This window comes from Achromobacter animicus, from assembly GCF_040775605.1.
Classification (GTDB): Bacteria; Pseudomonadota; Gammaproteobacteria; order Burkholderiales; family Burkholderiaceae_B; genus Achromobacter; species Achromobacter animicus.
Genome location: NZ_JAYGJK010000001.1, coordinates 2323618 through 2380087 on the forward strand (window position 1 = coordinate 2323618; position 56470 = coordinate 2380087).

General features: G+C 65.9%; 51 protein-coding genes, 1 tRNA gene and 1 riboswitch (2 of these 53 running past the window's edge). Of the genes, 26 read left to right on the forward strand and 26 right to left on the reverse strand.

The features are described 5' to 3' along the window. Positions 1 to 452, reverse strand: partial view of an SDR family oxidoreductase gene (locus AB3147_RS10470; RefSeq protein ID WP_367351887.1) — the 5' portion only. Its footprint begins 292 nt before the window's first position; the window shows 452 of its 744 coding nt (coding positions 1-452); the start codon lies at positions 450 to 452; its stop codon lies beyond the left edge, outside the window. A gap of 117 nt (positions 453 to 569) precedes the next feature. Between AB3147_RS10470 and AB3147_RS10475 the strand changes: the two genes are divergently transcribed. Then, positions 570 to 1481 carry a LysR family transcriptional regulator gene (locus AB3147_RS10475; protein WP_239214344.1) on the forward strand — a complete coding sequence of 304 codons (912 nt, stop codon included), beginning with the start codon at positions 570 to 572 and terminating at the stop codon, positions 1479 to 1481. On the opposite strand, the gene AB3147_RS10480 is transcribed toward AB3147_RS10475, so the two are convergent. Further along, a complete protein-coding gene (locus AB3147_RS10480) occupies positions 1460 to 2854 on the reverse strand; it encodes a GntP family permease (protein WP_175124139.1) in 1395 nt (464 codons plus the stop codon). The genes AB3147_RS10475 and AB3147_RS10480 overlap by 22 nt on opposite strands. A gap of 182 nt (positions 2855 to 3036) precedes the next feature. Between AB3147_RS10480 and AB3147_RS10485 the strand changes: the two genes are divergently transcribed. After that, positions 3037 to 3774, forward strand: coding sequence for a class I SAM-dependent methyltransferase (locus tag AB3147_RS10485; RefSeq protein ID WP_367351888.1), 738 nt, complete (start codon positions 3037 to 3039; stop codon positions 3772 to 3774). Positions 3775 to 3788: 14 nt separating this feature from the next. On the opposite strand, the gene AB3147_RS10490 is transcribed toward AB3147_RS10485, so the two are convergent. Then, positions 3789 to 4736 carry a 5'-nucleotidase gene (locus AB3147_RS10490; RefSeq protein ID WP_367351889.1) on the reverse strand — a complete coding sequence of 316 codons (948 nt, stop codon included), beginning with the start codon at positions 4734 to 4736 and terminating at the stop codon, positions 3789 to 3791. A gap of 147 nt (positions 4737 to 4883) precedes the next feature. Between AB3147_RS10490 and AB3147_RS10495 the strand changes: the two genes are divergently transcribed. Continuing rightward, positions 4884 to 6173, forward strand: a complete 1290-nt coding sequence (locus AB3147_RS10495) for a PDDEXK-like family protein (RefSeq protein ID WP_367351890.1) — start codon at positions 4884 to 4886, stop codon at positions 6171 to 6173. Between the two features lie 412 nt (positions 6174 to 6585). Further along, positions 6586 to 6780: a hypothetical protein gene (locus AB3147_RS10500; protein ID WP_367351891.1), complete on the forward strand. Its 195-nt coding sequence runs from the start codon at positions 6586 to 6588 to the stop codon at positions 6778 to 6780. A gap of 11 nt (positions 6781 to 6791) precedes the next feature. Here the strand turns inward: AB3147_RS10500 and AB3147_RS10505 are convergent, their stop codons facing one another. The 6 genes from AB3147_RS10505 to AB3147_RS10530 all read right to left on the reverse strand — a co-directional run bounded on the left by AB3147_RS10505 (position 6792) and on the right by AB3147_RS10530 (position 13487). Beyond that, entirely contained in the window at positions 6792 to 7241 is a 450-nt protein-coding gene (locus AB3147_RS10505; protein ID WP_367351892.1) for an NUDIX hydrolase, read from the reverse strand. Between the two features lie 50 nt (positions 7242 to 7291). Next, a complete protein-coding gene (locus AB3147_RS10510) occupies positions 7292 to 8503 on the reverse strand; it encodes a hypothetical protein (RefSeq protein WP_367351893.1) in 1212 nt (403 codons plus the stop codon). Between the two features lie 163 nt (positions 8504 to 8666). Next, complete coding sequence (locus AB3147_RS10515; RefSeq protein WP_175138572.1) at positions 8667 to 9908, reverse strand: ABC transporter substrate-binding protein; 1242 nt, start codon at positions 9906 to 9908, stop codon at positions 8667 to 8669. A 172-nt stretch (positions 9909 to 10080) separates the two neighbouring features. After that, on the reverse strand, positions 10081 to 10824 hold the full coding sequence (locus tag AB3147_RS10520) for a GntR family transcriptional regulator (RefSeq protein WP_105238367.1): 744 nt from the start codon (positions 10822 to 10824) through the stop codon (positions 10081 to 10083). Positions 10825 to 10838: 14 nt separating this feature from the next. After that, the gene (locus tag AB3147_RS10525) at positions 10839 to 12443 is read right to left on the reverse strand and encodes an AMP-binding protein (RefSeq protein ID WP_367351894.1); all 1605 of its coding nucleotides are present in this window, start codon (positions 12441 to 12443) and stop codon (positions 10839 to 10841) included. 3 nt (positions 12444 to 12446) lie between these two features. Next, on the reverse strand, positions 12447 to 13487 hold the full coding sequence (locus tag AB3147_RS10530; RefSeq protein WP_367351895.1) for a cyclase family protein: 1041 nt from the start codon (positions 13485 to 13487) through the stop codon (positions 12447 to 12449). 103 nt (positions 13488 to 13590) lie between these two features. Here AB3147_RS10530 and AB3147_RS10535 point away from each other — a divergent pair, with 103 nt between their 5' ends. The 3 genes from AB3147_RS10535 to AB3147_RS10545 all read left to right on the forward strand — a co-directional run bounded on the left by AB3147_RS10535 (position 13591) and on the right by AB3147_RS10545 (position 17018). Further along, complete coding sequence (locus tag AB3147_RS10535; RefSeq protein WP_175124144.1) at positions 13591 to 14583, forward strand: Bug family tripartite tricarboxylate transporter substrate binding protein; 993 nt, start codon at positions 13591 to 13593, stop codon at positions 14581 to 14583. Beyond that, the gene (locus tag AB3147_RS10540; RefSeq protein ID WP_367351896.1) at positions 14580 to 15302 is read left to right on the forward strand and encodes an SDR family NAD(P)-dependent oxidoreductase; all 723 of its coding nucleotides are present in this window, start codon (positions 14580 to 14582) and stop codon (positions 15300 to 15302) included. The genes AB3147_RS10535 and AB3147_RS10540 overlap by 4 nt, the downstream gene beginning before the upstream one ends. A gap of 465 nt (positions 15303 to 15767) precedes the next feature. After that, positions 15768 to 17018: an IS256 family transposase gene (locus AB3147_RS10545; RefSeq protein ID WP_142051401.1), complete on the forward strand. Its 1251-nt coding sequence runs from the start codon at positions 15768 to 15770 to the stop codon at positions 17016 to 17018. A gap of 540 nt (positions 17019 to 17558) precedes the next feature. Here the strand turns inward: AB3147_RS10545 and AB3147_RS10550 are convergent. Next, positions 17559 to 18446, reverse strand: a complete 888-nt coding sequence (locus tag AB3147_RS10550; protein WP_367353531.1) for a GlxA family transcriptional regulator — start codon at positions 18444 to 18446, stop codon at positions 17559 to 17561. A 90-nt stretch (positions 18447 to 18536) separates the two neighbouring features. Between AB3147_RS10550 and AB3147_RS10555 the strand changes: the two genes are divergently transcribed. Further along, a complete protein-coding gene (locus AB3147_RS10555) occupies positions 18537 to 19211 on the forward strand; it encodes a DJ-1/PfpI family protein (RefSeq protein WP_175124147.1) in 675 nt (224 codons plus the stop codon). Between the two features lie 166 nt (positions 19212 to 19377). Here the strand turns inward: AB3147_RS10555 and AB3147_RS10560 are convergent, their stop codons facing one another. Next, positions 19378 to 19860 carry an Lrp/AsnC family transcriptional regulator gene (locus AB3147_RS10560; protein WP_105238374.1) on the reverse strand — a complete coding sequence of 161 codons (483 nt, stop codon included), beginning with the start codon at positions 19858 to 19860 and terminating at the stop codon, positions 19378 to 19380. Positions 19861 to 19992: 132 nt separating this feature from the next. Between AB3147_RS10560 and AB3147_RS10565 the strand changes: the two genes are divergently transcribed. After that, positions 19993 to 20625: a LysE family translocator gene (locus tag AB3147_RS10565; RefSeq protein WP_239214358.1), complete on the forward strand. Its 633-nt coding sequence runs from the start codon at positions 19993 to 19995 to the stop codon at positions 20623 to 20625. A 149-nt stretch (positions 20626 to 20774) separates the two neighbouring features. On the opposite strand, the gene AB3147_RS10570 is transcribed toward AB3147_RS10565, so the two are convergent. Together AB3147_RS10570 and cydC are read right to left on the reverse strand one after the other, a co-directional pair. Then, a complete protein-coding gene (locus AB3147_RS10570) occupies positions 20775 to 22661 on the reverse strand; it encodes an ABC transporter ATP-binding protein (RefSeq protein ID WP_239214361.1) in 1887 nt (628 codons plus the stop codon). 456 nt (positions 22662 to 23117) lie between these two features. Further along, the gene (cydC, locus tag AB3147_RS10575) at positions 23118 to 26726 is read right to left on the reverse strand and encodes a thiol reductant ABC exporter subunit CydC (RefSeq protein ID WP_367351897.1); all 3609 of its coding nucleotides are present in this window, start codon (positions 26724 to 26726) and stop codon (positions 23118 to 23120) included. A gap of 93 nt (positions 26727 to 26819) precedes the next feature. Between cydC and AB3147_RS10580 the strand changes: the two genes are divergently transcribed. Next, positions 26820 to 27857, forward strand: a complete 1038-nt coding sequence (locus AB3147_RS10580; protein WP_313067469.1) for a LysR substrate-binding domain-containing protein — start codon at positions 26820 to 26822, stop codon at positions 27855 to 27857. Here the strand turns inward: AB3147_RS10580 and AB3147_RS10585 are convergent. The 4 genes from AB3147_RS10585 to AB3147_RS10600 all read right to left on the reverse strand — a co-directional run bounded on the left by AB3147_RS10585 (position 27854) and on the right by AB3147_RS10600 (position 31389). Continuing rightward, entirely contained in the window at positions 27854 to 28642 is a 789-nt protein-coding gene (locus tag AB3147_RS10585; RefSeq protein WP_343736738.1) for an ABC transporter ATP-binding protein, read from the reverse strand. The genes AB3147_RS10580 and AB3147_RS10585 overlap by 4 nt on opposite strands. Further along, complete coding sequence (locus AB3147_RS10590; protein ID WP_175124152.1) at positions 28630 to 29400, reverse strand: ABC transporter permease; 771 nt, start codon at positions 29398 to 29400, stop codon at positions 28630 to 28632. The genes AB3147_RS10585 and AB3147_RS10590 overlap by 13 nt, the downstream gene beginning before the upstream one ends. An 18-nt stretch (positions 29401 to 29418) precedes the next feature. Then, complete coding sequence (locus tag AB3147_RS10595) at positions 29419 to 30417, reverse strand: aliphatic sulfonate ABC transporter substrate-binding protein (protein ID WP_279975427.1); 999 nt, start codon at positions 30415 to 30417, stop codon at positions 29419 to 29421. 216 nt (positions 30418 to 30633) lie between these two features. Further along, the gene (locus AB3147_RS10600) at positions 30634 to 31389 is read right to left on the reverse strand and encodes an SDR family NAD(P)-dependent oxidoreductase (protein WP_367351898.1); all 756 of its coding nucleotides are present in this window, start codon (positions 31387 to 31389) and stop codon (positions 30634 to 30636) included. Between the two features lie 166 nt (positions 31390 to 31555). Between AB3147_RS10600 and AB3147_RS10605 the strand changes: the two genes are divergently transcribed. From AB3147_RS10605 to AB3147_RS10625, 5 genes are all read left to right on the forward strand, one after another. Next, the gene (locus tag AB3147_RS10605) at positions 31556 to 32464 is read left to right on the forward strand and encodes an AraC family transcriptional regulator (RefSeq protein ID WP_367351899.1); all 909 of its coding nucleotides are present in this window, start codon (positions 31556 to 31558) and stop codon (positions 32462 to 32464) included. Between the two features lie 111 nt (positions 32465 to 32575). Next, positions 32576 to 33763 carry an NAD(P)/FAD-dependent oxidoreductase gene (locus tag AB3147_RS10610; RefSeq protein WP_239214376.1) on the forward strand — a complete coding sequence of 396 codons (1188 nt, stop codon included), beginning with the start codon at positions 32576 to 32578 and terminating at the stop codon, positions 33761 to 33763. Beyond that, a complete protein-coding gene (locus AB3147_RS10615) occupies positions 33747 to 34358 on the forward strand; it encodes a HutD/Ves family protein (RefSeq protein ID WP_367351900.1) in 612 nt (203 codons plus the stop codon). The genes AB3147_RS10610 and AB3147_RS10615 overlap by 17 nt, the downstream gene beginning before the upstream one ends. Before the next feature lie 67 nt (positions 34359 to 34425). Next, on the forward strand, positions 34426 to 35175 hold the full coding sequence (locus AB3147_RS10620) for an electron transfer flavoprotein subunit beta/FixA family protein (RefSeq protein WP_367351901.1): 750 nt from the start codon (positions 34426 to 34428) through the stop codon (positions 35173 to 35175). Further along, positions 35175 to 36107, forward strand: a complete 933-nt coding sequence (locus AB3147_RS10625; protein WP_367351902.1) for an electron transfer flavoprotein subunit alpha/FixB family protein — start codon at positions 35175 to 35177, stop codon at positions 36105 to 36107. Before AB3147_RS10620 ends, AB3147_RS10625 begins: the two co-directional genes overlap by 1 nt. 90 nt (positions 36108 to 36197) lie before the next feature. Here the strand turns inward: AB3147_RS10625 and AB3147_RS10630 are convergent, their stop codons facing one another. Together AB3147_RS10630 and hutG are read right to left on the reverse strand one after the other, a co-directional pair. Next, positions 36198 to 37211 (reverse strand): LysR family transcriptional regulator, encoded by a 1014-nt coding sequence (locus tag AB3147_RS10630; protein ID WP_218343464.1) that lies wholly within the window; start codon positions 37209 to 37211, stop codon positions 36198 to 36200. Between the two features lie 32 nt (positions 37212 to 37243). Next, positions 37244 to 38047 (reverse strand): N-formylglutamate deformylase, encoded by an 804-nt coding sequence (gene hutG / locus AB3147_RS10635; protein WP_175138903.1) that lies wholly within the window; start codon positions 38045 to 38047, stop codon positions 37244 to 37246. Between the two features lie 264 nt (positions 38048 to 38311). On the opposite strand from hutG, the gene AB3147_RS10640 reads away from it, so the two are divergent. Together AB3147_RS10640 and AB3147_RS10645 are read left to right on the forward strand one after the other, a co-directional pair. Next, positions 38312 to 38995 carry a MarC family NAAT transporter gene (locus tag AB3147_RS10640; protein WP_367351903.1) on the forward strand — a complete coding sequence of 228 codons (684 nt, stop codon included), beginning with the start codon at positions 38312 to 38314 and terminating at the stop codon, positions 38993 to 38995. Between the two features lie 308 nt (positions 38996 to 39303). Continuing rightward, positions 39304 to 39486, forward strand: a complete 183-nt coding sequence (locus AB3147_RS10645; RefSeq protein ID WP_343736742.1) for a hypothetical protein — start codon at positions 39304 to 39306, stop codon at positions 39484 to 39486. Positions 39487 to 39518: 32 nt separating this feature from the next. On the opposite strand, the gene AB3147_RS10650 is transcribed toward AB3147_RS10645, so the two are convergent. Next, positions 39519 to 40805 (reverse strand): LLM class flavin-dependent oxidoreductase, encoded by a 1287-nt coding sequence (locus tag AB3147_RS10650; RefSeq protein WP_367351904.1) that lies wholly within the window; start codon positions 40803 to 40805, stop codon positions 39519 to 39521. Positions 40806 to 41045: 240 nt separating this feature from the next. Next, positions 41046 to 41152, forward strand: a riboswitch (TPP riboswitch). 101 nt (positions 41153 to 41253) lie between these two features. Here AB3147_RS10650 and AB3147_RS10655 point away from each other — a divergent pair. Both AB3147_RS10655 and AB3147_RS10660 read left to right on the forward strand, forming a co-directional pair. After that, positions 41254 to 42705 carry a sodium:solute symporter family protein gene (locus AB3147_RS10655; protein ID WP_367351905.1) on the forward strand — a complete coding sequence of 484 codons (1452 nt, stop codon included), beginning with the start codon at positions 41254 to 41256 and terminating at the stop codon, positions 42703 to 42705. 101 nt (positions 42706 to 42806) lie between these two features. Continuing rightward, positions 42807 to 43505, forward strand: a complete 699-nt coding sequence (locus AB3147_RS10660; RefSeq protein WP_367351906.1) for a metallophosphoesterase — start codon at positions 42807 to 42809, stop codon at positions 43503 to 43505. Between the two features lie 133 nt (positions 43506 to 43638). Here the strand turns inward: AB3147_RS10660 and AB3147_RS10665 are convergent. From AB3147_RS10665 to AB3147_RS10685, 5 genes are all read right to left on the reverse strand, one after another. Beyond that, positions 43639 to 43714: transfer RNA gene (locus AB3147_RS10665), tRNA-Ala, on the reverse strand. A 70-nt stretch (positions 43715 to 43784) separates the two neighbouring features. Then, complete coding sequence (gene xth, locus AB3147_RS10670) at positions 43785 to 44567, reverse strand: exodeoxyribonuclease III (RefSeq protein WP_367351907.1); 783 nt, start codon at positions 44565 to 44567, stop codon at positions 43785 to 43787. Positions 44568 to 44908: 341 nt separating this feature from the next. Then, positions 44909 to 45130, reverse strand: coding sequence for a hypothetical protein (locus AB3147_RS10675; protein ID WP_367351908.1), 222 nt, complete (start codon positions 45128 to 45130; stop codon positions 44909 to 44911). Positions 45131 to 45217: 87 nt separating this feature from the next. Continuing rightward, positions 45218 to 46000, reverse strand: a complete 783-nt coding sequence (locus tag AB3147_RS10680) for a 3-oxoacyl-ACP reductase (RefSeq protein ID WP_367351909.1) — start codon at positions 45998 to 46000, stop codon at positions 45218 to 45220. A gap of 17 nt (positions 46001 to 46017) precedes the next feature. Continuing rightward, a complete protein-coding gene (locus AB3147_RS10685; protein WP_367351910.1) occupies positions 46018 to 46821 on the reverse strand; it encodes a FadR/GntR family transcriptional regulator in 804 nt (267 codons plus the stop codon). A gap of 291 nt (positions 46822 to 47112) precedes the next feature. On the opposite strand from AB3147_RS10685, the gene AB3147_RS10690 reads away from it, so the two are divergent. Together AB3147_RS10690 and AB3147_RS10695 are read left to right on the forward strand one after the other, a co-directional pair. Then, positions 47113 to 48549 carry an aldehyde dehydrogenase family protein gene (locus tag AB3147_RS10690; protein WP_175138979.1) on the forward strand — a complete coding sequence of 479 codons (1437 nt, stop codon included), beginning with the start codon at positions 47113 to 47115 and terminating at the stop codon, positions 48547 to 48549. Positions 48550 to 48688: 139 nt separating this feature from the next. Continuing rightward, positions 48689 to 49393, forward strand: coding sequence for a riboflavin synthase (locus tag AB3147_RS10695; protein WP_056569982.1), 705 nt, complete (start codon positions 48689 to 48691; stop codon positions 49391 to 49393). 72 nt (positions 49394 to 49465) lie between these two features. Here the strand turns inward: AB3147_RS10695 and AB3147_RS10700 are convergent, their stop codons facing one another. Continuing rightward, positions 49466 to 50962, reverse strand: coding sequence for a M81 family metallopeptidase (locus AB3147_RS10700; RefSeq protein ID WP_367351911.1), 1497 nt, complete (start codon positions 50960 to 50962; stop codon positions 49466 to 49468). 306 nt (positions 50963 to 51268) lie between these two features. Here AB3147_RS10700 and AB3147_RS10705 point away from each other — a divergent pair, with 306 nt between their 5' ends. The 5 genes in view from AB3147_RS10705 to AB3147_RS10725 are tightly spaced (at most 59 nt apart) and all read left to right on the forward strand, a layout consistent with a single transcriptional unit that may run on beyond the window. Continuing rightward, positions 51269 to 52702 (forward strand): amidase, encoded by a 1434-nt coding sequence (locus AB3147_RS10705; protein WP_367351912.1) that lies wholly within the window; start codon positions 51269 to 51271, stop codon positions 52700 to 52702. A gap of 59 nt (positions 52703 to 52761) precedes the next feature. Continuing rightward, complete coding sequence (locus tag AB3147_RS10710) at positions 52762 to 54345, forward strand: ABC transporter substrate-binding protein (RefSeq protein ID WP_175138913.1); 1584 nt, start codon at positions 52762 to 52764, stop codon at positions 54343 to 54345. 18 nt (positions 54346 to 54363) lie between these two features. Beyond that, entirely contained in the window at positions 54364 to 55305 is a 942-nt protein-coding gene (locus AB3147_RS10715; RefSeq protein ID WP_175185139.1) for an ABC transporter permease, read from the forward strand. 8 nt (positions 55306 to 55313) lie between these two features. Further along, positions 55314 to 56177: an ABC transporter permease gene (locus tag AB3147_RS10720; RefSeq protein WP_175138915.1), complete on the forward strand. Its 864-nt coding sequence runs from the start codon at positions 55314 to 55316 to the stop codon at positions 56175 to 56177. A 5-nt stretch (positions 56178 to 56182) separates the two neighbouring features. Continuing rightward, positions 56183 to 56470: the start of an ABC transporter ATP-binding protein gene (locus AB3147_RS10725; protein WP_239214445.1), read on the forward strand. 1365 nt of this gene lie beyond the right edge of the window; only the first 288 of its 1653 coding nucleotides appear in the window; the start codon lies at positions 56183 to 56185; the stop codon falls past the right edge of the window.

Here is a 56470-nt window from a genome sequence, read left to right on the forward strand (position 1 = left end):
CCGGGCAGGTTGAGCGCGACGGTGGTGCTGGACACGTTGATGATGCTGCCGCCATCGGCCAGACGTGCGGCGGCCTCGCGCAGCGTGTTGAAGGTGCCGCGGGTGTTGATGTCGAACGTCCGGTCGTACAGGTCGTCGCTGGTTTCCGCCAGCGGCTGCACCTGCAGCACGCCCGCGCTGTTCACCAGCACGTCGATCCGACCGAACTCGGCCTGGATGGCATCGAACATCGCGCGCACGTCATCAGGCTTGGCAACATCGGCGCGCACGGCCAAGGCGCGTCCGCCGGCCTGGCGGACTTCGCCAGCCAGGGCGTCGGCTTCTGCCGCGCTCGAGGCGTAATTGATGGCGACGGCAAAGCCGTCGTCTGCCAGGCGGCGCACGATGGCCGCGCCGATGCCGCGCGATCCGCCGGTGACCAGGGCAACGCGCTGGGAAGCTTGGGCGTTCATGAGTTTTCTCCTTGGATGAGTGGGTGAGACGTATGATCGACTATTCCGATCCAAAGATAATTACGCCTGCTTTGCTAAGATAATTTCATTTGCTTTAACAATAGGCGGGGCAGGGGCATGGATCGTTTCCAGGAAATGCAGGTGTTCGTGCGCATCGCCGAACGAGGCAGTTTCACCAAGGCGTCGGACGACCTGCGCATCCCGCGCGCCACGGTCACCAACCTGATCAAGCGCATGGAGGCCCGCTTGGGCGCGCGGTTGCTTGACCGCACCACGCGGCAGGTCCGGCTGACGCACGACGGGGAGGCCCACTACCAGCGCTGCGTGCGGCTCCTGGCCGACCTGGAGGAGGCCGACGGCGCTTTCCTGGACACGGCGCCCAAGGGGCTGTTGCGGGTGAACGCGCAGGGCACGCTTGCGCGGTTCTTCGTGATGCCGGGCCTGCCGGATTTCCTGCAGCGCTATCCCGACATCGCCCTGCATCTGGGCGAAGACGACCGGCTGGTGGATCTGGTGCGCGAAGGCGTCGACTGCGTGCTGCGCGCGGGCGTGCCGCAGGACTCGACGCTGGCGGGGCGGACGATCGCCCAGATGCCGCAGGTGACGGTCGCCAGCCCCGCCTATCTGTCGCGCCACGGCGTGCCGGACAGCGTGCAGGCGCTGGAACATCACATAGCCGTGGATTACGTGTCCAGCGTGACGGGCCGCGCCGTGCCGCTGGATTTTCGGGTGGACGGGCGCATCGTCCAGGTGCGCCCGCGTGCGGTCGTCAGCGTGAGCGGGGCCGAACTCTACACCAGTGCGGCGCTCGCGGGCCTGGGATTGGTGCAGGTCCCGCGCTACCGCGTGGAGCGCGAACTGGCGGCGGGGCACCTGAAGATCGTGCTGCCCCACGCGCCGCCCGCGCCCATGCCGGTTTCCGTGCTGACGCCGCAGAACCGGCAGGTGCCGGCGCGGGTGCGCGTGTTCACGCAGTGGCTGGCGGGCGTGTTCGCCGCCGCCTTCGATCAGACGATGCCGGTCAGGTAGAAGACGCCGATCACCAGGAACACCGACAGCGTCGATATCAGCGTGATGGCGAAGATGTCGCCGTAGGATTGGCGGTGCGTAAGACCCGTGACGGCCAGCAGCGTGATGACCGCGCCGTTGTGCGGCAGCGTGTCCATGCCGCCGCTCGCCATCGCGGCGACCCGGTGCAGCACCTCCATCGGGATACCTGCCGCCAGCGCGCCGTCGATGAAGGTCTGCGACATCGCGGCCAGCGCGATGCTCATGCCGCCCGAGGCCGAGCCCGTGATGCCGGCCAGCGTCGTTACCGCGACCGCTTCGCCCACCAGCGGATCGGGAATGGCCTTCAAGGCCTGCGCGACCAGCAGAAAGCCCGGCAGCGCGGCAATCACACCGCCAAACCCGTATTCGGCCGCGGTGTTCATCGACGCCAGGAGCGCGCCCGACACGGCGCTCTTGCTGCCTTCGGCAAAGTGCGACTTGATGGCGCGGAACGAGAACAGCAGGATGGTGACGATGCCCGCGATCAGCGCGCCCATCACGGCCCATAGCGCCACCTGCTCCTCGGCGTTGACGGGCAGGGGCTTGGCCAGGCCGGGCAGGTCGACTTCGGAACCGGCCGGATACCAGCCCGGGATCCAGCGCGTCAGCAGGAAGTTCATGACGCCAACCACCACCAGCGGCAGCAGCGCGATCAACGGATGATGATTGCGTTCACCGGTAGGCGCCGCGGGTTCGTTGCGCAGGTCCGTGCCGTAGGTCTCGCCAGCCGCGGCCGCGCGCTTGCGGCGCCATTCCAGGTAGGCGATGCCGGCGGTCAGCGTGAACGCGGCGCCAATGAGACCGAGCCAGGGCGCGGCCCAGGTCGTGGTCTCGAAGAACGTGGTGGGGATGATGTTCTGGATCTGCGGCGTGCCGGGCAGTGCCGTCATGGTGAAGGTGAAGGCGCCCAGCGCGATCGCGCCCGGCATCAGGCGCTTGGGGATGCCGCCCTGGCGGAACATCTCGGCGGCAAACGGGTAGACCGCGAACACCACCACGAATAGCGATACGCCGCCGTACGTCAGCACCGCACACACCAGCACGATGGCCACGATGGCGCGCTCGGCGCCGATCAGCCGCAGCACCGCCTGCACGATGGCGCGTGAAAAGCCCGACAGTTCGATGAGCTTGCCGAACACGGCGCCCAAGAGGAACACGGGGAAATAGAGCTTGGCAAAACCGGCCATGCGCTCCATGAAGATGCCCGAGAACACGGGCGCCAGCGCTGAAGCGTCTGTCAGAAGCACCGCGCCCATGGCTGCGATGGGCGCGCACAGGATGACGCTATAACCTCGATACGCCGCCAGCATCAGAAACGCCAGCGCCGCCACCACGATGAACAATCCGGTCATTCGGTACTCCAGGAATGAAGAGACAAGGGGTGTGGGGCTACACCTTAACTTATTGGGCGGAAGGCTTCGTGACGGGCGGGAGTGCCAGCTGGTGCGACGGTGTCCGACACCGTCGCGGGCAGACGCCGAGGGTGGGTATAGTAGGCCGGCGTCGGCGCAGGGCCGGCCGCAAGGGAGGACACATGGCTGAGAAAACCCCCGACCACGCGCATTGGGAGGCGGTGGCGGACCAGTGGATTGCGTGGGCGGGCACGCCGGGGCACGATGCTTTCTGGGCGTACCGCGACGGCTTCGTGGACTATCTGGGCGCAGGCGACGGCCGTCGTGCGTTGGAGATCGGCTGCGGGGAAGGGCGCATCAGCCGCGAAGCGCGCGCCTTGGGGTATCACGTCACCGCCACCGATGCGGTGGCCGCGATGGTCGATGCGGCACGCGCGGCGCAATCCGCCGATGACTATGCGGTGGCGCCTGCCGCCCAGCTGCCATTCGCCGACGGCGCCTTCGATCTGGTAATCGCCTACAACGTGTTGATGGACGTGGACGACGTGCAAGCGGCACTGCGCGAAGCCCGGCGTGTGCTCGCGCCGGGCGGCACGCTGTTCATGTCGCTGGTGCACCCATTCCGCGATCGCGGCCGGTTCGCAGACGCATCGCCCGATGCACCGTTCGTGGTGGACGGCGCCTATTACGGCCGCGAACGCTTCGACGGCGTGGAATCGCGCAACGGCCTGAGCATGCACTTTGCGGGTTGGTCGATGCCGCTGCAGGACTACATGGCGGCGATGGAGACGGCGGGGTTGGCCATCGTGTCGCTGCGCGAACCGAAACCGGACACGGTCGACAACGCGCAGCTTGCGCAGTGGTCCCGGATTCCAATGTTTCTGTGGATGAAGGCGAAGTTATTTACGGCTCATCCGTAGCGACCAACCACCAGTTAGTCGGAGTGCTCAGAGGTCGTACGATTTCTGACGCCAAACGGAATGTGGACTGATGGAAGGGAGCCAGATGCCGGGAGTAGATGCGTTTTCTGATCATCGAAAAAGATGTGTGGCTTAAGCACTTCCAGCACAGACTTTTTCTCGATGCCGCCTAAGAAGAACGCCTCATTGACGTTGATTCCCCAACTCCGCATTGTATTTATGACTCGGTGATGGGAAGGGGCGTTTCTGGCAGTGACGATGGATATGCGCAGCCTCGGTGAGTACCGGGAATCCAGCTCGGCCTGCGCTTGTTCTCTTTTCTGTATCGCGGATAGCTTCGCTAGCAGCTCCTTTAATAAACCCGGGTTGTGTGGCACGAACGCTTTGTCCGACTCATGCTTGTGGAACTCCTCGATATTTTGAGTCGAATGAAACACGGACTCCGCCTCGTCGTCGGCTACAACTCCGTCGAAGTCAAAGGCCACTCGCAGTTCGTCTTCACCCGCCAGTTCGACATGCTGTGATTTGAGCACCTGCCCGGCCGGATATCCGGCCAAAACCGCTTGTTTGACATCGGCCTCGTTTGCAGACAGGAATAGACTGATGGAGAGGGCAGGAATGTAGGCATGTGGGTTTCGACCCTGCAAAAATATAGCTCGAGTCATTCCCAAACCGTAATGCTCGATTGAGTTCATAACCCGCATTCCTGTATCAGGATCGTTTCGCGAAAGCAGAATGACCTCCACCAATGGATCCTCCGGCGAAATCGCATTCAAGGAGAGCAAGCGGCGTACGAACGGGAACGCCACGCCGGTCTTCAGCGGCTCCTTTTCCCTCTGTCGCTGGTATTCACGGTAGGTTTGCTCGCCATCTCGCCTGAACACCTCGTCTGAATCGGTCAGATCAAATAAGGCGCTGGATGCAAGCCCAATCACAAGACGATTGCTAAGTTCATACGGCATTGGATTCTCCGGGGTGTCTGCAAGTGGAGGCTGGTTGGGGCTCTGGTACTTCCCGACTGCATTGTGTTCAAAGACGGCTAGCCGCATCAAGAAACTAAGCGTACACTACCAAATATTTCATAAAGAAACAAAAGGATGGTGATGAGCTTGGATTTTCAAGAATTTGTCGCGGATCCCCGATTGGGACGCGTTCTAGAGGCGTTAAAGCGATCAAACGACATTTTTGGAATCATTGACCCGACCGAAAACCAGCACTCCGAAATTCTGAAATGGTTGTTTGACCCTCGTGAAGGCCATGGGCAAGGGGACGCCCTGCTGAAGGACTTCCTAACGGCGGCATACGAAGGGTCGGGTGACAATGTTCTTAGCAATAAGGACTTCTTCAATCAGTGGACTCCTAGCCGAATCGCCAGAACGGGCTTCCATTCCATGATTGCAATGCGCGAGTACGTCTTGCCTAGTGGGTGTCGACTCGACCTGCTGATGGTCGATCCGGTCAATGAGATGATCTTGGTCGTCGAAAACAAATATGGCGCAAAGTTGGGACAAGGTCAGCTCAGCAAATACTACGGCGAGGTTGCAGTATTACGTGCTCGAGCCGCATTTAAAGGATATAAGACAGCACATATTGTTCTCGATCGAAATTACGGCGCACCGAAGGAGGAGGGAGGTAACTCTCAGCAAAATCGATGGGCGTTTTTAGACTATCAATGGCTTAAGGCGGGCGCGGATCGTGCGGAACTTCAAGTCAAGCGCGGTAATCAATCGGCCGGGCTCGTGGTCGCATACTGTCAGAAGCAAACGGACTACATTCCCCCTGAACAGAAGGAAATTGACGACTTCTTGGCGGACGTCGCGTTCGAGTACAAAGCTGTAGTCGAATCGTTGACCGCTATGCGTTCGCGCGATATAAGCAGCTTAACAAAAAGCGAGATGGAAGGGGATGTTGGGGAGCGTTGGATATTTTCTCAACATTATCCTGAGCTTGTAGATAGGCTGGCATCGCAAGCAAAATTCGTGTTTGTCGAAAAATCGCTACGTTCTAATTTTCCCCTGCATCAGTTTGATGTGGATCACGGGAAAAAGTCTTTGTGGTTTACCAACAAACGCTGGGATTCTCTGATCGATGATTCGACGCAATGTTGGCCGGTCTTTGTCACTGCATGGGAGATGCGCGATTCCACGGAGGGCAATGCTAAGTTTGCTGTCGGCGTGAGATATCGTCATGCATATCTTGCTATCGAACATAAGGAGATGGTGCAGCAGGCGCTTGAAGACGCATTTCCAGAGCTGAAAGGTGGTCGGCGGAATGCGAATTATCGAACTTTGGGAAAAGTCGCGAACTTGCCCGAAAACCTTTTGGCAGCGAGAACTCAAGCTATTTATGGAAAGCTCGAGAAAGCTCTTGCCCCAATCGTTGCGGGTTTGCCCACCTAAAATTGAGAAGGATCGTCATTAATCCGGAGGTGTCGGATGGGCGATCCTTTTTGGATTTATAAATGTACGAAATTGAAACACTTAGGCAGCAGCAGCGTCAGCTAGCGGAGGGCTTTCGCACGCACTTTATTAATTTTTTGAATGCCACGATTACGGTCTAGGTCATCCGCAAATAGTGGAAAAAGATCTTCGCTCACGCGTCGATATTGATCGCGTGCCATACGGCGCCGGATTGTATCTAATTCTGACGGATTATTTGTACGAAGAGAATCCGTGTACCTTCCACGTAGATGGACTGAAAGCAATATACCGTGGGCATTCTCGGACCGTGAAGACTCGCTTAAAGAGTCATTTGGACAACCGACATTACCGCTCAAATTTGCCGGATCGTGGGGTCAGGTATGACGTATGCATGAAGCTCGATGAAGATAACGGCATCAACGTCACTGATCCACCCTACAACGGCTATCGATGGCGCGTGCTGGTCCATACGATGCCAAAAAGTTCGATGTTTATGCGTATGCAGGCCGAATTGGCATTTGACCAAGTTTTCGGCAGACCGTTGGCTTCGAAAGAAGCGCACGGGGAGCCAGATTCGAGAAATTGATCGCTGCTGCGTTATCGACTTGCGGGGGCGTCGCTCATCAGCTCCGCGGCCTTGTGCGCCAGTTCCGCGACGCCAAAGCTCGTGGCCAGCGCATGCGCATCCAGATCGGCCAGGGACACCCAGCGCGCATCTCGGGCATCGTCCCCCGCTACCGGCTCACCGGACACCCAGCGGCACAGCACGGCGATCAGGATGAAGTGGCGGCGCAGGGCGCCGGTGTCGTCGCGGTCGAAGACGTCGACGGCGTCAAAGACGTGCAGCGGCTCGGCAGTGACGCCGGTCTCTTCCAGTAATTCGCGCGCGGCCGCGTCAGCCAGCCGTTCGCCCGCGTCGATCTTGCCGCCCGGGAACGCCCAGCGATCCTGATCGGGCGGGTTGGCGCGGCGCACCAGCAGCACGTGGCCGTCGCGCACGACGGCGGCGATGGTGGCAGCGATGGGGCGCGGGGCGGGGGTGGTCATGCGGATCTCCAGCGGCAGTCAGACGTCCGGCAAGGATACGCCCCGTCCGTTCATACCTCTTCGATGCGTCGCTTGGGCGCGAACGGCGTGCCCAGGTCGAGCAGCGCATAGATGCGTTCGGTGATGCGCTGGCGCCGCGTCGGCTTGCCCATGCGCCACCGCACGTCGAGCCAGAGGAGCGGCAGAGCGAAGCACAGCCACACCAGCAGGAACATGCCCAGGATGAACAACGCGAGTTCCGGAAAGTCGCCCTGCAACGCCTCGGGATCCATGAACCAAGTCAGGCCAATGAGGAACAGCCAGACCGCAAGCATCAACCCGCCGATGGCCTTGAGCAGCGGCGCGCGCTGGTTCATGCCGACGCCGACCGGCGTGTCCTTGCCGGGAAAGGCGCGGAATCGCAGATGACACATATAGGTGCGCCCGTCCTCAAGGTTGCGCAGGGCATACACCGCGTGCGGCTCGTCTGGCGCCGGTTGGGCATTGACGGCCATCTCGACGTAGTCGTTCTGCGCCAGGAACGGCTGCCAGCTTCCCAGTGATTCATCGACCGTCATCAGGAACTGCCGGCCCTGAACCGAAAAGCGATAGTGGCCGTAGGTCGGGCCCTTGTGCACGTGCCGCGTTTCATGGGTGATCCCGTCGAGCTGGCCCCGGATCAGGAGAAGGGGCGGATCGCCCTCCTGCGTCAGCGCAGCCGGTTCCTGCTGAAGCGGTGAGGGGGCTGGCGCAGCGTTCATGGCCGCTGGGCGCTTCGCGGGATCGAACAGAGCCTCGCTGGCAAGGATGCGCGGCCGCTCGCGGCGGTTGTGCCAGAGGGCGTGCAAGGCGCTCGCGGCAAGTATCAGCCCAATCATAGCGATCACCAGCGCGAACACCATCAGGAACACGCGCGGCAGCGTGGTGATGCCAGACAGCCACGCCGCGCCCAGGCCGGCCACGCCCACGGCGCCGGAGATGACGGCCTCGCGCCCGCTGCGCCGTTGGGCGGTCTGGTAGGTGAGCGGCGCAATGGGTTCACCTTGCGCGGGCACGGCCCAGCAAAAGCGGTTCAGACCATGCTCGGCTTCCAGCACGCCAATGCGCACGGCAGTGCCTTTATTGTGAAAGGCGCGCAGCAGGGCGATGTGCGAGGGGTCCAGCGCGGAACCCCAGATCGTCTCCGCACCGACCCGCAGGAAGACATCGTTTCGCCGCACCGGCGTTGCGACCCGGATCTGGTCGATGGTTCCCTCGATGATGCGGGCTGCGCGTTGCGGCATGTCGGAGCGGCGAAAGGCAAAGCGGCAAGGATAACGCGCCGGGCGTACTCGGCGGCGGGCGAAGTCGGCGGCGGGCGTCTCCCGCGGCGGGCGTCTCCCGCGGCGGGCGCTTCACGCCGCCGATGCCATCCGCCGCAGCGCCCGCCGAGGACGCCCCGCCGTACTACTTCTTGACCAGCGGGCAGGTCGACCGGGACAGCGGCATGAAGGCCTGGTCGCCCGGCAGTGTGGCCACCAGCTTGTAGTAGTCCCACGGCCGCTTGGATTCCGACGGCTTCTTGACCTCGAACAGGTACATGTCGTGCACCATGCGGCCGTCTTCGCGGATGCGGCCGTTGGTGGCGAAGAAGTCGTTGATGGGCGTGGCCTTCATCTGCTTCATCACCGCCGTGGGTTCGTCCGTGCCCGCCGCCTGCACCGCTTTCAGATAGTGCATGACCGACGAATACGTGCCCGCCTGGCTCATGTTGGGCATCTTCTTGAGCTTGTCGTAATAGCGCTGCGACCACGCGCGGGTCTGGTCGTTCATGTCCCAGTAGAAGGCTTCGGTCAGCGTCAGGCCGGCGGCCGCGTCCAGGCCGATGGCGTGGATGTCGTTGATGTAGAGCAGCAGGCCCGCCATCTTCTGCCCGCCCTTGGTCAGCCCGAACTCGCTGGCCGCCTTGATGGCGTTGACGGTGTCGCCGCCCGCGTTGGCCAGGCCCACGATCTGCGCCTTGCTGGCCTGCGCCTGCAGCAGATAAGAGGCGAAGTCGCTGGAGCCGAGCGGGTGGCGCGAGGCGCCCAGCACCGTGCCGCCATTGGCCTTCACGACGTCGGTGGCCGACGCCTGCAGCGTGTGGCCGAACGCGTAGTCCGCCGTCAGGAAGTACCAGCTCTTGCCGCCTTGCTCCACGGTGGCGCGTGCGGTGGTGTTGGCGAGCGACCACGTGTCGTAGGTGTAGTGGACGGAATAGGGAGAGCACAGGTCGTTGGTGATGCGCTCGGTGCCCGGCCCGCTGAAGACCACGATCTTTTTCTTTTCACGCGCCACTTCCAGCACGGCCAGCGCGGGCGCGGAGCCGGCGACGTCCATGATGGCGTCGACCTTCTGGACGTCGTACCACTCGCGCGCCTTGGCGGCGGCGATGTCGGCCTTGTTCTGGTGGTCCACCACCAGCAGGTCCACCTTCTTGCCCAGCACGGTGCCGCCGAAGTCGGCAATCGCCATCTCGGCGGCGGTGGCGCTGCCCTTGCCGGTCACGTCGGCATAGACGCCGCTCATGTCCAGGATCAGGCCCAGCCTCACCACGTCGTCGGAGACGGCGGGGGCGGGCGTCTGTGCCTGTGCGCTGGCGGCGGCAAGCGCGGCCGCGGCAAAGGCGGTCGTGGCGAACAAGCGAACAATCGTGCTGCGGCACTGCATTGAAATCCGGGTCCTGTCGGCATGTCTCATGGTTGTCTCCCTGTATGCCGGATTCTTTTCGGATATGGCGGGCGCGTATGTAGGTTTTGTTTGCTGCTGCACCCAGTGTGTTCGGACGGCGGCGGTCGTTGATGGGGGGCGGTTTTCTCCTGAGGCAGGTTGGGTGAAGCGCTTAGCGGCTGGTGAGCAGGTCGAACTCCATCCGCACCTTGCGGAATGGAAACTCCAGCCGCGCGAAATACACCACGCGGCCGTCGATGCAGGCATAGCGGCGCAGCTCGGCCACCGGGGAAGACACGGGTATCTGCAGCGACTCGGCAGATTCCTGGCCCGCTTCGATCACGTTCAGGACCTGGCGGGCTTCAGAGATGCGGGCGCCGTAAAACTGGTCCAGCACCGGGGCGACGGTGCTTTTCTGAATGCGGGCGCGGTGCTTACGGAAGAGGCCGCTGTCCAGAAAGACCTCGCTGTAGCAGAAGGGGCCGGCGTCCGTCGTATGAATGCGCCGCAGGTATTGGAAGCTGCCGCTGCGGTCGGCGCCGCACGGCATGCCCAGCGTGTCGGGCAGCGGCGAGTCGGCGCTGGACTCCACCAGCGACACCGTGCCGAGCTGGTTGCTCAGTTCGACCGTTTCGGCCCAGGTCTTGGGAATGAGCAGCGTGGGCGTTTCGGGCAGTTCGGCGTTGACGAAGGTGCCGGAGCCGCGCGAGCGCCGGATCAGGCCGTCTTCTTCCAGCAGGCCGAACGCCTGGCGGATGGTCGCGCGCGAGATGCCGTAGGTCTCCATCAGCGATTCCAGCGGCGGGATCTGCTGTCCGGGCCGCCACGTCCGGTTCTGGATGTGGCTGCGGAACAGCGCGGCGGCCTGCAGGTAAAGCGGCTGGGGACTGCGCGAAAAAAGCTTGCGGGCGGGCATGGCGGGATGGAGGGCTATGAAGCGGAAGCCGAGAGCATAGCGTCCGCCATCTCGCGCAGCCGGTGCTTCTGGATCTTGACCGAGTTGGCGCTCTCCACTGACGGGAATGCGTCCAGCACGGTAAAGCCCGCCGGCGCCTTGAAACCCGCCATGGCCGCCTTGCACGCCGCGGTCCAACCGGCCGGGTCGGCCTGCGCGCCTTCCTGCAGCAGCACGAAGGCGTACGGCACGATCTTGCCGTTGCGCGTTGCGCCCACCACCTGGCAGGCCCGCACGCCTGGCAGGGTCTCGACGACCTGTTCGATCTCCACCGGATTGACCAGGAAGCCGGACAGCCGCAGCGAGTCGCCCATCCGGGTCTGGAACACGAACTGGCGGTCGGTCAGCGTGTAGCCCAGGTCGCCGGTCTTGAAGTAGCCGTCATCCGTCACGGCCGCGCGGGTCGCGTCCGGGTTGTCCAGGTAGCCCTGCATCAGGCTGGGCGACAGGATTTCGATTTCGCCGGACTGGCCGTGCGGTAGCACCTGGCCGGACTCGGGATCGCGGGCGCGCACACGGGCGTTGGGGTAGATGAGCGTGCCGCCGGGCTGGGGGCGGGCCGACACGTCGCCGTCGGCGGGGTCGCGGGGCTGGCCGGCCACAAGCGCGATCAGTTCGCTGGAACCGTACAGGCCCGTGAGCGGCACGCCAGCCGCGCGGGCCAGGTCCAGCATGTTGTCCAGCGCGGGGGTGAAGCTGGCGAAGCCGAATAGCTGCACGGACGCAAACGCGCCGGGCGCGGCGGCCTGCATCATGCCGACCAGCGCCTCGTTGTTGGCGTAGGTGTGGGTGACGGCGTGCCGGGCGACGGCCTGCGCGGATTGGGCCGCGTCGAACACGGGGGCGCAGACGACGGGCACGCCGCGCGCCAGGCCGCCGGCCAATGTCGCAAAACCGAATGCGCCGCAGAACGGTGCGCTGGCCAGCACGCAGGCCCGGTCGTCGTAGCCGAACGCCCGCGCCACCATCGCGCCGTGGCGCAACAAGGTCTTTTGATCGTGCAGCACGAACTTGGGTTTGGACGTGGTGCCGGATGTGGTGAAGCACAACACGCCGGCGTTGGCTTGCGCGACCGGTGCGGGGTCGGCGCAGGCCAGCAGCGCGTCGTACCGGTGCACCGGTTTGCCGTGAAGCGATGCCGGAGGAAGTTCGTCGGGTCCGGCCAGCGCGACCGCGCCCTGCAACTGATCCACATCCACGGGCGCGACGCCATCCAGGATGCCCTGGAAGTCGATGCCTTTGAAGTCGGGCCAGTACACCAGCCAGTCGGCGCGGCCGCGGCCCAGGATGTCGGCCACTTCGACCGAGCGGAAGCGCGTGTTGACGGCCAGCACCAGCGCGCCTAGATGGGCGCACGCAAGAAAGGATTCGACCCAGGCCGCGCAGTTGGGGAGCCAGACGGCGACGCGGTGCCCGGGCTGCACGCCGATGCGGGCCAGGCCCGCCGCCAGCGCGAGGCCGCGCGTGCGCAGGTCCCCGAAACTGAGCGGTTGATCACGATCGATGAGCGCAACGGCATCGGGTTGCCGGGCGGCCAGCGCGTCCAGATGGTCGGAGAAGGTCGAGTACGGCAGGGGCATGGCTTACACCGTGGCGATAGGCGTCACAGGCGAGCCGACGGCGCCGGGCATGCGCAGGGGCGGGGCGGTCAGCAGGAACCGGCTGCGGCCGTTTGCATGGAGCCAGTCGGCCAGGTCCTTCAGATACCACAGCTCGGCCAGCGGCACGCCCAGCTTGAAGAGGCAATGGTGATGCAGCGGCAGGATCGAATGGCCGGGGCCGGATGTGCGCGCCGGATACGATTCGACGGCGTAGTTGTCGGCGCAGATGGCGGCGATGCCGGAATGCGTGATCCAGTCCAGCAGCGCGGGGTCAGCGCCGTCCAGCACCGCGCCCGTCTGCTCCAGTTTGTGCGGATCGGGGTGGCCATTCATGGCCACGACGGCTTCCGCGAAACCGGTGCGCAGCACCAGCATGTCGCCGGGCTCGGGCTGGGCGTTCTGCTCGCGCATGGCGGCTTGAAGCTGCGCATGGCCGACGATCGTGCGGCCCGGGCCAAAGGCACGCGCCAAGTCCACCAGCACGCCGCGGCCCTGCATGCCTTTTTCGGCATAGCGGCTGACGCTGAGCTTGCGCGCATACGAGCCGCCCGGCGGGCAGCAGGCGGCTTCCGAGTTGTCGGGATCGGCGCCGCCAAACACGTCCACGCCGGCGGCGTAACCGTTGTAATAGACGCGGCGCGCCTGGCCGTCGCCCTGGATGTCGAACATGGCGCCCACGTGGCACAGGCCGTCCCACTGCGTCGAATACTGCATCGACAGCGTGACCTGATCGTCCGACAGCACGTCAATGGCTTCGGGCTGTACCTGCGACATCGCAAAGTTCAGATAGGGCGTGCCTTCGCGGAAGGTGGGCTTGAGGGTGGGCGCGTGGCGGCGCGGATTGAGCACGTTGCCGCCGGGCAGATCCAGCGGCAGCGACAGGCAGAAGACCTTGCCGGCACGGACTTCGCGCACCGCCTGCAGCACCTTTTCTTCGGTCAGCAGGTTCAGGCGGCCCAGTTCGTCATCCGGGCCGAAGTCGCCCCAGGTGGAACCTTCGGGGCGTTGCGTCCAGCGTTTCATCTGCTTGTCTCCTGTCGGTTTTTCATGTTCTTATGAATATAGTACGTATTTACGTACTTTAAAAAGAAATCCGCAATCAGCGGGTTCGATAGGAGACGAGACCATGACGCAATTGCAGCATCCGCGCGCCGGATGGCGCATCGCCCTTGCCGCGCTGGCCGTTCTGGCGCTGCCTGCGGTCCACGCCGCGGGCTATCCCGAGCACCCTGTGACCGTCGTCGTACCGTATCCGCCGGGCGGCGGCGCGGACCTCTTTGGCCGCGCCATCGCCAACGCATTGCAGCCGGGCCTGAAGCAGACGGTGCTGGTCGAGAACAAGCCGGGCGCGGGCGGCAATATCGGCATGGCTTACGTCGCCCGGGCGAAGGCGGACGGCTACACGCTGGGGCTGGGCACGATCGGCACGCAGACGATCAACCAGTTTCTCTACAGCAACATGCCGTTCGATCCCGAGCGCGACCTGGTGCCGATCGCGCTGGTGTCCACGACGCCGAACGTGATCGCGGTCAGTGCGAAGTCGCCCTACAAGACGGTGGCGGACGTGATCAAGGCGGCCAAGCAGTCGACGGACAAGAAGCTGACCTATGCGTCACCGGGCATCGGTTCGTCGGTGCACCTGACGGGGGCGTACTTCGAGGCCATGGCCGGGGTGACGATGCTGCACGTGCCGTTCAAGGGCACGTCGGCGTCGCTGCCGGCGGTGGCGGGCGGGCAGGTGGATCTGCTGTTCGACAATCTGCCGGGCGCGCTGGCGCAGATCAAGGACGGGAATCTGGTGCGCGGGGTGGCGGTGACTTCAGCGGCGCGTGATCCGTCTGTGCCGGACTTGCCGACGGTTGCCGAGTCCGGATTGCCGGGGTTTGACGTGACGGCGTGGTTTGCGTTGTATGCGCCGCGCAATACCCCCGCGCCGGTAGTTGAACAACTGATTGCCGCCGCCCGCAGCGGCTTGGCGACGCCGGCCATCGCCGCCAACTTCGCCACGATGGGCGCGAAGCCGGGCACGCTGTTCGGCAAGGATCTGGCCGCGTTCGAATCCGCCGAACGCAAGAAGTGGGGCGGACTCATCAAGGATCAGGGAATCAAGGCGCAATGAATTTACCCATCGCTCTCGTGACCGGCGCAAGCCGGGGAATCGGCCGCGCCATCGTGGCGCGGCTGATTGAAGACGGCTTTCAGGTCGTCAATTTCAGCCGTACGTCGCCCGAGACACTGTTGCCGGGCGAGACCTTCCGGTCGGTGGACCTGTGCGACGCGGCGGCGACTATTGCTGCTGGCCGTGAGTTGGCGGCGCAGCAACCGGTGCTGCATCTGGTCAACAACGCGGGGATGATCCAGGTTGCGAACATCGAGGACATCACGCAGGAGGAACTGGCGCGGACGATGGCGTTGAATCTGACTGCGCCGATTCTGCTGATGCAGGCGCTGTTGCCGGGGATGCGGCAGGCGAAGTACGGGCGTGTCGTGAATATCGGCAGCCGGGCGGCGCTGGGCAAGGGCGGGCGGTCGGTGTATGGCGCGTCGAAGGCGGGGCTGGCGGGTATGACGCGGACCTGGGCTTTGGAGCTGGCGGGCGATGGCATTACGGTGAACACCGTGGCGCCTGGGCCGGTTGCTACCGAGCTATTCAATCAGTCCAATCCGCCAGGGGCACCGAAGACGCTGGCGCTGGAGGCGGCGATTCCCGTCGGGCGGGTTGGGCGGCCGGATGAGGTGGCACATACCGTGGCTATGTTTCTGGACCCGCGGGCGGGGTTTGTGACTGGGCAGGTGCTTTATGTTTGCGGGGGGATGTCGGTGGGGTTGTTAGCTTGAGTGTCGTTGCTGGCCATCGTCGGCGTTCTTGAGACGCCCGGCGCGGCGTGGGCCTGGGGCGGGCGGGGCTCCGATTGCGGTCCGGAGCCTTCGCTCCGGACTGCCCCGTTGTCAACCTCGTACGCCTTCGGCTCCCTACGGTTTCCCTCGGGCGCATCTAAACGCCCCGCCCGCCCCAGGCCCACGCCACACCGGGCTCTGGTTGCCTGATCTTCACGGGCGCTGGGGCGAGTCGGGTTCTTGAGGTTCTTGCACGCACTTGTGTGGAAGAGAAGCGTCTTGGGGTGCCCGCCCCCGGGCGGCCGCGCGGGCGGCCTTCGTGGGCTTACGCGCTGTCTTGCGTCAAACCGATGACGCTTCGCGTGTGGCTGCTTCCGCTTCTGCGTCAGACGCCGGCAGCGGCGGACAGTCGGGAGTGTCATAAATTTTGTGTTTGGGGCCTAACATGTTGCTCAAGGAGCATGTATGGCTACCAAGAAAAAGACACCGCTGAGGGAACTGCCGGCGATTCCCGCCGAGCTGGTTGATCAATTCGTCAAAGGCCCGATGACCGCCGAGGCGGTGCAGGACCTGTCGATGGCGTTCAAGAAGGCGCTGATCGAACGGGCCCTTGGAGCGGAATTGGGCCACCATCTGGGCTACCCGGCGGGCGGCGAGCGCCCCGAGCAGGCCACCAATCAACGCAACGGCAAGAGCTCCAAGACGGTCCTGACCGATGATGGGCCGCTTCGGGTAGAGATCCCACGCGACCGCGATGGCAGCTTCGCCCCGATCCTGATCCCCAAGCACGAGCGCCGCTTTACCGGGTTCGACGACAAGATCATCGCCATGTACGCCCGCGGCATGACGGTGCGCGAAATCCAAGGGTTTCTGCTCGAGCAGTACGGCACGGAAGTCTCGCCGGAGTTCGTCAGCTCGGTGACCGACGCGGTGATGGACGAGGTCACCGCCTGGCAAACGCGGCCCCTGGAGACGATGTATCCGGTGGTGTTCTTCGACGCGCTGAGGGTCAAGATCCGCGAGGACGGCGTGGTGCGCAACAAGGCCGTTTACTTGGCGCTGGCGGTGTTGCCGGACGGCACGCGCGACATCCTGGGCCTGTGGATCGAGCAGACCGAGGGCGCCAAGTTCTGGATGAAGGTGTTCAACGAGCTCAAGACCCGCGGCACGCAGGACATCCTGATCGCTGTCACTGACGGTCTGAAGGGCATGGAGCAGGCGCTGAACGCGGTGTTCCCGGCCACAACGCTGCAGACATGCATCGTGCACTTGATCCGCTCCAGCCTGGAATACGCCAGCTGGAAGGAGCGCCGGACGGTGGCTGCGGCGCTGAGGCCGATCTACACGGCGGCGACCGTGGAGGCAGCGCTGGCCGCGCTCGTGCAGTTCGAGCAAGGCCCTTGGGGCCAACGCTACGCGCCGATCGCAGACGCATGGCGCCGGGCATGGGACCGTGTGATCCCGTTTTTTACGTTCCCACCGGCGATCCGCAAGGTGATTTACACCACCAATGCGATCGAGAGCATTAATGCCCAACTGCGCCGCGCGGTGAAAACGCGAGGTCACTTCCCAAGCGATGAAGCCGCCACCAAGCTACTGTGGCTGGTCCTACGCAACATCACCGGGGCCTGGGGCAGCGCCACGCACGACTGGAAGGCCGCTATGAACCAGTTCGCCGTGATTTATGCAGAACGCTTCACTGACCCGTATCGCTGAGATAGCATCAATAAGCCTGATAGAACCAACTATCAGGCTTCTAACGCCTCAAACACAAAAATACTGACACTCCCGGACAGTCTCGCTACTTCAAGCGGCGCCGCCCATCACAGCCCCTCCCGCCGTGACGACGAGCCGCTAGCAAACCAACCCCCACCAGCGCGCAAGCGCACACCGCCACGACGTCCCACCGGCCCAATGCCGGGTTGCCGCCGTCCGGGCGGCAGCAACCCGGCGGCCCCGCAGATCTCCTGCCCTGACCACAGGTCTTGAAGCGCCCCAAACCAAAGACCCTCGCAGCACGGCGTCGCGGTCCCGGTGGGCACGAGCGCCGTCGATGCGCCCGAGGGAATCTGAAGGGAGCCGAAGGCGGACGAAGATGACGACGGGGCAGTCCGGAGCGAAGGCTCCGGACCGCAATCGTGGGCGCTCGTGCCCACCGGGACCGCGGCGTCGGGCGACCTACGAAGCTCTGACGCAGCCTTGCCGTTATCGCCGCCGACCCAGCCTGCTGTTATCGCCCCTGACACCGCCTCACGGCTACTGCCGCGAACGCTTGTACACCGGACCTACGTGTTGCTCAACGGCCTTCCTCGTCATCTTCCCCGAGCCCTCCAAGGCACCGGCGCGCTCTTCGCGCAGACGCCGCAGCACTTCGGCCGGCGTGACGCCGAAGTGTGCTGCGAACTTGCGCTGGAAGGTGCGCCGCGACATGCCGCAGGCGTCGGCCATGTCGTCCACCGACCAGCGGGCCGACAGGCGTGCTTCCATTTTTTCGACCAGTTCGCGGAATGGGGCGGCCACGCGGTCCTGGAGTCGCAGCGTCTGGCTGTACTGGCGTTGGTCGCCGTTGCGGCGCATGAAGACCACCAGCCGCCGCGCGACCTGCTGGGACAGCGCGGCGCCGAAGTCGCGTTCGATCAGCGCCAGCGCAAGGTCGATGCCGGCGGTGACGCCCGCGGAGGTCCAGTATTTGCCGCTTTCGATGAAGATGCGATCGTCATCGACGCGCAAGCCCGGGTAAAGCTTGTGCAGCCGGTCGGCGGAGCGCCAGTGCGTGGTGACGGCGCGGCCATCGAGCAGGCCGGCGGCTGCCAGGATGAATGCGCCCGTGCAGACGCTGCTGGTGCGGCGTGTGCCGGCGTCGCGGCGGCGTAGCCAGGCGCGGGTTTCACCGTGCGCCGCGGCGCGATCCACGCCGGGGCCGCCGGGCACCAGCAGCATGTCGATGGGCGCGTCGTCGTCCGCTTCGAAGGTGCTGTCCACTTGCATGCGCAGCCCTTGTTCCCAGGTGGTTACCACGGGCGATGCCGCGATCGTGTTCAAGGCATATAGCTGGCGGCCCGATTCTTCGTTGGCCGAGCTGAAGGCCTGCCACGGTCCTGCCAGGTCCAGCGGCTGGAAGCCGTCATACAGCACGAACAGCACGCGTTGTGGCGCGATTGGCGCGTTTTCTGGCGCACCGCGCGGCGCGCGTTCGCCTATGCTGGGTTCTGGCGTTTTCATGGGAGCAACGTCATGAAGGTGAATATCGTTTTGTTCGAAGGGCTGACTCAGCTGGATATGACCGGGCCGTACGAAGTGCTGGCGAACGCGCCGGGATTTACCGTGGATTTTGTCGCAAAAACGATGGAGCCGGTGCGCTGCGACCGGGGTTTGCGCTTCGTGCCTACGCAAACGATCGACTCGGCGCAGCCTTGCGACCTGCTGGTCGTGCCGGGCGGACCGGGCACGGACGACGCCATCGTCGATCCGGCGTGGGTGGATTTCACCCGCAGGCAGGGGCAGGGCGCCAAATACCTGTTCGGCATCTGCACGGGATCGCTGCTGCTGGGTGCGGCCGGGCTGCTGCGGGGTAAGCGGGCGTCGAGCCACTGGCGGGCGCGGGAACTGCTGGCGCGCTTTGGGGCCACGCCGAGCGACGAGCGCCTGTGTGTGGACGGCAATGTGTTCACGGCCGGCGGCGTGACGTCGGGGATCGACATGGGGCTGAAGGTGGTGGCGTCGCTGTGCGGCGAGGATGTGGCGAAGCTGATCCAGTTGCAGATCGAATACGATCCGAAGCCGCCGTTTCCGGGCGGCACGCCCAAGACGTCCGAGCCGGCGATTGTGGAGCGCTATCTGGCGATGTCGCAGGCGCGTTTCGAGCGACGCAGTGCGGCGGTGGATCGGGCGGCGGCGGCCATGCGGTGAGGCGGTGAGCATGGCAAGAGGGCGGCGATTCGGCCGTGACGGCGGCGGCCATGCCGCGGGGGTGAGGTGTCGCGACGATGGCAATGCCGTGGCGGCGAAGTTCATGCCGTCACAGCGGTGGCCCTGCCTTTGAAGAAGGGTGGCACAGCCTTTATCGCTGCGCCGCTCACCGCCCCAGATGGTCTAGCGGCAGCGGGCTCTGCGGCTTGACCGTCTGGATCGCGAAGTTGCTGCGGATGTCCTTGACGCCGGGCAGCTTCAGCAGGGTATGCAGCAGGAACTGCTCGTACCCGCGTAGGTCGGGCACCACGACCTGCAACAGGAAGTCGGACTCGCCGGACACCAGATGCGCGGCGATCACTTCCGGCAGCGCGCTGACCTCGTTGCGGAACATTTCGGCGTCGCGCTCGTGGTGGCGCTCGACCTTCACGCCCACGAATACCGTCAATCCCAATCCGACCTCGTGCGGATCCAGCCGCGCTTCGTAGCCCTGGATGACGCCGGCTTCTTCCATCATCCGCACGCGCCGCAAGCAGGGCGAGGGCGACAGGCCGATCTGGTCCGCCAGCTCCACGTTGGTGAGCCGGCCGTTCTTCTGCAGCGCCTCCAGAATCCGGCGGTCGTAGGCGTCAAGTTGGCGTTTTGGCATGGATGGGGGGAATTCAGGCTTGGGTTAGCGGGTTGTGCCAGGAATGGTATCCAAGTTGGCAAGAATGGCAAGCACATGCCAGCCCCTTTTTTCTAGAATCTCGCCATTGAAAACTTGCGGTGGAGCGCGGTCATGGCCGATATGGCGTTGTTTCTGGGAGCCTTGCTGATTGTGTACGTGGTGCCCGGGCCGGACATGATCCTGCTGCTGGAAACCGGTCTGCTGCGCGGTCGCGGACAGGCGCTGGCGGTGGCGGCGGGCTTGGCGATTGCTCGTGCGGCGCACGTGACGCTGGCCGCGCTGGGTCTGGCGGCCTTGTTCAAGACGCACCCCTGGGCGTTCGACGCGGCGCGCACGGTGGGCGGCTGCTATCTGGTGTGGCTGGGGATCCGTCTCTTGCGCGCGCCGCTTGCCGTTCCGCCCTTGGACGGGGAGGCCGCGCCGCGACATGCAGGCTGGGGACCCGCGCTGATGAGCGGCGTGCTCACCAATGTGCTCAACCCCAAGGCCTTGCTGTTCTGCTCGGTGCTCCTGCCGCAGTTCGTGTCGCCGGAGCGCGGCCCGATTGGCCAGCAGTTTGCCGTGCTGGGCGTCATCCTCGTCGGATTGGGCCTGACGTTCGACGTGCTGTGCGCGCTGGCGGGCGGCGCGGTAGGCCGCTGGATGTCCGCCAGCCCGCGCGCACAAAAGATCCAGAGCCTGGTCTTCGGCACCGCCCTGATCGGCTTCGGCCTGCGCCTGACCTTCGCCAATCGCCCGGCCTGAGGTGCGCGGCACCTGGTTGGGAGTTGGACAGCCATGGTTTTGTAAGACCAAATGAGGTGTCAGACACCGGCCCTATGCGTCGAAATCCGCAACAAATAAGGCCCGGCGCGCAATCGCGCCGGGCCTTATTGCTTAGCACCGCACCTGCGTTACTTGCCGAAGGCGAACGACGCTGCGTCGACCTCGTCAGCCTTGGCGGGCGGCGGGACGGCGCCGTCTTCCAGCAGTTCTGCGGGATCCAGTCCCTTGGTCAGCTCCAGCGCCTGGCGCTCGAACAGGCGCCGGTACAGGCCGCCCTTCAGGCGGATCAGCGCGTCGTGGCTGCCTTCTTCAATCACGCGGCCATGGTCCATCACCAGCAGGCGGTCCAGGGCCCGGACTGTCGACAGGCGGTGCGCTACGACCAGCGTCGTGCGGCCTTCCATCAGGCGGTCCATCGCGCGCTGGATCAGCACCTCGCTTTCGCTATCCAGGCTGGACGTGGCTTCGTCCAGGATGAGGATCGGCGCGTCCGCCAGGAACGCCCGCGCAATCGCCACGCGCTGGCGTTCGCCGCCGGACAGCTTCACGCCGCGTTCACCGACCAGCGTCTCGTAGCCCTTGGGCAGCGCCATGATGAAGTCATGCGCACTGGCCAGCCGGGCCGCCTGCTCGATGTCGGCCTGCGACGCGCCGGGGCGGGCATAGGCGATGTTTTCCGCCAGCGTCCGGTGAAACAGCACGGGCTCCTGCTGCACGATCGCGATCTGCCCGCGCAGCGACGCCTGCTTCACCTGGGCGATGTCCTGCCCGTCGATGGTGATGCGGCCGCCGTTCACGTCGTACAGGCGCTGGATCAGCTTGATGAACGTCGTCTTGCCCGAACCCGAGTGGCCGACCAGGCCCACCCGTTCGCCCGGCGCGATGCGCACCGAGAACCGGTCGTACAGCGCGACGTTGTGCGCGCCATAGCGGAACGTCACGTCTTCGAAGCGGATCTCGCCCGCGGTCACCGCAATGTCGCCCGCGCCCGGCCGGTCTTCCACGCCCAGCGGCTGCTTTTCCAGCGACACCAGTTCCTCCATGTCGTTGACCGAGCGCTGCAGGTTGCGGATGTGCATGCCCACGTCCCGCAGATAGCCTTGGAGCACAAAGAACATGGTCAGCGTGAACGTGATGTCGCCCACGCTGGCCTGGTTGCGCGACCACAGCAGCAGCGATGCGCCCAGGATCGAGGCCTGCATGGCGACGAGCATCGCGCCCTGGATGCCGCCGTTGAACGTGGCGCGGATCCAGGTGCGGCGCGTGCGGCGGCGCCACTTGTCGATGACGCGGTCCAGCCGCGCTTCCTCACGCGTCTCCGCGCCAAAGGCCTTGACCACGGCGTTGCAGCTGACCGCATCGGCCAGCGCGCCGCCCATGCGCGTATCCCAGGCATTGCCCAGGCGCGCGGCGGGCGCCACGTACGCCAGCGAGAGCGTGGCGGTGACGGCGATGTAGAGCACCGAACCCAGGCCCACGACCAGCCCCATCAGTGGCCAGTGCGCGCCCAGCAGCGCGGTGGCGCCGACCAGCATGACGACCGACGGCAGCAGCGCCACCAGCAGCGTGTCGTTCAAGAGGTCCACCGCCCACATGCCGCGCGTGATCTTGCGCACTGTCGAGCCCGCGAAGCTGTTGGCATGCCAGTCGGTCGAAAAGCGCTGCACGCGGTAAAAGGCATTCGAGGCGATGCCGTTCATCATCTTCAGCGTGAAGGTGATGATGTTCTGGAACACCGCCTGGCGCAGCAGCGTCCCGCCCACGCCTAGCGCAACCAGCAGCCAGAAGGCGGTGATGGCGGCGGTCCAGGCAAGCTGGTCGCCGGCCGCGCCCGAAGCCACGGCGTCGACCAGGCGGCCGGCGTACATCGGGGTCAGCACGTCGGCCACGGCGGACAGCAGCGCCAGCGCCACGATCACGACGATGCGCAGCGGCTGCCGGCCCCAATAGCGGAAGGTAAAGCCCAGGACATCCTTGAAGGCCTGTCCTCGAAAATCGATTTTTTTTCTAGCCATTGCCATGGCCTGGCGGCAGAGCACACGCCAGGTTCCTTGTAAGGAAAGAGGAAAAACACGCCGTGCGCCGGAAGGGGCGCTGGCAACTGCGTTAAGGGTTCAAATGGGCACGGCGGACCGGTCGCCAGGTAGTGAACTGGCGATGGTGCCGCGCGGGCGACGACTTAATGGCGTCGCGGGGACACGCGCGGGACGGCGTTCGGCATGGGGTACATCATGCGGCCTCCCTGTCGGTGGGTGAGGGGAAAAAAGGAAATGGGCGCGAGGCCCGAATTGCCGATTCTATCCAAGTGATGTAGGCGAATCAACGGGCCGCGCGTGGGGACAGAATGCGATGTCGGTTTTTTTCAACGCGGCGGATGCGGCAAAGGCGCCCGACGCTGCATGCGCCGCAAACGCTGCGATCAAGACGATCGCAGCGGATCAGCGGGCGCAACGAGCGGCGCGACCGCCGCGCTAACCGGGCAGCGACGCCGCGCCCGCAGCGGTATACCCGCCCTGATGGCTTGCCAGCCGCGCATACACGCCTTGCTTGCGCAGCAGTTGGTCGTGCGTGCCGGACTCGGCCAGCGTGCCGCGGTCCAGCACCAGGATCAGGTCGGCGTCGCGAATGGTGGACAGGCGATGCGCAATCACCAGCGTCGTGCGGTGGCGCATCAGCACGTCGAGCGCGCCGCGCACCTGCATTTCCGACAGCGTGTCCAGATGCGACGTGGCTTCGTCCAGGATCAGCACCGGCGCGTTCTTCAAGAAGGCGCGCGCAATCGAGATGCGCTGCCGCTGACCGCCCGACAACTGCATGCCGCGTTCGCCCACGCGGGTCGCCAGCCCCTCGGGCAGACGCTGCACAAAGTCGGCCAGCGCTGCCTGTTCCAGTGCGCGCATCAGGTCTTCGCGGCTGGCCTCGGGACGCGCCAGCCGGATGTTGCCTTCGAGCGTGTCGTTGAACAGATAGGTGTCCTGCGTGACCAGCGCCACGCGCTCGCGCAGGCCGTCGAGCTGGAGTTGGCGCACGTCCACGCCGTCCAGCTTGACTGCGCCTTCGCGGGGATCCCAGAAGCGCAGCAACAGGCTCGCCACCGTGCTCTTGCCCGCACCCGAGGCGCCGACAATCGCCACCGTGGCGCCGGCGGGCGCGGTGAAGCTAAGCTGCCGCAGCGTGTCCTGGCGCTTGCCGGGGTAGGCGAAGCTGACGCCCTCGAACGCGAGCGACAGGCCATGCGGCGCCACCGGAGCGGGCAGGGGGCCATCCACGACCGGTTCGGGTTCGTTGGCCACCACGTGCAGGCGGCGCGTGGCGGCGATGGTGTCGGCCAGTTGCCGGCTGACCTGCGAGATCTCGGACACCGGCAGGAACGTCGCCAGCGCGATCAGCACCAGCAGCGGCAGCATGCCGGCCGCCAGCGTACCGGCCTGCACCTGCAGCGCGCCCACGACAGCCACCGCAAGTCCGCCCAAGCCCATCGCAATTTCAAACCAGGCCGTCTGGCGGGACAGGTCGCGCAGGATGGCCAAGCGCCGCGCCCGATAGTGATCGGCGACCTTCAAGAACTGATCGCGGCGCCGGCCCGTCGCCTGGAAGGCGGTCAGGTCGGCCAGGCCCTGGATGGTGTCGGTGGTGTGAGCGCTCATTTCACCCAGCGCTTCGCGCGCCTTGTCGCCCAACGCATCGACGCGGCGCCGGCCGCGCACGGGAGAGACCAGCGCATAGGCCAGGAACGGCAGCAGCGCCAGCGCCACCGGCCAACTGTAGAACCCCAGGAAACCCAGCACGGACAACGGCACCAGCACGGACACGATGGCCGGCGCGATGGTGTGCGCGTAGAAATACTCGACCATCTCCACGTCCTGTGTGGCCAGCGCGACCAGATCGCCCGAGCGGCGTTGCAGCAGGTATGCGGGCGCCAGCCGTTCCAGCTTGTCGTAGAGCTTGACGCGCATGTCGGCCAGGAGCTGATAGGCCATCGCATGCGCCAGCCACGATTCCAGCCAATGGAACAGCGCGGCCAGCGGCGCGGCGATCAGCAGGCCGACGATCAGCGCGGTGGTATCGCCGCCGTCGCGGATGGCGGCCACGATCAGGGCGCTGAACACGCCCACGCCGATGAAGGCGGCGACACGCGCCACGCCCAGCAGAATGGTCGCGATGAGGGTGCCGCGCCATGGGCGCACCACCGACAGCAGGGTGCCCAGTGTGGCGCGCCAGCCGACCTGCTCGGCATCCGCGTCCAGCCACCGCAGGGCCGGACCGGGCGCGTTGCCGTCGTCGGGCTCGGCGGCGGGATTGCCCGCCGCCTGCTGCGCCGAGGGCAATACGCCTGCGGCCGGGTTGCGGTGCGCGGCCGCCTGTTCGTGCATCAGGCGGTAGTACAGCCCTTTCTCGCGCATCAGGTCGGCATGCGGTCCGGCTTCGGCCACTCGGCCCTGGTCCAGCACCAGGATGCGGTCCGCGCCGATCACGCTGGCCAGCCGGTGCGCCAGGATCAGCGTCGTGCGGCCGGCCATGAGGCGGTCCAGCGCCTGCTGGATCAGCGCCTCGTTCTCGGTGTCGACCGACGAAAGCGCCTCGTCCAGGATCAGGATGGGCGCGTCGCGCAGCAGGGCGCGGGCGATCGCCACGCGCTGGCGCTGGCCGCCCGACAATTGCAGGCCGCGCTCGCCAATGCGCGTGGCGTAGCCGTCCGGCAGCGCCATGATGAAGTCGTCGATGTTGGCGGCGCGGGCGGCGGCGCGCACCTCATCAAGCGTTGCGTCGGGGCGGCCCAGCCGCAGGTTGTCGTCGATGGTGCCGTGAAATAGCGTGATGTCCTGGCTGACCAGCGCGATGTGTGACAAGAGGAACTGCGTGTCCAGCGCGTTGACGTCGTGCCCGCCCACGCGGACCGCGCCGGATTGCGGCACGCATTCGCGCAGCAGCAGCCGCACGATGGTGGACTTGCCCGCGCCGCTGGGGCCGACCACGCCGACCCGTTCGCCCGCCGCAATGCGGAACGCCAGGCCCCGGTGGGCAGCGCGTTCGGGCGTGTACGAAAAGGCGACGTCGTCGAACTCGATGGTCGGCGCCAGGCGCGCAGGGCCCGCTTGCGCGGCGCGCGCGTCGGGGGCGGGCGTCAGTGGCTGTGCGTCCATCAGCGCGTGAATGCTGGCGGCGGCCGACTGGCCCAGCATGCCCCGGTGCAGCACCGCGCGCAGATCGCGCAGTGGGCGGAAAATCTCGGTGCCCGCCATCAGCACGATCAAGAGCGCCTCGACGCTCATGTCGCCGGTGGTCACGCGCCAGGCGCCCAGCGTCAGCGCCAGCGCGGCGCCCAGCGCCACGCCCAGGTCGCTGATGCCGCGCGTCAGCAGGCTGACGGACAGTACCCAGAACGTGTTGTCGGACAGACTGCGAGCGCGGGCGGCAAGCCGCTCGCCCCAGGCCTTGCCCTGGCCATACGACTTGAGCGTGGGCAGCCCCTGGACCGCGTCCAGAAACTCTTCACCGAATTCGTTGAGCGACCGGCTGCGCGCCAGGCTGGCACGGCGGTCCAGCATGTGCACCGCCATCGGCCCGAACAATGCGAAGAGGGCGGCGGCCAGGAAGACGAGGGCGGTCGGCACGTCCCAGAACGCAATGACGGCAAAGATGGCAAAGGGTGCAGCGGCCGCGATGGCGACCTGCGGCAGATACTGTCCGAAGAAGGTCTGCAACTGTTCGACGCCGTCCACCACGGTCAGCATGACGCCGCCCGTGCGCTGGTTGGCGAACCATGCCGGTCCCAACGCGACGATGCGGTCATACAGCTTCGCGCGCAGCGTGTGCTGGATGGCAGCGGATGTGCGGTTGGCCTGCACCGTGCGCCAGTCGTCCAGCAACGCCCGCAGCAGCACCATGGCCGCCACGCATAGCGCCGGCATTGCCCATTCCTGCCACGGCGCCCCGTCGAAAACGCGTGCGAGCAACTGCCCCAGGAACACGTACCGCGCAATCCCGGCCGCCAGCGCCAACAGGCCCAGAAAGATGCCGCCCGCCATGCCGGCACGCAGACCCTCGGTCAGACGCCACAGCCTCGAATCGAAATACATAGCATTACTCCATCCAGAGCCTGCATCGTCCCCGATCCGGCGCGCGCGCGAAAGCGATGAATTTTCAATCAAGGGTTGAGATAAACTCAACCGATGTCCGATTCCTCTACCCGCACGCCGCCGCTGGCCGCGTTGCGCGCCTTCGAAGCCGTGGCCCGTCTAGGGAGCCTGAGCCGCGCCGCTGCCGAGCTCAACGTCACGAAAAGCGCAGTCAGCCATCAGTTGCGGGCGCTGGAAGCCGACCTGGGAACCTCGCTGCTGCGCCGGGGCGGCACCGTGCGGCGCGCCGAGACCACCGAGGCGGGTGCTGCGTTGCTGGCTTCCGTACAACAGGCCTTGACCCTATTGGAAACCGCCTGCCGCAATGTCCGGGCCAGCGCCCGCGGCAAGCGGCGCTACACCCTGAACGTGTCCGCCAACCCGTCGCTGGCCGCGCTGTGGCTGGCGCCGCGCATCGGCCGCTTCATCGAACTGCATCCGGACATCGACATCCAGGTGTATCTGCACGCCAGCCAGGATCCGGCCTGGAAAACCCAGGACATCGACCTGGCCTTCCTGCACGTGCGCGCGATGGGGCCGCACATTGCGGCGCCGGGCGACATTCCGCTCATGACCGAGACCGTGGTGCCGGTATGCAGTCCGGCGCTGGTGCCCGAGGCCGACCGCAATGACTCGCGCGTGTTCTTGCGCCACCGCTGGCTGGAAGAAAAGCACATCGACAGCCCGGAGACCGATTGGCGCACGTGGGGACCCCGGCTGGGGATCGCGCCGGATGACTGGCAGGATCCGATGGTGCTGAGCGGCCTGAGCACCGTGGTGGCCGCGGCGGCGGCAGGGGTGGGCATCGCGCTGGGCCGCGCGCCGCTGATCGACGAAGACCTGGCGAGCGGCCGGCTGGTGCCGCTGATGCCGCATCTGCGCATGCCGGGCTCGTGGGGCTATGTCATGCGCATCCACGCCAACCGGCCGATGGATCCCTCATTGCCCGCGCTGGTGGAGTTTCTGGCCGAGGAAGGCCGCAGCACAGGCGCGTGGCAAAGCCCCGACGGAGTATTCGGCAGCCTTGCCCCGCATGACGTCCACGCCGAGCATCAAGATCGTCCAGCCGGATCGCGCACGCGGCGCGGTTAATCGGCCGTCAACTCCATGCTGCGCGTCACTTCCTCCTGCACGCGCTCCCAGATCGCCCGCTTCAGTTCCACGAATCGCGGCGACAACTGCACGTCCGCGCTGCGCGGATGCGGCAGGTCGTTCTGGATGTCCTGCACGATGCGGCCGGGCTTGGAACCCATGACCGCCATCCGCGTCGACAGGGTCAGCGCCTCGTCGATGGAGTGCGTGATGAAAACGATGGTCTTGCCGCTCTCCTCGTAGATCGACAGCAATTGGTCCTGCAGCACCTGCCGGGTCATCGCATCAAGCGCCGCGAACGGCTCGTCGAACAGCATCACGTCCGGGTCGTTGGCCAGCACGCGCGCAATCGACACGCGCTGCTTCATCCCGCCCGACAGCGCGTGCGGATACTTGTCCGCCGCGTGCTTCAGGCCCACCATCTCGATGAACTTGCGGGCGATCGGCGCGCGTTCCTGGCGCGACATGCCGCGCATCTTCAGGCCGAACTCCACGTTCTCCTGCACCGTGCGCCACGGGAACAGCGCGTACTGCTGGAACACCATGCCGCAGGCGGCGGTCACGTCGGTGACCTTTTTACCGTTGATCTCCACCGAGCCCGTGTTGGGCGTGATGAAGCCCGCCATCAGGTTCAGCAGTGTCGATTTGCCGCAGCCCGAGGCGCCCAGCAGCACCAGGAATTCTCCGCGTTTGACCTCCAGGTTGACCTTGTCCAGCACCGGCACTTCGCCGTAGGCCTTGGAGACGTCCGTCAGCCGGATCATCGTGTCGTTCATCGCTGCCATGCCAGCACCCATCGTTCAAGAAGCCGCAAACACAGATCGGTCACCAGCACGGTGAAACTGATCAGCACCATGCCCAGCACCACGGTGTCGGTCTGGAAGAATTCCTTGCCGTTCATGATCATGAAGCCCAGGCCTTCCTTGGACGCCACCAGTTCGGCCGAGATCACGCAGGTCCAGGACAGGCCCAGGATGATCTTCATGCCCGACAGGATCTGCGGCAGACAGCCCGGAAACAGCACCTCGCGCATGACCTGCCAGCGGTTAGCGCCCAGGTTGCGCGCGGCGCGCACCAGCACGGGGTCGATGCTGCGCGAGGCCTCCATCACGTACAGCAACGCGGGCACGAAGGACCCCATGAACACGATGCTGTACTTCTGCGTTTCGGTGATCCCGAACCACAGCAGCGACAGCGGAATCCAGCTCATGGACGGCAGTGGGCGCAGGAACGAGATGATGGGGTCGAAGACAGCGCGCGCCACCTTGGACGTGCCCAGCAGGATGCCCAGCGGAATCGCCACGATCACAGCAGCCAGAAAGCCCACCATGACGCGGCGCGTGGAGGCCAGCACGTTGTAGAACAGCGTGCCCTGGTCGGACATGGAAAGCGCGCGCGCCAAGACCTGGGACGGCGCGGGCAGGAAGATGGGGTCGACCGCGCCGGCACGGCACAGGCCTTCCCACATCAGCAGGAAACCCAGCAGCGAAAACACGCTGACCCAGAGCAGGCGCGTTTCGCGGGATGACGAACGTGTGGACATAGGCAGACTGTCCTGGGTTTAGAGGTACGAGGACTGGACCCAGTCCTTGACGGTGGGCGCGCGGTCGATCTGCTTGAGCGACACCAGCATCTCGGCCAGCTTCTGCATGCCGTTCACGAAGTTGCCGGGCTCGATCATCAGCGCCTTTTGGTCTTCAGCCGAATACCACTGCGTCTGCTTGATGACGGCCAGCTGCTCGTCCTTGGACAGCCCGGTCAGTTCCAGCAGCACGCCGGCCGCTTCCTCGGGCTGGTTCGTCAGCATGGCGTTGGCCTGGAACACCGCCTGCAGGAACTTGCGCACGGCGTCCGGATTTTCCTTGCCCAGCTTGGCGTGCGTCAGCAGCACGTCGGGTCCGGGGGTGATGGCGTATTGCTTGTAGAGCGAGAACGCGGTGTCGTCCAGCAGCACGTGTGTGCCCGGCACGGCCTTGATGCGGTCAAACGCCGGCGTCCAGGCCACGGCCGCGTCGATCTGGTTGCCCTGGTAGGCAGACAGCAGGTTGGTCGCGGGCAGGTTGATGATTGAGACATCGCGATCGGGATTCAGGCCGGCCTGGCGCAGCACGTCCAGCAGCAGCACGTGGGCGCTGGAGGCGTACGTGACGCCGATCTTCTTGCCCTTCAGGTCGGCAACGGATTTGACGTTGTCGCGCACCAGCACGCCTTCGGCACGGCCGAAGTTGTTGGGGGTGGCGATGACCTGGAACTGGCGCGCGCCCGCGGCCATCAGCGCCAGCGACGACACCACGCCGGTGCCCGCCAGGTCCACATTGCCCGCCATCACCGCGCTCATGCGGTCCGACGACGTGGCAAAGCTCTGCCACTTGATGTCCAGACCCTGCTTGGCGAACAGCCCCGTCTTCATCGCGATGTAGGCGGAGTAATGGCCCAGCCAGGCCGAGCCGCCATAGGTGTAGGACGCGCCGGCGGCGCGGCCGATCATCGGAAAGCCCAGGGCGCTTGCGCCCGCAAGTGCAGCGGTGCGCACCAGCATGGCGCGGCGATTCATGTTCATATTTTTCCCCTACTTGAATGTAGATTGACCGATAGATTCCATGTCGCCGGCACTCTGGGGTGCGGCAGACGAGACTTTCGCCCGAGCGCCTGGCGGCGGCATGAATATAAGGAGCGGCGATGGTCAACATCAGCGGCGCTTAACGAGGCACGCTGCTACAAGGGGAGGGCCGGACGGGCCGCGCAGGCAGGCGGCCCGCTCCGCTTCGGCGAGGCGTCAGATGCCCTGGCCGCCGGACACTTCGATGCGCTGCGCGTTGACCCAGCGGTTGTCTTCGGACAGCAGGCTGGCAATCATCGGACCGATATCGTCGGCCACGCCGACGCGGCCCAGCGCCGTCATGTCCGCGAAAGCCTTGTTGAATTCGGGCGTGTCGCGCACCGCGCCGCCCAGGAAGTCCGTTTCGATGGCGCCGGGCGCCACCGTGTTGGCGGCGATGCCGCGGTGGCCGAGCTCCTTGGCCAGGTAGACCGTCAGCACCTCGACGGCGCCCTTGGCCGCGGCGTACGCGGCCCAGCCCGGCGCCGACACGCGCGTGAGCCCGCTGGACAGATTGACGATGCGGCCGCCGTCGGCCAGCAGCGGCAAGAGGCTTTGCGTCAGGAAGAACACGCCCTTGAAGTGCACGTCGATCAGCTTGTCGAACGCCGCCACGCTCATGTCGGCAATCGGCGCCATATCGCCATGTCCCGCGTTGTTGACCAAGTGATCGAAGGAATCGCGCTGCCACGTCTGGGCCAGCGCCGTCCGCAGCCGCTCGACGAAGTCAGGAAAGGCGGCCACGTTGCCGGCATCCAGCTGCAGCGCCACGGCCTTGCGGCCCAGCTGCTGGACCTCCGCGACGACTTCGTCAGCCTGCGCCGCGCGGCACTGGTAGGTGATGATGACGTCGTTGCCCTTGCGGGCGAGGGCCAGGGCGGCGCTGCGGCCCAGGCCGCGGCTCGAACCGGTGACAAGAGAAATCGTGCTCATGGAATGGCTCCTTGGGGGTTTGCGGTGAGGCTTCATTCTGTGGCGGATGCGCCTGTCGGCCTTTGCCTGAACCTTGGCGTTGTTGGCCTGATCCTCCAAATGTGCATTCGGGCGCACCGGAACCCATTACGATGGCCCGGTGGCAACCCTCTCGTGATCCCGCCCCATGAACGACACCTTGCTGAACGACACCTTGCGCGCCGCCGCCAGCCGTTACGCACAAGCCCCCGCCGGCCCGGCGGGCGTGGCACAAACGCCCATTTCGGGGCTGGCCGTCATCCGCGCATTGCAGCCTAGCGGCCTGGACTACGCGATCTCGCGGCCGCTCGCGTGCCTGGTGCTGCAGGGTGCCAAACGCGTGGCGCTGGGCGCGGACACGTTCGACTTCAGCGCGGGCGATTCGCTGCTGATCACAGCCGATGTGCCCACGGTCAGCCAGATCACGCGGGCCAGCGCCGGGGAACCGTACTTTTCGCTGGTCCTGGATCTGGATCCGGGCCTGATCGCCGAGCTGGCGCTGGAGATGAAGCTGGGGCCGGTGGATCCGGGCGCGCCCGTCCGGGTGGAACAGACCGACGCCGAGGTCGCGGACGCTGCGCTGCGCCTCATGCGCCTGGTCGAACGGCCGTCGGCGCTGCCCGTCCTGCAGGCGCAGCTGGTGCGCGAAATACATTACTGGCTGCTCGCTGGCCGCCACGGCCAGGCGATTCGCCAGCTTGGCTGGCCGGGCAGTGCCGCTCAGCGCATTGCGCGCGCGGTCGCGCTGCTGCGCGCCGAATTTGCGCAGCCGCTGCCGGTCGAGCGGCTGGCGGCCGCGGCGGGCATGAGCCCGTCGTCATTCCACCAGCACTTTCGGGCGGCCACGTCGCTGTCGCCGTTGCAGTTCCAGAAGCAATTGCGGCTGATCGAGGCGCGCCGGCTCATGACCGCCGAAGGCGCGACGGCCAGCAGCGCGGCGTTTGCGGTGGGCTATGAAAGCGTCCAGCAGTTCACCCGTGAGTACCGCCGGATGTTCGGCCTGCCGCCGGGCAAGGACGCCGAGGCGATCCGCGGCGCGGTTGGCGCTGCCGCCTGATCGCGGTCGCGCCTTTCCACAACGCTTTTATTAAGTATTCGCGGCGCTTATATTGCGGCAGCTCCGAAACGGCGGGTCCACACTCGCCGCACTTGTCCTTGGAGCCTTGTCGTGAAAAGTTTTGACGTGATCGTGATTGGTGCCGGCGTGATCGGCAGTTCGGTGGCGTTTCACCTGGCCGAACTCGGCGCGAAGAACGTGCTGGTGCTGGACCGCGAGACCATAGGCGCGGGCACCACGTCGCAGTCGTCCGGCATCCTGCGCACGCACTATTCCGTGCGCGAGAACGTGGAGCTGGCCCAGCGTTCGTGGAGCGTGTTCAACAATTTCGCCAGCTATCTGGGCGACGAAGAGGCCTCGTGCGGCCTGGTCAAATGCGGCTACCTGATCACCGCCGCCGACGACGACAAGCTGGAACCGCTGCGCGGCGCGCTGGCGCAGCAGCAGGCGCAGGGCATCGCGCTGGAATTGCTGAATGCCGCGCAGGCGCGCGAGCTGCTGCCCATTGCGTCCTTCGACAACGCCGCGCTGATCGGCTATGAGCCCGAGGCGGGCTTTGCGGACGCGTATCTGGTGGCCACCAGTTTTGCGCGCGGCGCCCGCCGCCGCGGCGTCACCATCCGCGAAAACGTCAACGTCCAGCGCCTGATCATCGACAACGGCCGCGTGACGGGCGTGGTGACATCCGAGGGCGACTACAGCGCGCCGCTCGTCATCAGCACGCAGAACATCTGGACGCCGGAACTTGCCGGCTGGACCGGTGTGGCGATGCCCGTCGTGCCGGAGCGCCACGCCGTGCTGGCGCTGGAGTGCGACGCGGCGCCCTATACGTATTCGATGCCGGTCTTCAAGGACCTGGCCTCGCCCGGCATGCTGTATTGCCGCAGCTATGGCGGCAACCAGATGCTGGTCAGCGAAGGCATCGTCGGCGAGGCGCTGCAAAAAAGCGACGCCGAGCAGGGCGACATTCCGCTGGACTACGTGGCCGAGGTGGGCGCGCAGGTGGCGGACCGCTTCCCCGCGTATGAGGCCGCCGGACTGGCATCGTCGTGGACCGGTGTCTACGACGTGACGCCTGACTGGAACCCCGTGCTGGGCCGAGTGCCGGGGGTCGAAGGGCTGATCGTGGGCTTCGGCTTCTCGGGCCACGGCTTCAAGCTGTCGCCCACCGTGGGTCGCGTGCTGGCGCAGGAAGCCCTGGGTCTGGCGACCGACGTGTCGCTCACGCCCTACGAATTGGGGCGCTTTCAGCGCGGCGCACTGTTGACCGGGAAGTACGGCCTTGGCGCAGTCTCCTGATCCGCGCGGTCCGGTGCAAGCCAGCTGGTTGGCGCTGCCGCCCGAGCCGTGGAAGAACGGCGGGGGTGTCACGCGCACGCTGGCGGCGGATCCGGCCGGGCGCTGGCGCGTCAGCATCGCCGATATCGAACGCGACGGGCCGTATTCACGCTTTCCCGGGTATGACCGCGTGTCGGTCGTGCTGGCGGGCGAGGGCGTGATGCTGCAAGGCGAGGGTGTGGCCGTGCCGTTGCGGCTGCGTGAACCGGCGGTGTTTGGCGGCGATGCGTTGCTGCAATCCACGTTGGTGGGCGGACCGGTGCAGGTGCTGAATCTCTTTGTCTTGCGCGGCGGTGCGAGGGCGTCGGTGACCTGTTCGGGGTCGGCGTCCGGTTGCTGCGAGGTCGGCGCGTTGCTGGCCGGCTCGGACGGACTCGAGGTTACGCGGGTGCGGGTGACGGCGGGGGCATACGAGATGACGCGCGGCGTGGAAATGCCGGGCGTCGACAGGCCGGGCGTCGATACGCCGGGCGTCGCCACCCCCGGCGCCCCAGCCACGCAAACCGACTTCACCGTGATCCTGGACATCACGGTCCAGAAAAGCTTCCCGGACTGACCAAACTGCAGCCGTCCCAGTCACAACCCGGGGCGTCCGTTGATTCCTTTCACTCAGGAGTGTTTCCATGAAGGTACTTGCCGCGGTCAAGCGCGTGGTTGACTACAACGTCAACGTGCGCGTCAAGGCCGACCAGAGCGGCGTGGACATCGGCAACGTGAAGATGTCGATGAACCCGTTCGATGAAATCGCCGTCGAGGCGGCCGTGCGCCTGAAAGAGCAGGGCGCGGCGGCTGAAGTCGTGGCCGTGTCGTGCGGCACGGCGCAGTCGCAGGAGACGTTGCGCACCGCGCTGGCCATCGGCGCCGACCGCGGCGTGCTGGTGCAGACGGATGCCGCCTTGCAGCCGCTGGAAGTCGCCAAGCTGCTGCGCGCCGTCGTGGTCAAGGAAGCGCCCGCGCTGGTGATCCTGGGCAAGCAGGCCATCGACGACGACGCGTGCCAGACCGGCCAGATGCTGGCGGCCCTGCTGGGCTGGCCGCAGGCCACCAACGCCAGCGCCATCGCCATCGGCCACGGCACGGCGCGCGTGACGCGCGAGGTGGACGGCGGCCTGGAAGTGGTGGAACTGACGCTGCCTGCCATCGTCACGGCAGACCTGCGCCTGAACGAGCCGCGCTATGTCACGTTGCCCAACATCATGAAGGCCAAGAAGAAGCCGCTGGATGTGGAAACGCCGGACGCGCTGGGCGTGGACCCGGTGTCCCGCCTGCAGACGCTGCGCGTTGAAGAGCCGGCGGCGCGCGCACCCGGCATCAAGGTTGCCGACGTGGCCGCGCTGGTCGACAAACTGAAGAACGAAGCCAAGGTGATCTGATGACTGTTCTTGTTATTGCCGAACACGATAATCGGGCGCTGAATGGCGCCACGCTCAACGCCATTTCTGCCGCGGGCAGGCTGGACATGCCGGTCCACGTACTGGTCGCGGGCGATGGCGCGCAGCCGGTGGCCGAGGCGGCTGCACGGGTCGCCGGGGTGGCAAAGGTGCTGCTGGCGCAGGCGCCGCAGCTTGCCGATGGCCTGCCGGAAGCCGTGGCCGCGCAGGCCGTGGCGGCGGCCGCCGGCTACTCGCACGTCTTCCTGGCCGCGACGGCGCAGGGCAAGAGCGTGGCGCCGCGCATTGCCGCGTTGCTCGATGTGGCGCAGGTGTCGGACGTCATCGAAGTGCTGGCGCCCGATACGTTCAAGCGTCCGATCTACGCCGGCAACGCGATCGCGACGGTCAAGAGCGGTTACCCGGTGGTCGTGGCCACGATCCGCCCCACGGCATTCGATGCGGTGTCTGCCGAAGGCGGCAGCGCCACGGTGGAAGCGGTCGAGGCCGTGACGGGCACGGGCTTGTCACGATTCATCAGCCGCGAGATCGCGGTGTCAGAACGCCCCGACCTGGGCGGCGCGCGCGCCGTGGTGTCGGGCGGACGCGGCCTGGGTAGCGCCGAGAACTTCAAGCTGCTGGATCCCCTGGCCGAAAAACTGGGCGCGGCGCTGGGCGCGTCGCGCGCGGCCGTCGACGCGGGTTATGCGCCGAACGACTGGCAGGTCGGCCAGACCGGCAAGATCGTCGCGCCGGACCTGTACGTGGCCGTCGGGATTTCGGGCGCGATCCAGCATCTGGCGGGCATGAAGGATTCCAAGGTCATCGTCGCCATCAACAAGGACGGCGACGCGCCGATCTTCGGCGTGGCGGATTACGGGCTGGTGGGCGACCTGTTCGAAGCCGTGCCGGCGCTGACGTCCTCGCTGCCGTGAAGGAAGCGGCGTTGGCGCCGCAGAACGCGCCAACGCCGCAGGCAGCCCTTCGCTGCCGAACCCCGCGTTCGGGGCGCCGCGGGCTTTAGGTCAACGCCGCAGGCTGCGCCACAGCGTGGCCGGCGGCAGCCCCAGCGCCGGGGCCAGTTCTTTCTGGATCAGGCGCTCCATCGCCATCAGGATCACGTCGCGCGCCTCGGCGGGCAGTTTGCCAACCTCCTGCTGGCGCGCGGCCAAATACAGCGTGCGCGACAGCGCGGGATCGTCGGCCCGCGCCGCGCCCAGGAAGGGCGCCAGCGGAAGGACGCGCAACTGGTCCAGGAAATGGCGCGACTGCCAGATGCACAGCGGCGTGCTGATGCCAAAGCCCAGCCCGGCCGTGACCAGACTGAGCAGCGGATCGGTATTGTCGAATTCGTAAGTCCGCTCGATCATCACGCCGTGCGACTCGACCAGCCGGTCGATCTCGGCGCCGATGAACGAACGTGCGCTGTAGCGGATGAACTGGGCGCGCTGGCCCAGTTCCTTCAGCGTATCGATCCGGTCCATGCTCATCGAGCGCGGCACGATCAGCACGTAGGGTTCGCTGAAAAGACTGTACTTGCGGATGGTGGGCTTGCCTGCCGATGCGCTGGTGGTGACGACGAGGTCTAGCTGCCGGTCTTCCAGCTGCTTGTCCAGCACGGGCGTGATGCCCGACCACAGCCGGATCTGGCGCGACGCGCCGGACAGGCCGTGGATCAGGGTCGGTCCCAGCGTGCCGGCAAACGAGTCCACGCAGCCGAAGCGCACGATGTTGCGCTTGGCCCGGCTAAGGTTGCGCACGCTTTCCGTCATGTCGCCGGCCTGCGCCAGCAGCCGCGCGGCGTGTTCGAACAGCAGCTCGCCGGCCGGCGTGGGCCGGGCAGGGCGGGTGCTGCGGTCCAGCAGTTCGGTCGACATGGCGGCTTCAAGCTGCTTGATCCGCTGCGACACCGCCGCCTGCGAAAAACCCAACAGCCGTGCCGCGCCCGAGACCGACGCCGCTTCCACCACCGCCACCCACGTCAACAGCAGGCTCCATTCCGGATAGTTTTCCGTGCTGGTGAACGAAAAGCGGTTCATGGCGTGGGCGTCCGGCGGCGTTTCAACAGGGCTTAGCGCTGGCGCGCGGTGGTCTGGCGCAGCGCGGCAGTCACCATGCCTTCGACCACCGGAATGACCTTGTCGGCCAGATCGGGGCGATAGCCGTACGGGTATGTTTCGTCCATGTAGGTGGACTGGCACATCTCGAGCTGGATGGCGTGCACGTTGTCAGCCGGCGAACCGTAGTGGCGCGTGATGTAGCCGCCCTTGAAACGGCCATTGACGGCCCAGGTGTAATCCTTGCAGCCGTTCAACTGTTCATGCACGGCGGCCAGGATATCGGGCGCGCAGGAAGCGCCGTCGGACGTGCCGATGTTCAGGTCGGGCAGCTTGCCCTCGAAAAGGCGCGGCAGCACGCTGGCGATCGAGTGCGCTTCCCACAGCAGCACCGTGCCGTGCTCGGCCTTGATGCGGTCAATCTCTTCTTGCAGCTTGGCGTGATAGGGCTTCCAGTACGCCTCCAGGCGCTGGGCGCGTTCCGCGTCGGTCAGCACAGCATCGTTCTGGTAAAGCGCATCGCCGCGAAAGGCCTGGGTGGGGCACAGGCCGGTCTTGGTCTGCCCGGGATACAGGCTTTCGTCGTTGGGCGGGCGGTTCAGGTCGACCACGTAACGCGAATAGCGCGCGCCCAGCACGGACGCGCCCAACGCCTGGGCGAACTGGTAGAGGGTGTCCAGATGCCAGTCGGTGTCGCCGGATTGCAGGGCAACGTCCGTCATGTGCGGACGCTGCGCGTCGGGAATCTGGCTGCCGAGGTGGGGAATGGAGATCAGCAGCGGGGCGGTGCCGCGGCTGAATTGGAAGAGGTCGGTCAAGAGGAAACTCCGGGTGGCAATGGCAATGCGCCGCGGCAGAGCCGCAGGCAACGGGCGCTTGTATGCTAGGCAGCACGGCCCGCTGCGGGAATTGCATCAGTTTAATGGATGCTGATGATTAGCCGCGCCGATGCTCATGGCGATGGCCGCGGCGTGGTCACGGTGAGCGGCGTTCTGGGTCGCGCGGGTCAGCCGCGGCCCGTGGACCGAGTTGCTGGGCCGCGTGAGGTAGAGTAGACGGCGCGCACACTCTAGCGAGCGGACATGATTGATGAACTGATTCAACTGGGCAAGCTCGTCAGCCTGGGTCTGGCGCTGATGCTGCCGCTGGCCAATCCGCTGACGTCCATGACGCTGCTGCTGTCGCTTGGCCAGCAGATACCGTTCAAGGAACGGCAGAAGCAGGTGACCCAGGCGGCGTTCTACGTGGTCGGGATCATGCTGGTGACCTACTACGCCGGCGCGCTGCTGATGCACACCTTCGGCATTTCCATCCCCGGCCTGCGCATTGCGGGCGGACTGATCGTGGTCAGCATCGGCTTTAGCATGCTGTTTCCGTCGGACCAGCCGCGCGCCCTGGAGGCCGAGGCCGCGGCCGACGCGCAGGAGCGCCAGAGCCCCAACATCGCATTCGTGCCTCTCGCCCTGCCCGGCACGGCAGGACCCGGCACGATCGCCATGATCATCAGTGGCGCGTCGTCGGTCGATTCGGCCATTGCACCGGACTATGCGCGTTGGGTGGTGGGCGTAGCCCCGGTCATCGTGTTTGCGCTGCTGGGGCTCTTGTTCTGGGTCTGCCTGCATTTCGCGGGCCGCATCGTCGCCGTGATCGGCAAGAGCGGTGTCGAGGCGATCTCACGCGTGATGGGATTCCTGCTGGTCTGCATGGGCGTGCAGTTCGTCATCAACGGCGTGTTGGAGATCGTGAGCAAGTATCCCGACTTGTAGGTGGCATAGCGTCATGCTTTGCGTCCATGCATGCCGGCGCGGCGCCGGGCAGGCCAGAAAGTCACGCGGATTTTGATTTCACCCCGTTTCGTGAAGCTTGTAGAAACATAATCTACGCTACATTACATTTTTGAATTTTCGCCCTGGGCAGTCATGCTTGCCTGCGGCGGCAGTTTTTGTATGTGCAACATCCTCATTGAAGACAAGATCAGGCAGTGCGCGGTAGCCCGCGAATCCATCACGGTTGACGCGCCGAAGTGCCGATCAAGCTCTTGCGGAACGGCCGCCGCAATCTGCAAGCGTGCGTCATGATGGCCTGGCTACCCTTGATCGTGTTGGGGCTGGTGGTCAGCGGCGTAGTCACCGCCTTGATGCGCGAGCCTGGCGTTCGCCTTTACGACTGGATCGCCACCCGCGCGCGCCGGCCGCAACCGGCTGCCCGGCCGCGTGTCCCCGAAACCGAACGCGAACCATTGACCCAGACAACCTGATCGGCACGCGTATCGGTCCGGCGTCTGCCCTCTCAGCGGCCCGGTCGTTCCAGGCCCAGATGTCCGCGCAGCGTGGCGTGTTCGTAGTCCTTACGGAACAGCCCGCGCTGTTGCAGCACCGGCACCACCTGCTCCACAAAGTCGTCGATGCCGCCCGGCAGTGACGGGGGCATCAGGTTGAAGCCGTCGGCGCCCTCGTTCCTGAACCAATGTTCCATCCGGTCCGCGATCTGCTCCGGCGTGCCCACCATCGTGCAGTGCCCGCCGCCCGCGGCCAGCCGGCCAAGCAACTGGCGCACGGTGGGCTGCTCGGTTTCGATGATGCGCAGGATGGTGCCGTAACGGCCTTTGGGGCCGGTGAACTCGGACAGCGGGGGCAGGGGCGGCACGGGCGCGTCCAGTTCCCAGCCCGAACAATCCTGCAGGACGAACGTGCCAAGTTGGCGCAATGAGGCGTCCGCGGGCAGGAGTTCGTCCAATTCGCGCTGCTTGGCGCGGGCCTCGGCTTCGGTCGAGCCGACATAGGTCACGAGGCCCGGCATGATGGGCACGAACGCGTCGCGGCCAGCTGCCCGGACACGTTGCTTGATGTCGCGGTAATAGGACTGCGCGGCGGGCAAGTCGTAAGCCACGGCATAGATGGCTTCCGCGCGGCGCGCCGCCAGATCGCGGCCCTGATCCGAGGCGCCCGCCTGGAACAGCACCGGATGCCCCTGCGGCGGTCGCGGCACGGTAAGCGGGCCGTCCACCAGAAAGTGTTCGCCGTGGTGATCTATCTTGTGTAGGCGGTCCGGCACGCCGAAGTGGCCGTTGCGGTCGATGACCAGCGCCTCGTCGTCCCACGAGTCGAACAGCCTCAGCGCAACGTCGACAAATTCCTCGGCGCGCGCGTAGCGCCAGTCGTGGCCGGGCATGGCTTCGTAACCGTGATTGCGCGCCTCGGCGTCGAACATCGAGGTCACCACGTTCCAGCCCATGCGACCGCCCGAAATGTGATCCAGCGAGGCCACCATGCGCGCCGCATGAAAGGGCGTGAAGAACGTGCTGGACACCGTGCTGATCAGGCCGATGCGGGTGGTGGCGCGGGCGATCGCGGCCATCGTGGTGAGCGGTTCGAGATACCAGCGCGGCCCGTCGCCGATGTTGTCCATCGACTGGCCGTCGGCAAAGAAAATGGCGTCGAGCTTGCCGCGCTCGGCCGTGCGGGCCAGGCTTTCGTAGTAGCTGATGTCGCCCAGCCGCTCGGCCGCCGAGTCCGGGTGGCGCCAGGCCGCGCGATGGTGGCCGCAGCCGAAAATGAACAGGTTCAGGTGCATCATGGCGATCAGCTCGTCGATTGCTTCATCAGTTGCGTCATCAATTGCGTCATTGATTGCGTCATTGACTGCCGCGTCCGGCACGCCCGCGGGTGCCGCAAGCGGGCGAACTTAGCATAAAACGGCGGGCGGGCGCCGTTGCGGTCGGCGGGGCTCGCGCGGCCGCGGCGCCTGCCCGGCATACCCGGCCCAACGTTTCTCACGCCGCGCGTTGACATCGCCGCGCCGCTCTCCTAACCTTGCGGCAATTCCTGGGGGAGCCCTGTACGGGCTGAGATTCCGCGTCAACGCGGTAACCCTTTGAACCTGATCCGGGTAATGCCGGCGAAGGGAAGGACTCCGCAAGTCTCTCGCGCGCCCTCCCTGATTCCATTCATCTTGCGGCCTCCCTGACGGCGGGCCGCCGCGTTACGCGTCCGGCCTCAGGCCGCCCGCGGGAGGACCGACCTTCATGTTGACCCAAACCACTGCCCTGGTATGGCTGCTGCTGTTCTCGGGCGGCTTCGCCGTGGCCAGCGTGCTGTACACCCGGCGCAAGCGCGGCACCCTGGAAGACTACATCGTCGCGCGCAACAGCCAGGGGTCGTTTGGCACGATCCTGACGCTGATGGCGTCCACGCTGGGCGCATGGATTCTCTTTTCGCCGGCGCAGGCCGCAACCTGGGGCGGGCTGGCCGCCGTGATCGGCTACGCGCTCGGGTCGATGTCGCCGCGCCTGGTCATGATTCCGCTGGGCCGGCGCATGCGCGAACTGATCCCGCACGGTCACACGCTGACCGAATTCCTGATGGCGCGCTACGGCCGGCCCATGTACGGCCTGGCGCTTTTCATCATGCTGTTCTACCTGTTCATCGCGCTGTCGGCCGAGGTTACCGCCATTGCCAAGCTGGTCGCGATGCTGGCGCCCGTGCCCCTGTGGGCCACCGCCGCCATCGTGATGGGGACGACCTTGCTCTACACCACCTACGGCGGCCTGCGCTCGTCCATCTTCACCGATCAGGTGCAGATGTTGATCATCGTGCCGCTGCTGGTGGTGCTGTGCGTCGTCGGCTGGCAGGCGGCCGGTGGCGCATTGCCCACTATCGAAGCCCTGCAGGCCAAGGCGCCGCAACTGCTGGACCTGACCGACCCGGTGGGCGTGAAGGCGGGGCTGACCTTCTTTGTCGCCATTTTGCTGACCGGCATCTTCCATCAAGGCAACTGGCAACGCATCTACGCCGCCCGCGACACCCGCACGATGCGCAACGGCTTTCTGCTGGGCGGCGTGCTGGTGGCGCCGTTCATCTTTTTGATGGGCCTGTTCGGCCTGGCGTTCGTCGGTTTGGCGCCCGAGGGCGACAGCTCGATCGCGCTGTTCAGCGTCATCATGCCGCACGCCCCGGCGTGGTTTGTCATCGCCCTGATTCCGCTGGGCCTGTCCCTGGTCATGAGCACCGCCGACACCGCCATCAGCGCGGTGTCCAGCATCATCGCGGTCGACCTGCGCCGCCTGATGCCCAACGCCGGCGGCGCCACCATGAAGCGCCTGGCGCGGTGGCTGGTGCTGCTGATGGCGATCCCCGTGATGATCGTGGCGTCGCAAGGCTACAGCGTGCTGTACCTGTTCCTGCTGGCCGACCTGCTGTGCTCGGCCGCCGCCTTCCCGGTGTTTTACGGGCTTTTCAGCCGCAAGCACGATGGATTCACGGCGACCACGGCCACCATCACGGGGCTGATCGCCGGCCTGTTCTTCTTCCCCGCGCCGGGGGATAAGCCGACCTTCCTGCTGGAATCGTTCCTGCTGGCGGCGTTTGTGCCGGTGGTGACGACGGTGCTGATCCGGCTGGTGATGCGCGGACGGAAGGAGTTTGATTTCTCGACGCTGAGCGCGGCGGTGCGGCGGTTGGATAAGGAGACGGTTTGAGGGGGGGGCAGGCAGAGCCGCGTAAACTCGCAGATTGTCCGAAATTTGCCTACAAATTTCGGACAGCCCTCAACTTATAAGGATGATTCGGGGGACGTCGGGTGGAAGCAGCTCAAAGGTCCGGAAATCTGCGTGTAGAGCGCTTTGGTCTAAACACCAAAGGCCGCGATCTCGCCGTTGGCGACATTCACGGCCATTTCGGCCGGCTTGAAGCCGCGCTTGCCGCAGCCCGGTTTTCCCCCGAGCATGACCGCTTGTTCGCCGTCGGCGATCTCGTCGATCGCGGGCCAGAGTCCCCCGAGGTGCTGGCTTGGCTGGAGCGCCCCTGGTTTCACGCGATCTGCGGGAATCACGACCTCATGACGTGGCGGCGCGCCATGAACAACCCCATTCCCGACGTGGATCATCGCCTCCATGGCGGGGAATGGCTGGACGCGTGCGATGGCGACACCCAGGTCCGCATCGCTACATGCCTGAATGCCTTGCCGTTGGCCATCGAGGTGGAAACGCCGGGCGGTGTCGTCGGTCTGGTGCATGCCGACTTTCCCTATGACGATTGGCAAGCCATTCATGGCGCCGGCTTCAGTCTGGACGATGAAGACGCGTGCCTGTGGTCCATCGACCGCTATCGAACGCAATATGCCAAACCTGTCCGAAACGTCCGTGCGGTGGTCCACGGACACATGACGCTGCGCAAGCCGGCGCAGTTGGGCAATGTGTATTACATCGACACGGGAGGTTGGCAGGACGGGGGGCGGTTCACGCTGCTGGATCTGCACACGTTGAAGCCTTGCCGGTGAAACGGCCTAGCGCCGTCGCGCTTGCCGTTCCGTAGGCGGGCTGTAGGTTCCACCTACGGGCCGTAGAGATCCTGCCCGTAGAAACAAAAAAGCCTTGGCACACAAAGTGTCCAAGGCTTTTCCGTCTGGAATTTGGTGGAGCGGAGGAGGATCGAACTCCCGACCTTCGCATTGCGAACGCGACGCTCTCCCAGCTGAGCTACCGCCCCAAATCAAGCAAGACCAGAAATATACAGGAATTCCCCCCGGCTGCGCAACACGCGCCGGCGCCGATATTTTTCAGACAAATGCGAGCGTGGCGATGACCGGCGCGTGGTCCGACGGTTGCTCGTTGCGGCGGGGTTCTTTGTCGATCACGCAGGCGGTGCAACGCTTGACCAAGGGGGCGGACAGCAGCACGTGGTCGATGCGCAGGCCGGCGTTGCGGCGGAACGCGAATTGGCGGTAATCCCACCACGTGAACGACTTTTCCGGCTGCTCGAACAGGCGGAACGAGTCGGTCAGGCCCACGTCGATCAGCGAGCGCAAGGCCTGGCGTTCGGGTTCGGACACGAGGACCTGGCCTTCCCACTTTTCGGGGTTATGCACGTCTTCGTCGGCGGGCGCGACGTTGTAGTCGCCCAGCACGGCCAGGCGGGGGAATTGCTTGATCTCTTCAGCCAGCCATTTGCGCATGGCTTCAAACCATTCCAGCTTGTACGCGTACTTGTCGGACCCGACCGACTGGCCATTGGGGCAATAGGCGCACACGACGCGCACGTCGCCTTCGGGGCTGGGGAGGGTCAGGGCCAGGACGCGCTGCTGCGGGTCTTCAAAGCCGGGGATGTTGCGCACCATCGTCGTGCCGGGCACGCGGGAAATGATGGCGACGCCGTTGTAGGTTTTCTGGCCGGCCCACACAGCGTGGTAGCCGGCTTCCTTGAATGCCGCCTCGGGGAACTTGTCGTCGGTGAGCTTGAGTTCCTGGATGCACAGCACGTCGACGGGATTGGCGGCGAGCCAGTCGAGGACCTGTTGCAGGCGCACATTCAGGGAGTTGACGTTCCAGGTGGCGAGTTTCATGTTTTGTTCAGATGTTTGTTTACGCGGCTCTCGCGGCATCGCGTCGGCGTGACGGGCCGATGGCTTCAAATCCGGCTTCGATGGTGTCGTTGAAACGAGAGCAATTCGGGGGGGCGAGGCCGCCCCATGCAGATGCGGAATGATACCGCGCCGCCATGACGCGCTTTTTTGCCCGGCCTGCGCATATTGGGTGTCTGACACCCGCGGGAGGCGATCGCCAGTTCGGGGCAGCGTCTCATTGGGGTGTCAGACACCGGCCAACGAAGCGCCACCGCCGCGCAAGGTGTCTGACACCCGCAAGAAAAAACCCCGATTCCTGCGAATCGGGGTTTTGGCTTTTGCTATTCGCTGATGTGATTGAACTCAACCGATCCCGGCTCGATTCCGCCGCGCCGCAGCCGGCCGTCGACATCTTCCGGATTTCCGCCCGCCGCGTCCGCCGCCGGCAGGTCCAGCCAATTCGCCAGTTCCTGCTTTGCCTGCTGCGTCTCGGATATCCCGCCATTGACCAGCGCCACGCCGTCGCTGCCGTCGAGCTTTCGATAACTGATCTGTGTCTTCATCTTGCCTCCTGGGTTGCGGTGGATTTGCCGGTCCACCGTAACACACGACGCATTAGCGTCATCCGGGGGGCTTCCCGGATGCGGCGATCAACCCTTCACCAGTCCGCCGTCGACAATCAGGTTCTGCCCGGTCACCGCGCGCGACCAGGGGCTGGCGAAGAACAGCACGGCATCCGCAAATTGCTCTGGCGTGGTGACTTCGCGCAGCGGGGTGCCGGCGGCGATCATCTCGAAGACGGCGTCGGGGGTGGCGGCCGAGGCGTCGGTGGTGCGCAGCAGGCCGCCGGACACCATGTTGACGGTGATGCCGTCCGCGCCCAGTTCGTGGGACAGCGTGCGGGTGAAGGCGAGCAGTGCGGCTTTGGCAGCGGTGTAGTCGTGGTACGGCACGACCGGGTTCTGGACCAGGTTGGTGCCGACGTTGATGATGCGGCCGCCGCCGGCGGCGCGCATGCCGGGCAGGGCGGCCTGCGTGGTGTTGAGCGCCGCGCGCACGCTGCCTTCGATCTGGGCGTTCATCTGCGCCCAGTCCAGCGTGTCGGCGTGAGGGCGGGCGTCGCCGTTGAACTGGAAAGCGGGCAGGGCGTTGTTGACGATGGTGCTGACCGGCTGGCCAAAGTGCTGGCTGGCGCGGGCGACCAGGGCGGCGACGGCGGCGGGGTCGCGCACGTCGGCTTGCACGGCCAGGGCGCGGTCCGGGGCGGAAGCCGCCAGAGCCTCGGCGCGCTCTGCGCTGTTCAGATAGTTGATGACGACCTTGGCGCCTTCACGCAGGAAGGCCTGCGCGATGGCGGCGCCCAGGCCGCGGCTGGCGCCGGTGACGATGACGAGTTGCTGGTTCAGGTTCAGTTGCGGGCGTTGCGATGACATGGGGTACGGCTTCCTGCTCAATGTTCCGAGCCGCTGTTGAGCATGCGGCTGCGGGCTTTTTCGATATGGGCGCGCATGACGTTGCGCGCGCCCTCGGCATCCTGATCGCGGATCAGTCTGTAGATGTGGCGGTGTTCGTCGATGGCGGCGCGCGTGCGCTTCCAGGGTTCGCTGTGGACCAGATGGCGCATGACGTTCACGGCGTGGCTCACGTCGTATTCCAGGGACTTGAGCACCTGCACGAAGCGCTGGTTGCCCGTGGCCGTGGCAATGGCGCGGTGAAAGCCATAGTCGTGATGGTGCGCGATGGCGCCGGACGCGTCGGCCTCTTCGTAGCCGGTCAGCATGCGGTCCATTTCCTGCAGGTCTTCGGGTGTGCGGCGCAGTGCGGCCAGGTGCGCGCATTCGGGCTCGATCACCATGCGCAGTTCCAGGCCTTCCAGGATGTGGCCCACGCGGCGCGCGGGGTCCACGGCGGGCATGCCGCCCATCAGGTCCGGTTTGGACTTCACGTAGGAGCCCGATCCGCGGATCGAGTCCACGAGCTGGTCTTCACGCAGCCGGTCCAGCGCCTGGCGCACGACGGGCCGCGACACTTCAAAGAGCGCGGCCAGTTCCAGTTCGGTCGGCAGCTTGTTGCCGGGGGCAATCTTGCCGGTGGCGATCGCATAGAACAGGCTTTCGTAGACGCGCTCGGCAAAGCGCTCGGCGCGGACATAGCCCAGGCCTGACGCCACCTCGGCCAGCACGTCCAGTTCGGGACGGGGGCGGGCAGCCGCGGCCAGCAGCGATTCAAGCTGCGGGTCACGTACGTTGCTCATCGGGCGCTCCTTCAAGTAGGGACAGGTTGTCATGCGGCATGACTAACCGTTGGGCCGCTAAGCCCCTGAAATATTAGGGATAACCCGATCATCCAGAAAAATATCCTGAAGGTTGGGATTAAAGCTGTCATTTCAATTGACAAGTTGCGGAGGCCTCCCGTACCTTGCCATTCAAACCACAACGCCCGCGCGCACGACGCGCCGGCGGCGCGGCCAGCCCAGCTGCCGGCAAGCGCACCGAGACATGCAGCTTCCCCCAACCGGCCGTTCGGCCGCTACTTTACTCCGCACATCGTGACTCAGAAGAACTTTATCGCCAACCAATGGGTGGCCGCGGCCACCGGTGAAACCATTCCCGTCCTGAACCCGTCCGATGGCAAGCCTTTCGAGGAACTGGCCCGCTCGAACGAGGCCGACGTGGACCGTGCCGTGCAGGCCGCGCGCCAGGCGTTCGAAGGCGAGTGGGGCCAGATGGCGCCCGCCGTCCGCAGCCGCCTGCTGATGAAGATTGCCTTTGCGCTGCTGGACCGCCAGGAGGAACTGGCGCAGCTGGAATCGGCCGACACGGGCAAGCCCATCAAGCAGGCGCGCGCCGATGCCGCCGCCGTGGCGCGCTATTTCGAGTTCTATGCCGGCGCGGTCGACAAGCTGCATGGCGAGACCATTCCCTACACCCCGGGCTTTACCGTGCTGACGGTGCGCGAGCCGCATGGCGTCACCGGCCACATCGTGCCGTGGAACTACCCCCTGCAGATCTTCGGCCGCAGCGTCGGCGCGGCGCTGGCGGCGGGCAACGCGTGCGTGGTCAAGCCCGCTGAAGATGCCTGCCTGTCGCTCCTGAAGCTGGCCGAGATCGCCGCCGAAGTCGGCCTGCCCGCCGGCGCGCTGAACATCGTCACGGGCTACGGCCATGAGGCCGGCGCTGCGCTGTCCGCGCATCCGGGCATCGACCACATCTCGTTCACGGGCTCGCCGCAGACCGGCAAGATGGTCGCGCACGCCGCTGCCGAGAACCACGTGCCCGTCACGCTGGAACTGGGCGGCAAGTCGCCGCAGATCGTGTTCGACGACGCCGACCTGGACGCCGCGATGCCGGTGCTGCTGGGCGCCATCATCCAGAACGCCGGCCAGACGTGCTCGGCCGGCAGCCGCGTGCTGATCCAGCGAGGCGTGTACGAAACCGTGCTCAAGCGCCTGTCGGACGCGTTTTCCGCGACGGTGACCGGACCGGCGGCGGCGGACCTGGATGTCGGTCCGCTGATCAACGCGCGCCAGCAGGACCGCGTGCGCGGCTTCCTGGCCGAAGCCGAGGCGCAAGGCATGAAGGTCGCCGCGCGCGGCAAGCTGAAGGACGGCACGCCCGAGGCCGGCTTCTATCAGACGCCCGTGCTGTTCCGCGATGTGCCGCCCGACAGCCGCCTGGCGCAAGAAGAAGTCTTCGGCCCGGTACTGGCCGCCATGGTGTTCGACACCGAGGAAGAAGCCCTGGAAATCGCCAACGGCACGCTGTATGGCCTGGTGGCGGGCGTGTGGACGCGCGACGGCGGCCGCCAGATGCGCTTGGCCCGCAAGCTGCGCGCCGGCCAGGTGTTCGTCAACAACTACGGCGCGGGCGGCGGCGTGGAACTGCCGTTCGGCGGTTCGCGCCAGTCGGGCTACGGCCGCGAGAAGGGCTTTGAGGCGCTGTACGGCTTCACCAGCCTGAAGACCATCGCGATCCGCCACTGATCCCGGCGCGGGGGCGGCGCGTCCGCGCAATGACCCGGGCAATGGCCCGGGCAGCGGCCCCCAGCAAGGACCCGAACAAAATATCGGTTAACGTTGATGTTTTGCTTCCGGGGCCTGCCGCCCCGCATTCAGGATCCGTATGTTCACCGGTATTGTTCAAGGCACCGCGAAGATCGCAAAGATCGCCGATCGCGAAGGCCTGCGCACCTTCACGCTGGATTTCCCCCCTGGTTTCTGCACTGACCTGGCCATCGGCGCCAGCGTGTCGACGGACGGCGTCTGCCTGACCGTCACGGAAATCCTGTCCGAAAACCAAGCCACGTTCGACGTCATGCTGCAAAGCCTGGCGATCACCACGCTCGGCAGTTATGGCGAGGGCGACAGCGCGAATGTAGAGCGGGCGGCCAAGGACGGCGCCGAGATCGGCGGCCATCCGTTGTCGGGCCACGTGGACTTCACGTCGCAGGTGCTGATGGTGAAGTCGTCGGACACCAATCGCCTGATGCGCTTCAGCATTCCCGAGGCCTTCCGCAAATACGTGTTCGCCAAGGGCTATATCGCCATCAACGGCGCCAGCCTGACCGTGTCGGAAGTGAACCGCGCCGAAGGCTGGTTCGAGGTCTGGCTGATTCCCGAGACGCGCCGCATGACGGTCTTCGAGGACAAGCAGGTGGGCGACGCGGTCAACATCGAGATCGAGCGCAGCACGCAGGTCATCGTCGATACCGTGCGCGAGACCGTTCAGGAAAGCCTGGGCAAGCTGCAACCGCTGCTGGAGGCGATCCTGAAGGAAAAGGGACTGACGCTGGAAGACTTCGTCAGCCCGCAGGGCAAGCTGAAGTAGTACCGCTTGATGGCGGCCACGATGGCCGCCTTCGTCAATATGGCCGGCGCCTTTGCGCCGGCCATGCCGTTTTTACGCCGCCGCGAACGGCCGCCCCTGCGGCCGCACCCGCATCCCGGGCGCCAGACGCGTCCACGGCAGATCCGCCGGATCGGCCTGCATCGGGCCGGGCGCCTTGGCCACCAGCACCTCGTGCGCGATGGGCTGGAAGTCGGCCCGGAAATGCACCGAACTTTTCACCACCAATATCCCCATTTCCTCGGGCTGCACGCCGCCGACGCGGAACAGGTTGCGGTCCAGCATCTGCGCCTTGCCGGCGCTGACCACCACCCGCACGCCGCCGATCCGCAGCGTGGCCGTCCCGCCCAGGTCGACGTCCATGCCGTTCATCATCGGTCCGTCAAAGCGCAGCTTGCCATCGGATAGCGTCTCGACCACGAATTCGCCTTCAAAGGCCGCGTCGCCCGTGACGCCGGACTGACCGCCCAGCTTGAGCGCGACGGTCGCGCCGACGCCTGCCGCTGTTGCCTGACGCACCACGTCGGGGTCGTACAGCAAGCCCAACGCCGCGTTCTGCGCGTCCGCTTCCACCAGCGCGCGCAGCATGCCGGTGGTGTTGGCGTCACCGCCCGCGCCGGGGTTGTCCTGCGTGTCCGCAATGACGATGGGCCGCGTCGCTTCCGCGGCCAGGGCCTGCGCGCGGCGCACCGCCTCGGCCGGTTCCAGAAAGTCCGGCGACCACTCGGGTTCCAGCGCCAGCACGCGCGCATACAGCGATTCCGTGACCTGCTCGACCGCTGCGGCGTCCGTGCCGTAGGCCCACACCACCGGCCCGCACTCCGGGAAATCCGCGGCGGGAAAGCCCGGCGCGAAGGATACGGAGGCGACGCCGGGCGTCTGTTCCAGTTCGCCCAGTAAGGCATACACGCCCTGCGAGGGTTCGAGCATCGTGCACATGCCGTTGATGGGAATCAGGAAGGGCAAGCGGCGTTCGCTGCGGGTCCATTTGCCGCCGGCCTGCATGCGCGCCATGAGCAGCCGCGCGGCCAGCACGCCGGTGTCGGCCATGTCCACGTGCGGATACGTGCGAAACGCCACCAGGCCGTCGGCGCTATGCAGCATCTGCGCGGTGACATTCGCGTGCAGATCCAGGCTGGCGACCACCGGCACGTCCGATCCCACGATCTCGCGCACGCGGGCCAGCAGTTCGCCTTCGCCATCGTCCAGATGTTCCGTAACCATCGCGCCGTGCAAGTCCAGATAGATGGCGTCAAAGCCGCCCGCCCGCACCGCGTCCAGGATCTCGCCGGCGATGCGTTCGTAAGCGTCGCGCGTCACATGGGCAGACGGGCTGGCGCCTGCCCAGATCACGGTCTGCACGGTGTGGCCTTCCGCGGCCACCGCGTTGATGAAGCCGCCGGCCGGAATGTTGACCTCGCGTAGAGCCATCATGTCCGCGCCCCGCACCATCGCGGGAAAACCTTCGCCGCGCACGAAGTTGTCGTAGCCCGCCTTGGAGGGCGCGAAGGTGTTGGTCTCGTGCTGGAAGCCAGCAACCAGGATGTGCATGAGCGTATTTCCTTGCCGATGAGAGGAGGGTAATTCGAGCGTGCGGAAATTATTGGGGGCGGCGCTGCGATCGGCAATACCGATGTCCGCGGCACAACGCGCCAACGCCTCGACGAGCCCGCCATCGCGGGAAATCCCTGATGCATCGCGCGTTGCGTGCCCCGAAGTTGCTCGCTTAGAATATTTTTATGAACTACATCGGTATTGCTAAACAATACCTAAAAAGTAGGCGGCAAAAGCAGGGCATCGAATCGGATGCGGGCTATCGCGCCGGCCACCCAGGCGCATCAAGGTTGCAGGGAAGTCATGCGGACAGACGAGTACGAAGGGCAGGACGGATTGGCGTTGGCGGGGCTGCTGGCGCGCGGACAGGTGACGCCGGCCGAGCTGATGGAATGCGCATTGCAGTTGGCTGAAGAACGCGGCGCGCCATTGAACGCGCTGACCTACGTGCAGCCTGAAACGGGCCGTAAATTGGCCGGCGGCTGGACCGAGCGCGGCCTGTTCCGCGGCATCCCGTTTCTGCTCAAGGATTCGGGTCTGCCGAGCGTGCGCTTTCCGTCCAGCCTGGGTTCGGCGCTGTTCGACGACACGGAATACGCGTTCGACGCGACGCTGGCCCAGCGCTTCGAAGCGTCGGGACTGATCCCGTTCGCACGGACCACGGTATCGGAACTGTGCATGGGACCGTCCACCGAGGCGCGCCGCAACGGCGGCGCCACGCTGAACCCGCGGGCGCTGGACCGGTCGGTCGGCGGTTCCAGCGGCGGCGCCGCGGTTGCAGTGGCGGCAGGCATCGTGCCGGTGGCACACGGCAGCGATGGTGGCGGGTCGATCCGCATCCCAGCTGCCTGCTGCGGCGTGTTTGGCTTAAAGCCCAGCCGCGGACGCGTGCCGATGGGTCCGGCGCGCGGCGAAGGGTGGGGCGGCATGGCCTGCGAAGGCGTGCTAACGCGCAGCGTGCGCGATACGGCGGCGGCGATGGACGGGATCAGCGGCTATGCGCCGGGGTCGCCCTACGCCGCGCCGCCCGCGCCGGGCTCGTATCTGGATTCGGTGCGCGAGCAACGCCGCGAGCCCCTGCGCATCGCCGTGTGGCGCCAGGCCTGGAACGGCATCCCCATCGCGCCGGAATGCCTGGCCGCCGTCGAACGCACGGCCCGCCTGTGCCGGGAACTGGGACACGAGGTCGTCGACGCGCCGTTGCCGGACCTGGACTATTCGGGATTCGTCCGTGCCCACGGCACCGTGCTGGCCACGAACATCGTGCTGGCCGTGCAGGCACGCCTGGCAATCCGCGGCCGCGAGCTGCGCGACGACGACCTGGAGCCGGTCATCCGCGACGGCCTGTCGGTGGGCCGCGAACTGACCGCCACGCAATACGTGGATTCGATCAACCGCTTCCATGCGATCGGCCGCGCGATCGAGTCGGCCATGACGGACGTCGATCTGGTGCTGACGCCCACGCTGGCGCAACTGCCCGCCAAGCTGGGCGACCTGGCGCTAGAGGGCGAATTCTGGGCGTTCCGCGAAAAGGTGTCGCGCTATGCGACCTTCCTGGCGGTGATCAACGCCTCGGGCCAGCCGGCGGCCAGCCTGCCGCTGGACTGGACGGAATCAGGGGTACCGGTGGCCAGCCAGCTCATCGGGCACTTCGGACGCGAGGACCAGATCCTGCGCCTGGCGGCCGAGCTGGAACGCGCCGCGCCCTGGACGGGGCGGCAGATCCTGCTGCCCTGATCCGCATCAAGGCCCGCCGGCACGCCGCCGGCGCCGGACCAAACCATAAAGGGGAAGTAATGAAGCGATCCTTTCTGTTTTCCGCAGCACTGTTCCTGGCCGCAGCCGCGCCGCTGGCCGCCGTGCCCGCCGCCAGCCAGGCCGAGACCACCGCCAGGTTCGTGATGCACGCGCCGCTGCGCGTGCTGGACCCGATCCTCACGTCGGCCTACGTCACCCGCAACCACGGCTATCTGGTCTACGACACGTTGTTCTCGATGGACGCGTCAGGCCGTCCGCAGCCGCAGATGGTGGAGTCGTGGACGGTGTCCGAAGACGGCATGAACTATGTCTTCAAATTGCGCCCCGGACTGGTGTTCCATGACGGCGCGCCGGTCACGGCTGAAGACGTGGTCGCGTCCCTGCAGCGCTGGCAGGCGGGCGACGCGACGATCGGCAACCGCCTGAAGAACGCCACCGCCGAACTCGCCGCGACGGGCGCCGACACCTTCACGCTCAAGCTCAAGGCGCCCTACGGACTGGTGCTGGAATCGCTGGCCAAGGAAAGCTCGCCGGTGCCGTTCATCATGCCCAAGCGCATCGCCTCCGCGCCGGCCTCGCAGGCGATCAGCGAGACGATCGGATCGGGCCCCTACAAGTTCGTGCAGGCTGATTTCCAGGCCGGCGTGAAAGCCACCTATATAAAGTTCGACGGCTACGTGCCGCGCAAAGAGCCGGCCAGTGCGTTCGCGGGCGGCAAGGTCGTCACGGTGGACCGGCTGGAACTCCTGAACATCCCCGACAGCCAGACCGCGGTGAACGCGCTGCGCAACGGCGAGATCGACTTCCTGGAGGACGTGCCGCCCGACCTGATGCCGCAGTTGAAGGACGCCAAGGGCATCGCGCTCAAGTCCTACGGCAAGAACTCCAACATGTTCACCTTGCGGATGAACTGGCTGCAGGCGCCGTTCAATAACGTGAAGGTGCGCCGCGCGGCGCTGGCCGCCCTGTATGAAGCGGACTACCTGGACGCGCAGATCGGCGATCCGGACGTCTACCAGGTGTGCGGGGCGGTGCTGACCTGCGTGTCGCCCTACGCGTCCGAAGAAGGCGCCACGCAGATCAACCCGCCGGACCTGGCAAACGCCCGCAAGCTGCTGAAGGAAAGCGGCTACGCCGGCGAAAAGGTGGTGGTGCTGCATCCGACCGACCTGCCCATCTTCGCCAACATCGCGCCCGTCACGGCGCAGGCGCTGCGCAGCATCGGCATGAACGTCGAGATCCAGTCGATGGACTGGGCCACGCTGCTCAGCCGCCGCAGCAAGAAAGAGGGCGTGGATCAGGGCGGCTGGAGCATCTTCCAGTCCAACATGTCCAGCCTGGATCTGATCTCTGCGGTGGGCAATCCCAACCTGGACGGGCGCGCGGATTCCACGTACCCCGGCTGGACGCACGACGCCGTCATGGACGAGCTGCGCAGCCGCTTCGCCGCCGCGCGCACCGAGGACGAACGCCGCGAACTGGCCCAGGCCATCCAGCGCCGCAACTATGAACAGGTGATGTACGTGCCGCTGGGCGGGTACTCCAAGTTCAAGGGCTACAACGCCAAGTTCGCGGACATGGTCGATGCGCCGATTCCGCTCTTCTGGACCTCGCCCAAGTAGCGGGAAGGGATCTCCATCATGCTCAATCTGATCTTCAAGCGCGTGCTGGCCGCCATCCCCGTGATGCTGGTGGTGGCCACCGTGGTGTTCCTGCTGTTGCGGCTGGCGCCGGGCGACCCCGCCCGCGTCATCGCCGGCGACATGGCCAGCGAGGAAGCCGTGGCGCAGGTCCGCGCCGAGATGGGCCTGGACCGCCCGCTGCCCACGCAATACGCCCTGGCGATGGGCGCGCTGCTCCAAGGCGACCTGGGTTCCTCGATCATTTCTAAGGACCCGGTGACCACGCTGATCGGCCAGCGGCTGGGGCCGACGATGGCGCTGGCCATCTGCGCGATCCTGCTCACCATCTTTGCCGCGATTCCGCTGGGCGTGTTTTCGGCGTGGTGGCACAAGGGGCTGTTCGACCGCGTCACGCTGGCGGTCACGGTGCTGGCGTTTTCGGTGCCGGCGTTCGTGGTGGGCTATCTGCTGATCCTGGCGTTCTCGGTGAAGCTGAACTGGTTTCCGGTGCAGGGCTACGCGGGGTTGGCGTCGGGGTTCGGGACGTTTCTGTACCACATGGCGTTGCCCACCATCACGCTGGCAACGGTGTTCGTGGCGCTGATCACCCGCATCACGCGCGGCAGCATGCTGGAAGTGCTGGGCGAAGACTTCGTGCGCACGGCACGCGCCAAGGGTGTGCCCGAACGCTACGTGCTGTACCGCCACGCCCTGCGCAACGCCGCGGTGCCCATCGTCACCGTCATCGGGCTGGCGCTCACCACGCTGATCAGCGGGGTGGTCGTCACCGAGACCATCTTCAACATCCCCGGCGTGGGACGCCTGATCGTCGACGCCGTGCTGGCGCGCGACTATCCGGTGGTGCAGGGCACGATCCTGTTCTTCTCGTTCGTGTATGTCTTCATCAACCTGGCGATCGACCTGCTGTATGTCGTGCTCGATCCGCGCATCCGCTACTGAGGCCGGACATGACCACAACTGCTCTGGATCGTCCCCGTTCCTTCTGGCCCGCGCTGACGCGCGATCCCATGATGTTCACCGGGTTGGCGCTGCTGGTGGCGCTGGTGGGGCTGGCCATGCTGGCGCCGCTGATCACCTGGCATGACCCCGCCGCGCTGGCGCCCCGCATGCGGCTCAAGCCGGTCAGCGCCGAATACTGGCTGGGCACCGATTCGCTGGGCCGCGACCTGTTCTCCCGCGTGCTGTACGGCGGACGGCTGTCGATCACGCTGGCGGCGCTGGTCAGCGTGATCTCGGTGTGCGCCGGGCTGCTGCTGGGCCTTCTGGCAGGCTATTTCCGCCAGCTGGACGCGGTGGTGATGCGCATCATCGACGGCATCATGGCCATCCCAGGCCTGCTGCTGGCCATCGCCATGGTGGCGCTGGGCGGCGCGACCATTCCCACGATGGTGACGGCCATCGCCATCCCCGAGATTCCGCGTGTGGCGCGGCTGGTGCGCAGCGTGGTGCTGTCGGTGCGCGAAGAACCTTACGTCGAAGCGTCGCTGGGCATGGGCACGGCGACCTGGCGCGTGCTGTGGCGCCATGTCCTGCCCAGCACGATCAACCCGCTGGTGGTGCAGGCCACGTTCATCTGCGCCTCGGCCATTCTGATCGAAGCCGTGCTGGGCTTCCTGGGCCTGGGCTTTCCGCCCGAGATCCCCAGCCTGGGCAGCATCATTTCCGAGGGCCGCCCGTTCTTCCAGCGCGCGCCGTGGATCGTCCTGTTTCCGGGCGTCTTCCTGGCGCTGCTGATCCTGTCCGTGAACCTGTTCGGCGACGCGCTGCGTGATCGCCTGGACCCGCGCATGGCGCGCCAACGCAAGGGTTGAAGCCGATGTCCTCACCTCCCATTCTGGAAATCCGCGACCTGAAGGTCAGCCTGCCCGGCGCCGGCGACCGGCGTTACGCCGCCGAGGGCATCGCGCTCACCGTCAGCCCGCGCGAAATCGTGTGCATCGTCGGCGAATCGGGCTCAGGCAAGTCCGTCACGGCCAGCGCGGTGATGGGCCTCTTGCCCAAGAACGTGCTCAAGCTGGAGAGCGGGCAGATTCTGCTGTCCGGCCGCGACATTACGCACGCCTCGTTGGCTGAGCTGCGCGCGCTGCGCGGCGACCGGATGGCC

Excerpts from the sequence above, each read along its gene's own strand:
- AB3147_RS10475 (WP_239214344.1), top strand. The coding sequence starts at position 570 with ATGGATCGTTTCCAGGAAATGCAGGTGTTCGTGCGCATCGCCGAACGA.
- AB3147_RS10645 (WP_343736742.1), top strand. The coding sequence starts at position 39,304 with ATGATGGCCTGGCTACCCTTGATCGTGTTGGGGCTGGTGGTCAGCGGC.
- AB3147_RS10520 (WP_105238367.1), bottom strand. The coding sequence starts at position 10,824 with ATGCCCGCCCGCAAGCTTTTTTCGCGCAGTCCCCAGCCGCTTTACCTG.
- AB3147_RS10655 (WP_367351905.1), top strand. The coding sequence starts at position 41,254 with ATGTTGACCCAAACCACTGCCCTGGTATGGCTGCTGCTGTTCTCGGGC.
- AB3147_RS10685 (WP_367351910.1), bottom strand. The coding sequence starts at position 46,821 with ATGAGCAACGTACGTGACCCGCAGCTTGAATCGCTGCTGGCCGCGGCT.
- AB3147_RS10535 (WP_175124144.1), top strand. The coding sequence starts at position 13,591 with ATGACGCAATTGCAGCATCCGCGCGCCGGATGGCGCATCGCCCTTGCC.
- AB3147_RS10640 (WP_367351903.1), top strand. The coding sequence starts at position 38,312 with ATGATTGATGAACTGATTCAACTGGGCAAGCTCGTCAGCCTGGGTCTG.
- AB3147_RS10505 (WP_367351892.1), bottom strand. The coding sequence starts at position 7,241 with ATGACCACCCCCGCCCCGCGCCCCATCGCTGCCACCATCGCCGCCGTC.
- AB3147_RS10710 (WP_175138913.1), top strand. The coding sequence starts at position 52,762 with ATGAAGCGATCCTTTCTGTTTTCCGCAGCACTGTTCCTGGCCGCAGCC.
- AB3147_RS10700 (WP_367351911.1), bottom strand. The coding sequence starts at position 50,962 with ATGCACATCCTGGTTGCTGGCTTCCAGCACGAGACCAACACCTTCGCG.
- AB3147_RS10545 (WP_142051401.1), top strand. The coding sequence starts at position 15,768 with ATGGCTACCAAGAAAAAGACACCGCTGAGGGAACTGCCGGCGATTCCC.
- AB3147_RS10630 (WP_218343464.1), bottom strand. The coding sequence starts at position 37,211 with ATGAACCGCTTTTCGTTCACCAGCACGGAAAACTATCCGGAATGGAGC.
- AB3147_RS10600 (WP_367351898.1), bottom strand. The coding sequence starts at position 31,389 with ATGAGCACGATTTCTCTTGTCACCGGTTCGAGCCGCGGCCTGGGCCGC.
- AB3147_RS10570 (WP_239214361.1), bottom strand. The coding sequence starts at position 22,661 with ATGGCTAGAAAAAAAATCGATTTTCGAGGACAGGCCTTCAAGGATGTC.
- AB3147_RS10595 (WP_279975427.1), bottom strand. The coding sequence starts at position 30,417 with ATGAACATGAATCGCCGCGCCATGCTGGTGCGCACCGCTGCACTTGCG.
- AB3147_RS10480 (WP_175124139.1), bottom strand. The coding sequence starts at position 2,854 with ATGACCGGATTGTTCATCGTGGTGGCGGCGCTGGCGTTTCTGATGCTG.
- AB3147_RS10695 (WP_056569982.1), top strand. The coding sequence starts at position 48,689 with ATGTTCACCGGTATTGTTCAAGGCACCGCGAAGATCGCAAAGATCGCC.
- AB3147_RS10530 (WP_367351895.1), bottom strand. The coding sequence starts at position 13,487 with ATGAAACGCTGGACGCAACGCCCCGAAGGTTCCACCTGGGGCGACTTC.
- AB3147_RS10675 (WP_367351908.1), bottom strand. The coding sequence starts at position 45,130 with ATGAAGACACAGATCAGTTATCGAAAGCTCGACGGCAGCGACGGCGTG.
- AB3147_RS10625 (WP_367351902.1), top strand. The coding sequence starts at position 35,175 with ATGACTGTTCTTGTTATTGCCGAACACGATAATCGGGCGCTGAATGGC.
- AB3147_RS10490 (WP_367351889.1), bottom strand. The coding sequence starts at position 4,736 with ATGCCGTATGAACTTAGCAATCGTCTTGTGATTGGGCTTGCATCCAGC.
- AB3147_RS10585 (WP_343736738.1), bottom strand. The coding sequence starts at position 28,642 with ATGGCAGCGATGAACGACACGATGATCCGGCTGACGGACGTCTCCAAG.
- AB3147_RS10515 (WP_175138572.1), bottom strand. The coding sequence starts at position 9,908 with ATGCAGTGCCGCAGCACGATTGTTCGCTTGTTCGCCACGACCGCCTTT.
- AB3147_RS10500 (WP_367351891.1), top strand. The coding sequence starts at position 6,586 with ATGAAGCTCGATGAAGATAACGGCATCAACGTCACTGATCCACCCTAC.
- AB3147_RS10715 (WP_175185139.1), top strand. The coding sequence starts at position 54,364 with ATGCTCAATCTGATCTTCAAGCGCGTGCTGGCCGCCATCCCCGTGATG.
- AB3147_RS10525 (WP_367351894.1), bottom strand. The coding sequence starts at position 12,443 with ATGCCCCTGCCGTACTCGACCTTCTCCGACCATCTGGACGCGCTGGCC.
- AB3147_RS10485 (WP_367351888.1), top strand. The coding sequence starts at position 3,037 with ATGGCTGAGAAAACCCCCGACCACGCGCATTGGGAGGCGGTGGCGGAC.
- AB3147_RS10555 (WP_175124147.1), top strand. The coding sequence starts at position 18,537 with ATGAAGGTGAATATCGTTTTGTTCGAAGGGCTGACTCAGCTGGATATG.
- cydC (WP_367351897.1), bottom strand. The coding sequence starts at position 26,726 with ATGTATTTCGATTCGAGGCTGTGGCGTCTGACCGAGGGTCTGCGTGCC.
- AB3147_RS10620 (WP_367351901.1), top strand. The coding sequence starts at position 34,426 with ATGAAGGTACTTGCCGCGGTCAAGCGCGTGGTTGACTACAACGTCAAC.
- AB3147_RS10720 (WP_175138915.1), top strand. The coding sequence starts at position 55,314 with ATGACCACAACTGCTCTGGATCGTCCCCGTTCCTTCTGGCCCGCGCTG.
- AB3147_RS10650 (WP_367351904.1), bottom strand. The coding sequence starts at position 40,805 with ATGATGCACCTGAACCTGTTCATTTTCGGCTGCGGCCACCATCGCGCG.
- AB3147_RS10580 (WP_313067469.1), top strand. The coding sequence starts at position 26,820 with ATGTCCGATTCCTCTACCCGCACGCCGCCGCTGGCCGCGTTGCGCGCC.
- AB3147_RS10565 (WP_239214358.1), top strand. The coding sequence starts at position 19,993 with ATGGCCGATATGGCGTTGTTTCTGGGAGCCTTGCTGATTGTGTACGTG.
- AB3147_RS10510 (WP_367351893.1), bottom strand. The coding sequence starts at position 8,503 with ATGCCGCAACGCGCAGCCCGCATCATCGAGGGAACCATCGACCAGATC.
- AB3147_RS10605 (WP_367351899.1), top strand. The coding sequence starts at position 31,556 with ATGAACGACACCTTGCTGAACGACACCTTGCGCGCCGCCGCCAGCCGT.
- AB3147_RS10590 (WP_175124152.1), bottom strand. The coding sequence starts at position 29,400 with ATGTCCACACGTTCGTCATCCCGCGAAACGCGCCTGCTCTGGGTCAGC.
- AB3147_RS10560 (WP_105238374.1), bottom strand. The coding sequence starts at position 19,860 with ATGCCAAAACGCCAACTTGACGCCTACGACCGCCGGATTCTGGAGGCG.
- AB3147_RS10705 (WP_367351912.1), top strand. The coding sequence starts at position 51,269 with ATGCGGACAGACGAGTACGAAGGGCAGGACGGATTGGCGTTGGCGGGG.
- AB3147_RS10540 (WP_367351896.1), top strand. The coding sequence starts at position 14,580 with ATGAATTTACCCATCGCTCTCGTGACCGGCGCAAGCCGGGGAATCGGC.
- xth (WP_367351907.1), bottom strand. The coding sequence starts at position 44,567 with ATGAAACTCGCCACCTGGAACGTCAACTCCCTGAATGTGCGCCTGCAA.
- AB3147_RS10680 (WP_367351909.1), bottom strand. The coding sequence starts at position 46,000 with ATGTCATCGCAACGCCCGCAACTGAACCTGAACCAGCAACTCGTCATC.